Below are 57,671 nucleotides of genomic sequence, written 5' to 3'. Positions count from 1 at the left end.
CCGGCTTTTGCCGCGAGGCCGGCGTCGATCCGGAGCGTCAGCCCATTCCGGTCCGGCCGGCGGTCCATTATCACATGGGCGGCGTGGCGACCGATCTTGATGGCCGCAGCACCGTCGAGAGGCTTTGGGTCGTCGGCGAGGCGGCCGCCACCGGCCTCCACGGCGCCAACCGGCTCGCCAGCAATTCGCTGCTCGAAGCGGTTGTGATGGCGATGCGGGCGGCGCGGGACATTGGAGGGACGTCCGCTGCGGTGGCGGTTCCTGTCTCCGCCAGAGGGCTGCCGGTTTCGGCCAATCTTTCCGCGGTCCGCCCGGTCGTTTCCCGTCACCTCGGGCTGCTGCGCAACGGCGGCGCCATGCTTGACGCGATCACGACCCTGCTGCCGCTTGTCGAGCCGAACGGCGCATCGGCCGATCCCGCCCTCGTCGGGCTTGCCATCGCCGTTTTCGCCTTGCTCCGGCAGGAGTCGCGCGGCGCCCATGCGCGCACCGATTTTCCGGCGAAGCTCGGCCTTGCGGAGCGGCGCAAGATGACCCTCGACGCCATTCTGGAAGCTGCACGCACCATGGCATCCCAATACCCCGCCCCGCGTCTGCTTGCCAAAACTGCCTAAGGAGTGCTCGTGATGACCCTCGCTTCCCTTCCGCGGCTGGTGATCGAGCCGGCGGTGCGTACAGCCTTGTCGGAAGACCTCGGCCTTGCCGGCGACATCACCTCGGCCGCCGTCATCACGGCCGATCATCGGTCGCGGTTTGTCATGGCTGCCCGCAATCCAGGCGTGATCGCCGGTCTCGATGCCGCCGAGCTCGCCTTTCTGCTTGTCGATCCGGCGATTTCGGTCACTCGCCACATCGAGGACGGTACGCCGGTCAAGGCCGGTGACGTCATAGCGACGATCGAAGGCCCGTCGCGCGCGCTTTTGACCGGCGAGCGCACGGCGCTGAACTTTCTCGGGCATCTCTCCGGTGTTGCGACGGTCACAAATGACATCGTGAAAACGGTTGCCGGCACGAGAGCCTCCGTCGTCTGCACCCGCAAGACGACGCCGGGCCTTCGCGCGCTCGAAAAATATGCCGTCCGGGCCGGCGGCGGCATGAACCACCGCTTCGCCCTCCACGATGCGGTGCTGATCAAGGACAACCACGTCGCGATCGCAGGCTCCGTCGGCGAAGCTATTCGCCGGGCAAAAACGGGCGTCGGCCATATGGTCAAGATCGAGGTGGAAGTCGACACGCTGGATCAGTTGCGCGAGGCGATGGAGATCGGCGCCGATGCGGTGTTGCTCGACAATATGACGCCGGATGAGTTGAAGGAAGCGGTGGCCTTTGTCGATGGCCGGGCCATCACCGAGGCTTCGGGCGGCATCACGCCAGCCACCGCGGCTGGGGTCGCCGCTTCCGGCGTCGATCTTTTGTCCGTCGGATGGATCACCCACAGCGCGCCGACGCTCGATATCGGGCTTGATTTCGAGTGACAAAAAAAGAGGGCCAGCGGAAAACCGCGGCCCTTGAAGTGTGAAGGTCAATAAACCTCCAGAGGGGAACAGCCGATGCAGCGGCACTGGGAGGAAAACCGCCATGTGCATCAGCTGTGTGCAGAATGCCCGTTTTTTGACCAGAGGCAAACCAGTTATTGTGCAATGCAGCTATGCGCATGCTGCACCGCATCCAAATGACGCGCATCGACAGGAATGCAGGTGCAATCGCCACCGGCGGTGCACATCAATCGGCCGGCAGCAGGTAGCGGAGGATATGAATGTCTTCCTGGCTCATCGTGACTTCGAGCACCTGATTGATCAGATCGGGATCCGTCTGAAGCTCCTTCAGGGCCTCGTCAAACAGCTCCAACTGCATCGCCAGGTCCATCGTCGAGGGCCCGTTCAGACACACGAGCCCGGCATGGATCGCAACATCCGCATACTGGCCCTTCGACCCGGGGTCGGATTCCGGTCCGCGAAAATCCACCGAGTTCCTGGTGACGAAGGTCCAGTCGCCGTCAAGGATGAGCGGCTTGAGCTCCCAGTCCTTCCAACCGCTTTTGCCAAGCCATACGATATGGGTCGATAAAACATAGCCGGCGGCTTGCGCCAACTGGACAAGCCGCGGGCTCAGGCATTCGTCTATGAGCAACTTCATGCCGGCTGCCTGCGCCTCGCAACCCGGCGATCTCTGATGATCCTGGCGCCGGCGGGCAGTTCCCGCTGCGGCCTGGGCCGGCCGCGAAGCGGATTGGCTTCGGCATAGACCTTGGCAAGGCCAATGCGCCTTTCATCAAGCGCCGGAAACGCCTCCAACAACTCCTCGACGGAATGACCGGCGGCAATGGATGCGGCAATATCGTATACCGGAATTCTCGTCCCGCTGATAACCGGTGTGCCGCCCAGGATATCCGGTGAGGACGTAACCATGTCCCGAGCGGCCTCGAGCTCCGCAAGGCCATCGACCGTCTTCCTGAAGAACGGCGCCAGGTCGATCGTCAGAAAATCGTGGTGCAGCGTCCAGTCTTTGGCAATCAGCGACTCGAGCGCCAGCGTCTTCCATGCGCTGAGCCGGGGTTCGGCCCACCTGATCGCACTGATGCGCTCCTCCGATGTGAGGCGTGTGGCACTCTCATAATAGAAGGAAATCAGCGAACATGCGGTCACCCAGACCCGGCGGCCGTTTTCGGCTGACGAAAACGCCGCGGGCAGAATTCCCTCGTCGATCACTCTGTTGACGTCGCGCGGCGTGACACGCGCGACGACAGCCGCTTCTGCGGTCTTCAACATCTCGCTGGAGATCATGACACGCTCCTAATTCTTCCGATGGATCGGAATATATATTGTACGCGTGGACATTTCAACAGGCGCCCCCAATTGGCGGGGACTGAAATTCTCTTAAGGCGCCTGCAGGGAAAGCGAGACGCCGCATGTCGCTTGTCCGTCCGAACACACGGGAGCTCAAGCGACCTTGCGTTCGCCGGCACGATCGAGATCGTCAGCGAGCGCCGCCTCGACTTCCGCGAGTTGCCGGCGTTTCTCGGCCAGCTCGTCAGCAAAGGCGAAGGAACCGCCCTGCCGCGACTGGTAGGAGGCGAGCCGACGGCGGGCATCCTCCAGCCGCTGACGAAACCGCTCCCGCTGGTCCTCGAAGCCGTCGACTGCGTGCTCGAGTCGTGAGATGGCCCCAAGCGAAGTGACGGTGACGGCGAGATCGATCTCGTGATCGGCGCCGGTTCGCTGCAGCATCGTCTGATAGCGGTAGCCATCCTTCCCGAAACGCTTGCCGCCGTAGGCGAGATCGAACCCGCCGATCGCGGCAATGACGACCTCACCCTCGTGCTGCAGTTGGACGAGGGTGAGGATTTCCTTCATCAGCGCCGTGCCCGCTGGTTTGCGTTCGGAAAAGAGTTCTCCCGTAACCGTCATGCCAAACGCCTCGCCCCCAGTTGGCACGAGACGTCCGATGTCCTGGCCGATCTCGCCGATGCGCCGGGTCGCGTACTCGATGTCATGCTCGGCATCGCGGATCTGCCTGCGGATGGCGAACTGATCGTCCTCATGGGCGGCGCGCAGCCGTTCGAGCCGGGCGATATCGGCTTCGAGCCCAGCCTTCTGCATCAGCCGCTGATCGCCCGACGCAATCGCTTTCGCCATCGCGAACTGGTTCGCCTGCCCCTCGCCGAGGTCCTCGAGCCGGCGGATCGAGGTGTCGCCGGAAAGGGCGGCGGCGATGAAGCGGGCCTTGCGCTCGTTGTTTTGCCACATGGTGGCGTCGAGCGAGCCTTCGGTAGCGTAGGCGAAGATGTCGACCTCGTCGTTCTGGTTGCCCTGTCGGACGATGCGGCCTTCGCGCTGCTCGATCTGCGAGGGGAGCCAGGGCACATCGAGGTGATGCAGCGCCTTCAGCCTCAGCTGAGCGTTGACGCCGGTGCCCATCGTGTCGGAAGAGCCGATCAGGAAGCGGATTTTTCCCGCACGAACGTCGCCGAACAGCCGCTGCTTGGCCTCGGCCTTGCGATAATCCTGCATGAATGCGATTTCGGAGGCCGGCACGCCCATACGGATCAGTTCGTCGCGGACCCAGCGATAGGCCGAGAAGCCCCTCGTCTTCTCGACGCTGATCGTGCCGAGGTCGGAAAAGATCATCTGCGCAGCGCCGGGGAGATCGAACACCTTGCCGTCCGGGCGGACATAGGTGTTTTGAGCGGTCTCCTTCCATATCCTCAGCGCGTTGGCGATCAGGCTGTTGAGCTTGTTGTCCGGCTCATTGTCGGTGTCGGCATCGACCAGGCGCAGGTCGATTGCCGCATGCCGTCCATCGGTGATGACCGAAAGCAGGATGTCGTCGCCGGGCTCGGGCGGCCGGTCGCGCTCCTCGATCGCCTTGATACGGGCGTCGAGCACCGTCTGATAGCGCTTGAAGGTCGTCGTCGGCTTGGCGGTGACGATCTGGCGCTTGCCGGTCGAGATGTCAGGCACCTTCACATATCGGCGCAGATCCTCTGGCATCACCACATCGGCGAACGAGCGGAACATGGCGATCAGCTCGGGGACGTTGACGAAGCTCGCGAAGCGCGACACCGGCTTGTACTTGCCGGACGGTTGCAGTTCGAGCTCCGTCGTGGTGTCGCCGAAGGTCGAAGCCCAGGCGTCGAATTCATGCAGCCCACGCTCCATCAGCGCCGCATGGTCCATCAGCCGCTGCACGGTGAACATCTCGCCGAGCGTGTTGGTGATCGGCGTGCCCGACGCCAGCACCAGCGCCCGACCCGGATTCTTTGTCTCGATGAAGCGGGATTTGACATAGAGGTCCCAGGCGCGCTGTGAGCCGTTCGGATCGACGCCCTTGAGCGTCGACATGTTGGTGGCGAAGGAGAGTTTGCGGAACTCCTGCGCCTCGTCGACGATGATCTGGTCGACGCCAATTTCGGCGATGGTCAGGAGATCGTCCTTGCGGGTCGAGAGCGCTTCGAGCCGCTCCTGCAGGCCCTCCTTCAACCGCTCGAGCCGTTTGCGCGAAACCCGGTCTTCGCTCTCCACCTTCGTCAGCAAGGTCTCAAAGAGCTCGAGCTCGTCGTGGATCATCTGTTGCTCGAAGGCCGAGGGAATGCCGATAAACCGGAACGCCGAGTGCGTGATGATGATGGCGTCCCAGGTGGCGGTTGCCGCGCGCGACAGGAATCGCTGGCGCTTGTCCTTGCTGAAGTTGGTTTCGTCGGCGACAAGGATTCGGGCGTTCGGATAGAGCGCGAGGAATTCGCGGGCTGCCTGCGCCAGGCAATGGCCGGGGACGACCAGCATCGCCTTGGCGATCAGACCGAGACGGCGCTGCTCCATGACGCTCGCCGCCATGGTCATCGTCTTGCCGGCGCCGACGGCATGCGCCAGATAGGTCGTGCCGGAAGCAATGATGCGCCAGATGCCGCGTTTCTGGTGCGGGTAGAGCGTGAAGGCCGCGGAGGCGCCCGGCAACTTCAGATGCGCGCCGTCGAATTTTCTGGGCGCGATATTGTTGAAGCGATCGTTATAGACCCGCGCCAGCCGGTCGGTGCGATCGGGATCGGACCAAACCCAGCTCTGGAAGGCGGTCTTGATCTTCGTGAGCTTCTCCTTCGCCGCTTCCGTGTCGACGACATTGAGCACCCGCCGTTCGCTCATCTCCTCTTTGATCGTGTCGAAGATCTGCGGCACGCGGCTGTTCAGCGCATCGGCGAGCAGTTCGCCGGCGTGGCGGCGATCGGTGCCCCATTCCGACGTGCCGGCAGCCATCCATCCCAATGCCCGCGCTTCCACCGTCCAGGAGGCAAGCTCCGGCATGTGGTGAATGCGGATCTCGGCCCCCATTGTCTCGTGCACGAAGGCGACGACGTCGCAAGCCGGGATCCAGGGGCTGCCGAGACGCGCCGTGATCTCCGAGGGGCGAAGGTCGGCCGGCTGCACTTCGGCCAGCGCCCGGACATTGCGCTGGAATTTCGGGTCAAGTGCGGCGGCGGCTTCCGCCACCTTCAGCTTGTCGCGGACATGGCCGGAGAGATAGGCGTCCGCGGTCTGCCATGACCCGTCGGCCGGGTCCTGGAAGATCGCCTCGCCCAGTTCGTCGATGACCGCGCCGACGTCGCGATGGAGGAGCTCGGCGATATGGTCGAGATCGACATGGCCGCGTTCGTTGAGCACGACGGCAAGCGCGTCGGCGGCCGAGGTGATGACAGGCGGCGCGGGCGGTGCGATGACGCGCTCGGAAAAGATCGGGCCAGGCCTGGCCGTGTCGGTCTCGAGGTCGTAATCTTCGATCGAGGCGACCAGCCAGCAATCGGGATCGTCAAGGAAGGGCTGAAGATTGGGGCGGCGATGGGTTTCCCGAACCTCGCCGTCGCCATCGCGACCCAAATCCTCCGCGATCGCAACCTTGGTGTGGTTGATCGGCCCGAAATCGCGCACGAAGCTCGACCAGGCGATGCGCAAGCGCACCTGCGCCTCCTTCCAGGGACGATCGAGTTCCTGGCATTTCAGCACTTCGCGCACGGCGTCGCGGATCGGGATCAACTTGCGGATGATGCGGATGTGCTTCTCGGGGATGCCGTCGGCGCTGCGCCCCTTGCGGATATGAACCGCGACCGGCTCACCGTCGATGACCTGCATCAGTCCGCGGGCGCTGTCGAAGAAGAAACTACCCTCACGCACATGGCGGTCGTTTGGCAGGTCGACGACGCGATCGTTGTCCTCCAGATCGAAATCGACCGGGGCCGGCTCGCCGTCGTAAAGGGCTTCCGGAAGAAGGCGGATCACGGCATCCAGCGCGGCGTCGAGATCGGTGCCCCCGCGGGGCAAGCAGGTGTAGGTCTCGCCGAAAGGTCCGGAGGTGAGGTGATGCAGGCCGAGCACGAAATCTGGATGGCGCGCGAACCAGCGGTTCACACGGATCGCGCCTTCGTCCTCTGTGGCCGCCCGAACCTCCTCGAGGTCGAGCCAGGAGAGATCGCTTGCCGGTTCAGCGACCTTGCGCTTGCGGGCTGTGCCGTCGGCCTTGTCCAGCGTGCCATGGGAGGTGACGAAAGCGGCGAGCGCCCCGGCCTTGAGGAGATCGATCGAGCGGGCGATGAAATAATCGTGCAGCCGCAGTCCAAGCGACCGGTAGGCGCGGTCCGATCGCATCGTGCGATCAGAGAAAGGCGGATTGCCGATGGCAAGGTCGAAACTCGCCGCCAGTTCCGTGCGCGCGAAATCGCCGGTGACGATCCGCGCCCGCGGCTGCAACAGCCGGGCGATGCGCGCGGTGACCGGATCGAGTTCGATTCCGGTGACATGGGACACATCGCGCAATGGCTCCGGCATCAACGCCGGAAACAGCCCCGTGCCAACGCCCGGCTCCAGCACGCGGCCGCCGCGCCAGCCGAGGCGCTGCAGGCCCGACCAGATCGCCCGGACGATAAACTCCGGGGTGAAGTGGGCATATTGGATACAGCGGGAGAGCGAGGCATGATCCGCCTCGGCGACGGCATCCTCCAGTTCGGAGCCGATCTCGTCCCAGCCTTTGCGGAAGTCGACCTCGCCCGGGCGGCGGAAGACGCCGTTGGCAAGGTCGGACGCGCCGAAACCGATGAAGCGGATCAGTTTCGCCTGCTCCTCGCGCGTCGCCGGACGTTCCTCGGCTTCGATGTCGGCGGCAAGCCGGATCGCAGCGATATTGTCGCGCGCTCGTTCTTTCCAGCCGCGGGCGAGGCCACGATCTCGGTCGAGATGGAAGTTGTCGCCACGGCCGACCTCCGGGCTCGGCCGGACACGCGGTCTCGCCGCCGGGACGGCTGGCGCGGGCGTCGTCGGATCGGGATCGTCGTCTTCGGGACCGGTCTCGAAGTTGCCGGCGAAGGCGGTCACGCCGAGACCGGACGAAAGCGAACTGGTGCCGAAAAGGTCGATGGTGAAGGGATCGTCATGCGACATGCGGAAATCTCCTGTGCTTGGATAGCGCGCGCGCCGTCGCTCCCCGCCGGGACGGCGGTGGGCGGGACGGTCGCGCGATGGGTGGGAAGGGCCGCCTTGCGGCCGATGGTCACTGGCGGATCAGGTTGAGCGACATCGACGTGTCGTCCATTGCGATCCTGAGATGCGTGGCATCGGGGGATGCGGCGAAGAGCTTTTCCAGTTCGGCCGCGTCGATGAACTCGACGCCGTCGTCGCCCCCGAAATACCGCCGCTTGTAGTGCCAGCAATCCGGATTGGTGTTCGGATCGCACTCCTCGGCGTAAGTGACGAGCGGCCGCTCGCCCGTGGCGAGCTGGCCGTTTGCCATCACGTAGACGCCCTCGTCGCCGACCAGCCAAAGCCCGGCCATCCCCTGGCGTTCGGGCGAAATGCCCTGGTAGGGCACCCGGAACCCGCCATGGGCGGCGGCATCGAACCGCCCGCGCGCAAGAACGGCGCGGACGTCGGCCAGTGAGAAAGTGAACATGACGCACTCCCTCACGCCGCGATGCTGTCGGGAAGGACACGCAATTGCACCGGCAGCTTGGCCGCGATCTCTGACGCCGTGAGCTGCTCCAAAAGCTTCAGGAATGTGCCTTCCGCACCGCCATAGAGCATCACGGTGCGCTGCCCGCGCATGGGTTCCGGCCATCGTTCGCCGGCATAGCCGCGATAATTGTCATGGGTGCTCGACCAGATGTGCTCGAGGCGCTCTTCGCGCGTCATCGCCCGCACGGGACGGGTTTCGCGCTCGACGATCGCGGCGCGCATGCGTTCAGGCGAGCCCTTGTCGGCGAGGTCGCAGTAGCCGTGGAAATGCCGGATGCGGCCGTCGATCCGGAGCGTGAAGAAAATGCTGGTGATCGAGCCGGTGAGGAACTCGCGCATGGCGAACATCTCGCCGCGCATGAAGAGCGGCGGCAGGATCTCGAACATATAATCGTGTTCGGCCTCGCCGATCTCGAACCATTCGCCGCGGTAAAGCGCGCCGTCGTCGCCCTGCCACCGGTTCGGGCGCTGGGCGTGACGGTCGAACATGCGGAACATCTGCCGACGATCGGCGATGCCCTGATAGATTTTGCGGATGGGAGAGAGGGTCATAAGCGGGCTCCTTTGGCCTTGTCCGGGCCGGAGCGCGGCTCGCCTTCACGGTGTCGCCATCGTCTCTTCAGCCCTTCCGGACCCCTCCTTCGCGGCCGCCTCTCCGTCCGGCCGGGTCAAGGGCCGGCAAGGCCGGGCGAAGCTTCACCCTTGACGCGGCCGGCGGGCATGCGGCAGGCCTTCTCTTGTCTCCCTTCTTCCTCTTTCTTTCCTCACCTTCTCCCTGAGCGCATCGTTCCAGTCATTTGCCGGCGGCTTCAGCCGGAACCAGTCGCACCCTTCCTTCTCGGCAACCTCCCGCAAACGGCCCGCAAAGGCTTCGCCCTGGGCGTTGGCGTCGGTGGCGGCGACGATTTGTGCGCCGGGCCGGGCCGCGAGCGCCCTCACCGCCGCCTCGGTTGCCGGCGACCAGCCGCCGCCGGTGCTGAGATAGAGGCTGCCATCCCGCAAGCCCTCGAGGGCGGCAAGGCTCATGGCGTCGATCGCCGCCTCGGTGACACAGAGCCGCAAGGCGTCTCGCGGTCCGAGCCTGAAAAGCAGCTTCGATCCGCCGGTGGAAAAACCGCGCCAATCGGGACCACGCTCCTCCCAGCCGGTGACTTGGCCCCGGTCATTGAGATGCGCGGCCCACATGCTGCCGCGGGGGCCTTCGCGCAGCAGGTCCTGGCGGATGGCGGCGCGAAGAGCGGCGTCCGGAAGGAAGCGCGCGTCGCGCAGATAGCGCCAGGTTGCAGAGGAGGACCACGGCTTGGCGCGCGCTTGCCAGCGCTCGCCTATATCACGAGCATGCTCGCTCGGCCGCAACGGCCTGTTCCAGACCGGCTCCCGTGGCTCGTAGCCAACGAGACGCGCGACCAGCGTCTTCGCCTCGACGAAGCCGACGCCGTGCAGATGGCCCATCAGCGAGAATACGTCGCCTTTGGCCTCGGAGAGCGGATCGAACCAGCCCTTGCCCTCATGGATCACGATGACGATCCCGGCGCCGCGCCGGTACTTGACCGCCCGTCGCGTGCTCTCCTTGATGTCAATGGCGTAGCCGGCGCCTTCCAGCGCCGCCGCACAGGACACCCGCCCGCGCAGGTCATTCAATTCATTCTGTTCCATTTCTTTCCTTCGCGCGCCGCAGGCGCCCGCCCTTCCTTCAGCTTTCCTTCCCGCACCAGGCGAGCCCATCATCCGGGCGGCCCGCGAAGAGCAAAGGGGGCAAGGGCGCGGCTGGCAACGTGCCAATTTGCACCTTGCGCCAGCCATCCCGTAACGGCCGCGGCGAAGCTTCCCTTGCCGCCTGCCGCTCGCAAGCGGCACCAAAAGGCACAAGGCCGGCTCAATGAGCCGGCCCGAACTGGAAGGGATCGTACTCGGCAACCGTCTCGACTTCGCCGTCTTCGAGTTCGTCGGACGGAAGGACGGAGTATGACTGGTCGCCGGAGCGAAACAGCGTGACGGGGACCATCAGGGTGCGGGCGAGCTGGAAAGCGTGGTTTTGCGCAATGACAAGATCAGACATTGAAGGCTCCATCTTCGGAGCGGGCCGATCCCGCTCGATGGCTCCTTCGAAGGGCCGGGGCCCGGTCGCGATCACCGCGAAGGCGAAGTCGAGCGGCGGCAGCTTGGCTAGCCGACCCCGTCAGCGGGTTGATCGTGGAAGATCCGGAACCGGACCAGGAAGCCATCACAAGAGAGCGGGATTGGACTGCTTTCTGATGGACCCACGCCTTCAGCGGAACGATCCGCCTCGCAAAACCCCGCCCTTCGCCCGCCTCCTCATGAACCTGGATCCAGCTGGCATGTCAGGCGCGATCTCGCTTTGTCCTGCCGTCCCCGAGTTCCTCGTTGGCGATCGCCGCGACCGTCACGAAATCCATCTCCGGTCGCGGGCTGATCCGGGCAACCTCCGCCGCCACTTTCGCCCAGTGGACGAACTCGCCGGCTGCCCCTCGCGCTGGCGCGCGAGCGGCCAAGCGTTGCGCCGCATCTCGCAAGATCGCTTTGACGGAATAGTGGAGGCCGCTCGTTCACCCGCCATTTACGCGTTGCATGCGATCACAGGGATCTGCGCGACAAGTATTGCGTTCGCGCTGACCCGATCTTGCGTGTCACTTTGGTAACCTCCGCGAGGGCTGCAAGCGAAGCTGGGCTCCGACCCGATCTTTCACAGCCGTGGCCGTGTTTGCGGATAGAGCCATGGCGAGACGGATCGACCGTGACGATCGACGCGCGCAACCACGACTTCCGCCGACAACTGGTCATCGATAGCGGCGAGCGCCGCTTCTTCGCGGTCAAGCAGCATTCTGCGCCGATCGACGTTCTGCTCCCAGAGCAAGGCTTCCAGGCACTCAAACACGGCCGCGCGTTCCGCCATGACTTTCGGGTGCATATGCAGCCAGCGCAGGAACGGGATGGCTCCCTCCGTCTTTCGCCACAGGTCGCCGCACTGCTCGATATAGTCATGCGCAACCTCCGGCTCGGCCAAGTTGGAATGGTGCCAGATCGCAAGCGGCATCGGATCCGGGTTTCCACTCAAGATTTCGGCAACATAGCCATTCGCCGCAAAACCGCGACGCAGGCTGGTGGCGGCGGCAACCAGATTGCCTGCCAGGAAATGGAGCAGTCCCATGTCGTAGTGATAAGGCGGGTATTGATCGGCCTCATTTTTGAAGACGCGAGATGCCTTCGCCGTTTTGCCGGCCCGCAGGTATTCCGAGCCGATCAGGAAGCGGATGCCCTGGTTGTCACTGGGGTTCCACGCCAGCATCTTCTCCATCAGAGTCAGCGCCTCTTTGCGCTGTCCGAGATGCAGGCGACAAAGCATGACCCCATGGGCGGCCCGCAGGAACGGCCGGTTCACGAGAAAACTCCGTTCGATCCTACCCGCAAAGCCGGCAGGGAGGGCGTTCTCGCCCAATTGCAGGCCGTGCAGGCAGGCTTCCAACGCAGCCTGCGGCTTTCCCTGTTCGAGAAGAGCGTAGCCGAGATGGGCATGACCATCGATGAAACGGGGATGACGCTCGACGATGCCCCGCAAGGCGGAAAGGTAGCTGGCTTCAGTGAGATTTCCGCTCTCGCGACCATCGAGCGCGGCGTCGAGTTCGTCGACGATCGCGCCATATCCGTCGCCATGGCCGAAGATGCCGTCATCGCCGGCGATCTCGAATGTAACGGGTCCGCCCATTTGCGCGCACCTCTCCTTTGCGACATTTCCAGCGGTTGCGACCGGCGGCGGCAGCGCAGACGAATCGCGAACCAAGATTCGGAGCGACGATAAGCCCGAAGAGGTGCTTTTTCGATCCAGAGTATTCTGCCGCGCAAATAATGGACCCGGTTCCACCTCCTTTTACTTAACCCTGGTGGTCGGAGATTTTCGATCCGCCATCTCTGTCGGTGAAGGCGCGCGAGGCACGCGTCGACGCGATCGATGAGGCGCCTCTTCGGTTGCGGGCATCGGCGGCAGCTAATATGGTTCGCCGGCGGCGCTGAGGCCGCTCAGATCACGGGGGATCTTCATGGCGACCGGTACCGTAAAGTTTTTCAACCAGGACAAGGGCTTTGGCTTCATCACGCCCGACAATGGCGGAGCGGACGTGTTCGTCCATGTTTCGGCCGTAGAGAGTGGAAGTCCGCTTCGTGACGGCCAGAAGGTCAGCTATGACCTTGGCCAGGACCGTAAGACGGGGAAGTCGAAAGCGGAAAACGTCAGATCAGTCTGATCGCATGTCATCTCATTGAATGATTCCTCTGAGCGATCGAAGCGATCGGTAAAAGCTCGGTCGCTCCACCGTCTATCGAGAATGCCGCGGCCAGTCTGACGCTTCTACCCGATCGTGAGCGCGGCCACCTCGCGAGCGCTCCTTCTCCTCGTGGCGCGACGGCTGGCGCCGGATGGCCGCGAATGTTAGATCTATCGGTCCGCTCCTTGATCGAAGAAGGATCGCATCAATGGATGACTGGAAGATCGGGGATATCAGGGTAACCAGGATTCTGGAGATGTGCGATCCTCTGCGGACGCCATCGGAATGGTTCCCCGACTGCAGCGACGAAGCGCTCGAACCGCATCTTCATTGGCTCGCGCCCCGGTCGATATCGCCGGCAACCGGCCGGATTATTCTTCCGATCCAGAGTTTTCTGGTTCGTACCGGACACCACACCATTCTGGTCGACGGTTGCGTCGGCAACGACAAGACGATCGCAGACTTCCCGCATTGGCATCGCCGCAGTGACGGCACCTTCTTGAAGCGGCTGGCAAATGCAGGTGTTGCTCCCGAAGAGATTGACTATGTGTTGTGCACCCATCTTCACGTCGACCACTGCGGCTGGAACACACGATTGGTGGACGGGCGTTGGATACCGACCTTCCCCAACGCCCGCTACATCATGGCGCGGCGCGAGCTCGAGGCCGCACAGGCGGCCTCTGGCGATGCCACACGGACCTATGAGGAGAATGTCCTGCCAATCGTCGAGGCTGGTCGGGCCGTTCTTGTCGATATGGACCATGCGCTCGATGACGAAATCTGGCTGGAGCCGACGCCGGGCCACACGATGGGCCACGTCGTCGCCATCGCACTGCGATCCAGAGGTATAGGAGCGGTGTTTTCCGGCGACCTCATGCATTGGCCGATGCAATGCATATACCCCGACTGGAATTTCCGGTGGGACACCGACCCTGATCAGGCACGCCGGACGCGGTGGGCCTTCCTGGAGGCGTGCTCCGACAATGGCCGCATCGTCATGACGTCGCATTTCCCCTTGCCGTCGGTGGGAACGATCTCGCGACGCCACTCCTCCTTCTGGTTCGATGATTATCAGCCGCCGTAATCGTCGAGGGAGCCCCAATAACGGCCGCCGGCTGCGCGAAACGCGCCAGCAAGGCCGCAGCCGAGGCACTGAGGGCGAAGGCGGTAACACGCACCGGGCAGGCGTGAAGGGCAAGGTTTGGCTCCCTACCCTGCTACGCTCGCCCATCCGGTGCAGGAGAAGCCGCTTGACATCATCGCGGCCAAGAAGAAACAGTTCAAAAAGCCGTCGAGAGCGAAAGCTCCGAGCAAATCGGAACCAGTAGCGAACGACGTCGCCAAACGTCATGGGCGCCGTGCGCAAGTCCATCGAAAATGAACGGGGCTGACAAAATGACAAGACGCAAAGCCCCGATGCCGTTGCTCGATGACTCCGGTGCCGCTCTGCAATCACGGCCGGTGCGAAAACGCGATCCCGCCCAGCCAAGCCTGCCGTTCGATCCGATGCCCGCGCGTATCGAGCCCTGCCTGGCCTTGCTGAAGCCGGCGCCACCAAAGGGACCCGACTGGCTGTTCGAGCTGAAATGGGACGGATACCGCCTGGCCGTCCACATTGAGCCAAAGAGGGTCAGGATCATCACCCGCGGCGGCCACGATTGGACGCACCGCTTTCCCGGAATTGCCGAAGCCGCTAAAACGCTCGGTGTAAGCACCGCCATCCTCGACGGCGAGGCCGTGGTGCTGGACGAGGAGGGCCGCTCCGACTTCGGAGCGCTGCAGCGCTCGCTCAGCGGCCGTGGCGGCAAGAGGTCATCGAGCGAAGCGATCCTCTATGCCTTCGACCTGCTCTATCTCGATGGGCACGATTTCACGGGCACCGAGCTTTCGGTGCGGCGGCATCTCCTCGCGGACCTCATCTCACCGACGAGCGACGGCTCCATTCGCCTGTCGCAGGAGATCGCGGTGGATGGCGAGACCCTGCTCGAACATGCATGCCAGGCGGGGCTCGAGGGCATCATCGCCAAGCATCGCGATCGGCCCTATCGTTCGGGACGCACCGGCGACTGGCTGAAGATCAAATGCATCCAGAGCGAAAGCTTCATGGTCGTCGGCTACGAGCAATCGGCGTCGGCACGCGGCGGCATCGGCAGCCTGCTGCTTGCGGCCCGGAAAGGATATGACTGGGCCTATGTCGGCTCGGTCGGAACCGGCTTCAAGGTGAAAGATGCCGACTATCTGCGCAAGACCCTCGACAAGCTGAAGACGGCCAGGCCGGTCGTGCCGCTGAAGGGCAAGAACCTCGTCTTTGCCCAGCCGACGCTGATTGCCGAAATCGAGTTCCGCGGCTGGACCCATGACGGCAGCCTCCGTCATGCCTCCTACAAGGGTTTGCGGGAGGTCCAGGACAATGCCGCCGTCTTCGACATCGCCGATCGACCTTCTGGACTCTAATCCCGAACCCACTATGCCGCCTTGCAACTCGCAGCGAGATAGCCGCTGAACATCAGCGTCAGCTGCTTTTCGGCCTCGACACTTGCGGCGTGGGGCATAACCCGCATGCAGAAGGCCGGCACGGTGCCAAAGATCACCGCGGTCAAGGTTTGAGCGATCACATACGGATCGTTGAAGCGGCCGTCGCTGGCACCGAATAGCAGCGCCTCGATTGCCTGTTCACTTCGCCGGGTCGCCGCTTCGATCAATGCGCGAGCATCGAGCTCCATGGCAACAAGGTAGAGGGCGGGAGAGATCTCGGATTGCGCCATCCGCGCAGCAAGATAGGCCTTCACCACGCCCGCAGCGATCGTTTCTATGTTGGCGCCTTGGTTGTCGCGACATGCATTCTCGACGGCCTCGGCCAGCGTGGAGAGGTGTTGCTCCAAAACTGCGAAGAGCAGGGCCTGCTTGTTCGGGAAATACTGATAAAGCGTTCCAACGGAAACGCCTGCCCGATGCGCGACGCGCGTGGTGGTCAGGCGGGTTGGCCCATCGCTCAACAAAACCTGAATGGTCGCCTCGAAAATCGCGTCGACGGTGGCGATCGACCGGTCCTGACGCGGTGATTTCCGGGGGGTTAGCGTTGGTGCGAGGCCGTTTCCCATAAGCGAATCCAAAAGCTGAATAATGCTTCATATATATCCTCTGTCCCCGCCGCTCCAGCATATTGCGGTCCCGTCGGGGCATTCAGAGGCAAATTGGAGACGAATATGGGTAAGTTGGACGGAAAGGTCGCTGTCATCACCGGCGGCAGCGCGGGCATGGGATTGGCGACAGCCAAGCTGTTCGCACGGGAAGGCGCTAGTGTCGTCATCACCGGTCGTGATCAGGCAGCGCTCGATACAGCAGTACAAGCCATTGGAGACGGCGCCGACGCCGTCCGCAGCGATGTTTCCAGGATCGCCGACATCGAGACCCTGCGGGCGCATGTCGAGGAGAGGTATGGTCGCGCCGACATCGTCTTCGCGAATGCCGGCGGAGCACAGCCAAATCTGTTCGAATATATGTCGGAAGAAGAATTCGATTTCACGGTCAATACCAATTTCAAGGGCACCTACTTCACCGTGCAGAAGCTCCTGCCGCTGATGACCTCCGGCGGATCGATCATCCTGAACACCTCGACGCTGAGTGCACAGGGGCGACCTTACGTCAGCGTCTACTCGGCGACCAAGGCGGCCATTCGTTCGCTGGCGCGATCGCTCACCGCGGAACTCACCGAGAAGGGGATACGTGTCAACGCCATGGCGCCCGGGCTTATCGACACCGATCTGCAGCGCAAGGCGGGAATGAGTGACGAGAAGATCAAGCAGACAAACGCCCAGGCCCATGCCCAAATTCCAATGCATCGCAGCGGCACTGCCGATGAGATCGCCAAGGCCGTCCTGTTTCTCGCCTCCGGTGACTCGTCCTATGTCACGGGCACCGAATTGTGCGTCGATGGCGGCTGGGCTCAGATATAGAAAGCGGGATGAACCTCTGCAGCCTGTCCGGCCAGGCTGCAGTTTGGCCCGCCATATCTTCCCGGTTCCGGCTCGATAGGCGAAGCACGCTGCAGTTCACGCCGCCACCGTTGCCAACAGATCAACATGCCGGCGGCTAACAGTCCATCTTCCTGAGCGCATCCTTGAGTGAAGTCGCATTGAGAGTGGCAAGCGCCCGGTCCAGGCGCGATCGGATTTCAGCCTCGGCCTTACCTTCAAGTAGGGCAATTTCGGGAATGCTCCGGCCGAGGGACATCCATTGCAGGCATGATCTTTCCAGGGGCGAGAACTTCCACGGCATCATGAACACCCGGCAGATTGTCTGGTCCTCGTCAACGAACCCTGTCTCAGCTCGAGCGGCCAACCAAATTTCAAACTATGTTCTCCTCCAAAAAAAGGGCTGCCGTCGGGACCTGTTCGACGGCAGCCAAGGTGCCCTGGGAGGGTCGGGAAAAGGTTGTAAGATCGAATGAGCTGCTTCATCTTGCATTCGGCTCAATCGCGAATAGCGGCTCCTGTCAGCGGGTCGAACCAGTGCAGCTTTTGCAGGTCGACTGTCAGCGGCAGCCGCTGGTTGGGCGCGGGCGTGGCTACTGGAGGGATGCGCGCCACCAGGCGATTGGTGCCCTTGCGCCTGAACTCCTCCGGTTCCTCGGCGTCGCTGACGGTGACGGGCGGAGAGGCGATGTCGAAGAAGACGAAGGTGTCGGCGCCGAGCGCCTCGGCGACCGGGATCGGCTCGTTGAACAGCGCCTCTGCCTCCGAGCACACCAGAAACATTTCCGGGCGAATCCCGGCGATGACCTGGCGCCCGGCATAGGCGGAGAGCGCAGCGCTCGCGGGAACCGGGAAAGTGATGCCGGTCCCCGCGATCGTCGCGCGCAGGCTTGCCCCATCCGCCTGAAGCTCGGCCCGCACGAAATTCATCGCCGGCGACCCGATGAAGCCAGCAACGAAGAGATTCGCCGGCCTGTCGTAGAGCCGCTGCGGCGTGTCGATCTGCTGCAAGTTGCTCTCCCCGTCATTGCCGACGGGCTTCAGCACCGCGACGCGGTCGCCCATCGTCATCGCCTCGACCTGGTCGTGCGTGACGTAGAGCGTGGTAACGCCGAGGCGCTGGTTCAGGAGCTTGAGTTCCGCGCGCATCTGGACGCGCAGCTTGGCATCGAGATTGGAAAGCGGCTCGTCCATCAGGAACGCCATCGGATGACGGACGATGGCGCGGCCCATCGCGACGCGCTGGCGCTGGCCACCGGACAGGGCGCCCGGCTTGCGGTGCAGATATTTCGTCAGATCGAGCATCTCGGCTGCATCGCGCACGAGCTTCTCGATCTTGTCCTTCGGCATTTTACGCTGCTGCAGGCCGAAGGCCATGTTTTCATAGACCGTCATGTGTGGATAGAGCGCATAGTTCTGGAACACCATCGCGATGTCGCGGTCCTGCGGCTCGGTGTTGGTGACATCCTGATCGTCCATGAGCAGCCGGCCGCTGTTGAGCAGCTCAAGCCCGGCTGCCATCCTCAGAAGGGTGGACTTGCCGCAGCCCGACGGTCCGACCAGCACGACGAACTCGCCGTCGGCGACCGTGAAGCTCACATTGGCGACGGCGACGGTGCCGTCCGGATAGGTTTTTCCAATCCCGTCAAACGTCATGGACGCCATATAGTTCTACTCCCAGCATCAAGTGGCGAGGCAACTCATCCACGTAGGATGAATGCCTCGCAAGGTTGTTCACGCCATCAGCCGATGGTCACAGGCTTGCCACTGGCGACGGACTCCTCGATCGCCGCCAGAACCTTGGTGTTGGCAAGCCCGTCATTGGCGTCGGCCAGCAAGGGAACGTCGCGCACCACGCTGTCGACGAAGCGGGCGATGGACTCCTGGACGAAGCCGCCGATGCGGGTCGCACCCGTCGGCGTCATGCCGATGTAATCGTTGAAACGCATGCCGCCATCGACGATGCGGCGAAGACCGCCGCTATGGGTGGGATCGGCCTGGATCTGGCCCTTTTCGCCGACGAACTCGATCTTGAAATCGACGAGCGACGGGTTGTCGCGCGACAGGATCCAGCTGTTTTCCATGGTCACGACGGTGCCCTTGGAAAACTCCAGGATCGAGGCGTGGAAGTCCTTGGTATCGACACCGCCGGCCGACAAAGTTCCGGACCGGGCAACGGCGTAAACGCGAGTGACCTCGTCGGCGAGGATAAAGCGCAGGACGTCGACGAGATGACTGCCGAGGAACCAGAGTGCCGAGGATTTCGCGGCCCAGCTCAGCATCTCGAACGGAACGAAGGTCGTGTTCGAGAGCCGCGCCGTGCCGTGCTTGGCAAGGCCGATCTGGCCGTCCTGGATCATGTCGCGGACCTGAGCCAGGATCGGGTTCACCCGGTTGTGGAAGTCGATCATCAGCTTGCCCTTCGACTTGGCGGCAGCCTCAGCGATCTCCTCGGCTTCCTTGACGGTCGTCGCCAGCGGCTTTTCGCTCAAGACATGCTTGTCGGCCTTGAGCGCGGCAAGAATGATCGGCGTATGGGTAAAGTCGGGCGTCGCGACGGACACGGCATCGATCCGGTCGCTGGCGATCAGCTTATGATAATCGGTGAAGGCTTCCGCCGCGCCGAAGCTGTCCTTCATCTTCAGCGCCCTGCCCTCGTCGAGGTCGCAGACGCCGACCAGTTCGGTCTCCGGCAGGACGTTGAAGGTGTGGGCGTGGTTGTTGCCCCAAAGGCCGGCGCCGATGACACCGATGCGAAGTTTGCTCATTTCAAATGACTCCATTCAAACAGAAGAAAGATCAGCCCTTCACCGAGCCGAAGGTGAGGCCTCGGACGACGTAGCGGTCGAAAACCAGGAAGATGATCATCGGCGGGATCATCGCGAGCACGGCGGCTGCGGCGATGTAGTTCCATGTGACGCCGCTGGTCGCGAAATATCCGAGCGTTCCGATCGGAAGGGTGGCGGTCGAGCGCGAACTCAGCACCAGTGGAAAGGCCGCGTTGTTCCAGGCAAACACGAAGGCGAACATCGAGGTGACGATGATGCCGGGGCGAACGATCGGCAGCGTGATGCGCCACATGATCGTATACCAGCGGGCGCCGTCGACACGGGCAGCCTCTTCGAGTTCCGCCGGAACCTCGTCGATGAAGCTCTTCATCAGCCAGACGGAGAACGGAATGGTCAGCGTCTGGAGCACCAGCACCATCGACAAGTAAGAACCTTGCAGGCCGACCCGGGTGATCAGCACGAAATACGGGATCAGGAAGGCGATCGGCGGCGCCATCAACAGGCCGAGATACCAGAGCATGATGTTCTTCTTGCCGCGCATCTTGAAGCGCGAGAGCGCATAGGCCGCAGGAACCGAGAACGGCAGATTGAGGAGCACCGCGCCGATCGCGACGATCAGCGAGTTCACCAGTTGTGGCGCATTGGTGCCGGGATCGACGAGGATATGCCGGAAGGCATCGAAGGTCGGCTCGAATGTGAGCTGCGGCGGCATGGCAAAAGCCGTTTCTGCCGGACGGATCGCGAGCGCCAGAAACCACAGGATCGGACCGATGAAGATTGCCAGGAACAAGAGACCGGCAGCATAGGTGAGCGCGGTATAGAAGGTCTTGGCTCTGGCCATATCACCACTCCTCATTGCGGAAGGCGAAGAACACGTAGAGGGCGACGATGATGTTGACGATCAGCACCGTGATCCACGTCTGGGCGCTGACGAGCCCGACATTGAAGTTGACGAGGCCCTGCTCATAGAGCGAATAGCCAAGCGTGCGCGTCGACGTCCCCGGCCCGCCGCGGGTCAGCACCAGCACGGTGTCGAAGGTGTTGAAGATCTGCATGAAGCGCAGCATGACGATGATGGTCGCCGTGCGCCGGATGAGCGGCAGCTTGATGCGCATGAGGATCGTCCAGGCCGATGCGCGATCGAGCCGCGCGGCCTCGATGATCTCATCGGGGACAGAAAGCAGGCTTGCATAAAGAACGATGGCGAAGAAGGGTGTCCACTGCCAGATATCGACGAAGAGGATGGCGGCGAGCGCGGTCGTCGGTGATCCGAGAATCCCCTCGGCTGGAACCGGCAGCCAGAGCGACTGCAGCACCCAGGTCAACAGACCGCCGCCGGGATCATAGAGATAACGGAACAGGAAGCCGACGACGATCGGCGCGATGGTGGTCGGCAGGATCAGCAGCGCCCGCACGACGTTCATGCCGGGCAGCGCCTTGAGCAGCACCAGCGCGATCGTCAGGCCGAGGCCAAACTCGATCGCGGTACCCAGAACCGAAAGGATCAGCGTGTTGGTGAGTGCCGCGCGAAAATCAAACGCGTTGAGCGCCTGGACGTAGTTGTCGAGGCCGACGAAGGCCATCGGCTCCGGCCCGACCTGCAGGTTCCAGAAATAGAAACTCGATCTGAGGGCAAAGAGCAGCGGATAGGCGATCAGGGCAAGCAGCATGATCACGGAGGGAGCAATCAACAGGTAAGGCAGGTTGCGGCGGACGAAGCCCCTTCGGACAGGCGCGAGCGCCCGTTGCGAGCGAATGGTGGTAGCGTGCATGGTCGAAGTCCAGTTCTTCTTCACTCGTTTTGCCGGCGCGAGCGTTGCCGCGCCGGCCCGAGGAGAATTCTATTACGCCTTGCCGAGCGTGCCGATCAGGGCCTTGGCGCCGTCGAGCGTGTCGGCGAAGCTTTCCTTCTGGTACGGGATCATCAGATTGCCCTTGAGGATGCTTTCGAACAGGCTGTTGGTGCGCTCGAGCGCCGTCTTCGGATCTTCGCTGCCGGTCAGAAGCTGGTTGAGCGTCAGGCCAAGCACGCTTTCGACCGCGGTGTAACCGGGAACCGGCGGACGCGTGATCTTGCCGTTGCCCTGTTTCATCATGTCGTACTGGACATCGAGGTAGGGATAGATCGCCTTGACGTCTGCGTCCTCATAGAGCGACTTGCGGGCAAAATCCGAGAACTGGAAATTGAGGTCCGGCCACTCAGCCATCTTCTTCTGGGTCGCCTTCGATGTTGCCCATTTGATAAAGGCGTAACCGTTATCCTGCCGGTCGGAACTGGACGGAACACCGAGGCTCCAGCCGCCGAGGCTGACTGTCTGGGCCACGCCATCTGCCTTCGGCAGTGCAGCGGTCGCATATTTATCCATGACGTCGGACTTCTTGCCGGTCATGTAGCCGTTATTCTTGACGAGATAGAAATACGGCGTCCACCAGTAGAACATGCCGATATCGCCCTTGGCGAAACGGGTGCCGGCGTCGAACCAGACGTAGTTGATCGCTTCGGGCGGCGACAGCTTGTAGAGCTGCCGGTAGAGCTCGACCGACTTTGCCCAGGCCGGACCGGTGAGCTGCGGCGAGAAATCCCAGGGCGCGCCGGGGAAGGATTTGAACCAGTTCGCGCCGTGGCTTGCCGACAGCTGGGTGAACATATGGGTGATCGGAGACGGCTGCGATCCGCAGATGACCGTCGGGAACAGCGGCTTGCCGCCGAACGACTTTCCTTCGAGCGACTTCAGCGTTTCGACGTACTTCGTCCAGGTCCAGTCTTCAGAGGCCTTGGTCGGAGGCGCGGCGATGCCAAAACTGTCGAAGATGTCCTTGCGGTACATCACCCCTTGCGCATAGGCCGCGACCGGCAGCGTGGCGATCTGGCCGCGCCACATGTTCGACGAATAGAGGACCTCGGGGATGAAATCGGCAAGGTCGATATCGCTATCCTTGGCGATATAGTCGTTGAGCGAAATGATCCAGCCGTTGTCGAGGTATTGGCCGAGCCACATCTGGTCGACGGCGATGACGTCTGCATCCGACGTCTTGGCGACGAAGGCCGAAACCAGGCGGGTTTGCAGCGCGTCATAGGAAAGGCTTTCGAGCTCGACCTTGATTCCGGTTTCCTTTTCGAACTCCGGGATCATCGCTTTCATCGAGAAGAAGAACGGATCTTCGACCGACAGAACGCGTACGGTCTTGGCGTCTTCAGCGCCTGCGCGCCGTGGGGCGACAAGCGCACCGGCGCTTGATGCCAGGAGAGCCGCGACAGATGCCGACTTCAGCATGTTCCGGCGCGACATATTTCCAATATCGAATGTCATGAGTTCCTCCTCAATTGCCCGTAAATCCAACCTCACTCGATATCGGAAAGCCAGTCTGGCGCCGCGCTCGATTAGATTGTTATCCTCCATCTGCCTCGTTTTGGCAGTATGTTTGTACTTCGCACAAACTTATGATACTGTCAAGAAGTCGTCACAAGGATTCTGACGAGCGTGACCTGACCAGCCATCCATTGGGTCCACGGGTAAGCAAACAAGCGCCATCTGGTCGAGCAAGCGCTCACAGGTTAGAAAGACGAGCCGGCAAATCGGAGAGAAAAGTTGAAGTTCGAGAAACAGCCATCCTACTCACTGGGGCAGCGCAGTCCTTCCAACAAGGAAATTCTGCCTGGCGAGGGTGGCGTCAACGTGACACTTGTCTCCCAGTCGACCCTCGGCGAGATCAATCGTGGGCGCGTTCTGCAGGCCTTGTACGACAATGGTCCGAAGAGCCGCGCCGAACTTGCCCGGTTGGCAGGCGTCAACCGCACCACGATTACGGGCATCGTCCAGCCGATGATCGAAGAGGGACTGCTCGTTGAAGGCGACGCGGTACCCTCCGACTTCAAAGGCGGAAAGCCGGCGCGTCCGATCTATTTCAATCCGGAAGCCCCGATGCTCGGCGCCGTGCTTCTCCTGCCCGGCAGGATCCAGACATGCCTGGTGACGCTGAGCGGAGAAATCAGCGCACTCTCCAAGGCTGACTTCGATCCGCATGGCGAACAAGATGTGTTTCTGCAGATCTTGAAGGACACCTTGTCCGCAACGCTGTCCCAAGCTCATCGGGCGCCGTTCGGGATCGGCATCGCATCGGCAGGAATGATCGACAGCGACAACGGGGTTATCCTTGCCGTCAATCTCGCGCCCGTGCTGGCGGGCCTTCCGTTGGTCGATATCCTGCAGGAGCATTTCGCGTTGCCTGTCGTCATCGATCATCATCCGCGCGCGCTCCTTGTGGGGGATCGATGGTTTGGGCCGGGACGAGGCCAGCAGACGTTCGCGGCGATCTATACCGGTGAGGTTCTGGGCGGCGCCTTCTATATCGACGGGCGCGTCTATCGGGGGCTTGCCGGTTCCGGAGGTGAACTCGGCCACACCGTGGTGCAGATCGATGGCGAACTTTGCAACTGCGGCAAGCACGGATGTTGGGAAACTGTCGCCGCCCTGCCCTGGCTGCGGCGAGAAGCGGGTCGACTGGGCCTGGCAAACCCCGAGAGTGTCACCTGTGCTCGCCTCGTTAAAGAGGTCGCCGAAGGATCGGAGGCGGCTGATGACCTGCTCGATCACTATGCGCGCAACGTCGCCTTTGGGATCCTCAACCTGCAACAGACCCTTTCGCTTAATTCCTATGTCCTGCATGGAGACATCGCCGGCGGCGGCGGTGTCGCGGCTGAGCGCGTCAGGAGCCATGTCGAGCGGCTGGTGAGGAAACGGCCGAACCAGGAGATTTCCATCACGGTGAATGGCATCGGCGAAGGTCACACCGCTCTGCGCGGCGCCGCTGGCCTGGTTTTGTCCAGCCACCTCAAACTGGTGATTTAGGCAGAAGCGACGATTGTAAGGGCCGCCCGGCCAACCCCATGCTAAACAATGAGCCCGCATTCGGTGGCTCATCGATCATATAAGGTGTGTTAATCCTGGCCGGCGAGCCGCTTCTCGTAAAAAGATCACGGCATATCCGTGCAACATCCCTTCCCCGCGGCGAATATAGAGGGCATAGCGCTGGTTTCCCGCTAAACAACGCTAAGGGAGATGCAATGCTCGATCTCGGCCAGGCAGAATTCCTTGACCGGAATCCGACCTAAACGCCCACTCTATGTCGTTAGAGAGTCCCTCAAGGGGCTTCTGTTATGAGGAGGTGACGGACCGGCTCACGATCGACGAATTCGGCCTTTGCGTGCCGCAACACGTGCCGCTGCCCTGCAAACGGAACCATGATCAATGCTCGTCGAAGGAAACCCAACGAAACTGGCGGTGTTCGTGATTGATGATCACGGTCGCTGGGGGTGCTACGAAACCGACGAAGACCGGCAGCAAGCTGATTGAATCTCGATCAGCTTCGTAGATTGCTCGCAAATTTCGGCAGAGTAAAACCGGTAGCACGTAAGATCGGTCTCTTCCTTGACTTCGCGGAGCGCCGTCTGCCATGCCTTTTCGGGCAAACACACAGATGATGCTAGCGTTTGTTGCGCATAAGTTTCTGACGGCAACTCTGCAAATCTCGCTCGATATGCGCGTGCGAATTCACCAAGGTTAATATAGCCCCAGGCGTAAGCAACCTGGGACACCGTCACTTGCCCTGAACCTGCCTGCAAATCGCGTCGAACGCCCTGCAGACGCTGTTCCCTCAAATAGCTGCTGGGAGTGTATCCTCGGAACTGTTTGAACGCATTCGTCAGCGTTCGAACGCTTGTTTGAACTGCCTGCGCAACGTCAGTCATTGTAGGGAGTTGGCGAGCATAATCCATCATGAATTGTTCAGCGATCTTAACGTGGCGTGGTGCCAGGTTATTGGAGGGCGATTCCAGGTCCAACCCTGCACGGGCTGCCCATTCATTGAGAAGGTGTATGCATATTGTCTGTTCGAGGTGCCGGCCCACCCGGTCGTTTGACAACCGATCCGGCGCATCCGCGATGCAGCACATCGCATATTGCAAAAGAGCCAACCAGCTTGATTGTTCACCGCCCACGCTCGTTTTGTATTGCCACAAGGCGTCGCCTGGCACGAAGCCGAACCAGTCGCGGCAGGTCTGTTCCAGCACTGCGTGAGGTATAGTCAGATTTAATTGCAGGTGATCAGGGTCGAAATCGACGTAGTAATCCGTTCGACTACAATCGACGATGAATGACTGGCCGGGTCGCGTTTCGACGGAACTTGACGCGTTTATTCTGTGTCGCGCATTCCCACCAATCGTGGTGAGAACAACTGCATTACCACTCTCCGGCGACCAGTCGCCGATGTTTACCGGGATACCGTATGCAAAGCGCGTGACAATAATCCTGCCGATCTTCGCCGAATGCATTGTTGAAGCGGGCGACGCTCCCTTGCCCACAGCGGACACATGATAGGGCATATAGACAACGCTCGACCAAGCCCGGATTTCATCCCAGTCCTCTGACAGGACTTTATGATGTTGCTTGATCGGCTGTCCCTTCGAATCAAGCAGAAGTGCATTTTCCAACATCGGCTTCCTCCCTGAAGCAAAGTCGTCCGAGGACCGTATTCGGACCGGCTAAAAAAAGATAGCGCGAGGCGCTTTCGTGAGGCGTCGCTCGGCTCGAGCCGGAGAAATCTTATGCCGAATTCAGACATGCGCTTCCGATGGCAGACAGAAATCTTTGACCGGTACTTCTATTAAGAAACGACATCGCGAGGAGGCGATGGGTTCACATCAACAAAATATCGCGGCCACGCGGCACGCGTGTGCACGTTTTTCGGGAGGAAGCGGATGGCAGACAATCTTCAATCCAAAGCAGACGCAGTGTTGGCGCGTGCAGTAGCTAGCAAACCAGGTATTCCAGGGGTCGTCGCCGTCGCAACTGACCGAACAGGCAACATTTATGAGGGTGCGGCAGGCTTCCGCAGCCTGAGCGGCGGCAAGGAAATGACGACCGATAGCGTGTTTGCAATCTTTTCCACGACGAAGGCAATAACGGGTACGCTGTGTCTTCAGCTTGTTGAAGACGGTAAGCTGGACCTCGACGCGCCCGCGAAGAATTATGCTCCAGCAATTGGAGAGCTGCTTGTCATCGAGGGCTTCGATTCCGGCGGCACACCCCGCGTGCGACCGCCGAAGCGCGATGTCACTACGCGCATGCTGCTGCTGCACACCGCAGGCTTCGGGTATGATTTCTTCAACGAGACTTACAATCGGCTCGCTGAGGAGCATGGCCAGCCAAGCGTCATAGCCGCGTCCCGGAAGGCGCTCCAAACGCCGCTTCTGTTCGACCCGGGAGAGCGCTGGGAATACGGATCGAATATCGACTGGGCCGGGCAGGTGGTCGAGGGTGTCACCGGCTCGAGGCTTGGCGAGGTCATGAGGAGCCGCATTTTCGATCAGCTCGATATGCAGGACACGGCGTTCACCATGACCTCATCAATGCGTTCGCGCCTCGCGACGATGCATCAAAGAGACAAAGCCGGGAAGCTCGCCGTTCTCGCCGACTTCGTGCTGGAGCAAGATCCGGAGGTCCATATGGGCGGTCACGGACTGTATTCAACGGCTCTTGACTACGCAAAGTTCATCCGCATGTGGCTGAACGACGGCGACGGACCGAATGGCCGGGTCCTCAAGCCAGAAACCGTGGCTTTGGCTGAGAAGAACGGTTTAGGTGAAATGAAGATCAGGAGGCTTCCCGGAGTTATCCCCAAACTGTCCAATGACGCGGAATTCTTTCCTGGAATGCCGAAAAGCTGGGGGCTCACATTCATGATCAATGAAGAGGATGCCCCAACTGGACGGTCGGCAGGATCCTTGGCCTGGGCCGGTCTGGCCAATCTCTATTACTGGATCGACAGGAAGCGCGGGATTGGGGGCTATTGGGCTACGCAAATCCTTCCTTTTGCCGATGCGGCGTCAGTGGGGGGATACCTCGAATTCGAAACGGCGATATACAACCACCGGAAAGGCTGACGCGATTGAGCATCTGCGCTCGCGGGACGAAATTGTTTCCAACGATCTCCTGTCACCGGTCGGGTGGGAGCATATCGCCTTTTCCGGCGACTTCCTGTGGGATCGTGCCGCGAACGTAACCGGCCGAAAACCGCTCAATCTATCCGCAAAACAGCGGGTGGCATGACAGCGTTCGGGACACTTCTAGCTAAGCGTTGTTCAGCGGGAAACCAACACTATGCCCTCAATATAGCCAGCCAACTCATAAACTCTTTGAGCCCCTGTCTGGATCTTTGTCCTGTCGAGCTTTATCCACTTGAATCCCAGAGCCACGGCCCGCGATTCCAGTTCACCAAGAAGCCTCCTTCCAAGCCCTCGTCGTTGAAAGGCGGGGTCGACCCGCATACGCTTCAGCTCTGCGACATCGTCCTTCACAGGTTTCAACCCACCCATGGCAGCGAGTCGGGGGCTGATACGCGCAACTATGAAGTCTCCGCCTGACACGATGTACACATCTCCGACATTGCGTAAATCATCCTCCCACATCCCTTCCGGACCACGCACACCGACGGCCTCAGATGTGCTTCTTGCAGATGCCATACATCATCGGCATCCCCTGACTGGAACCGACGAAAGATCACTTCGTCCTGAAACATCGACTATCACCCTCTCGTGTCCGACGCCTGCGTGGGCGGCATCGCGATAAGGCCGCCTGGGCGAATAGGAGCCGTCGCCCTCCTACGGCATCGTTCATCGACTTCAGATAATAGGCTGCGTTTCCGAAAATCATACCCGGAGGCTCCCGCGCACCGGCATTTTGATTGACACGCCTTTTTGTTTGTGCGACGCACGAACAAACTAATTCGCAACGACGAAATCGGTGTGCGTCGATAGAAGCCGGCCTTCCCTACCTCGAACATGCATTCACAAACCGCGGGGCGCCCATGGCCTTTCTGATCGGAATTGATGGTGGTGGAACAAGTTGCCGCGCGGCGGTCGCAGGTCCGGATGGCCGCATTCTTGGTCGCGCGAAATCCGGCGCCGCCAATATTCTTTCCGATCCTGACACTGCACTCCAGAACATAATTGAGGCGGCTCGTGCCGCGTTTGTCGAAGCGGGTCTCGATCCCGCTGGCATCTGCGAAGCATGCGCGGTGCTCGGGGTGGCCGGGCACAATGTTGGCGACCCGGTCCATCATGTGCAGCGACGGCTACCGTTCGCAAAAGCGCAGATCGAGTCCGACGGGCTTATCGCACTCCAGGGCGCGCTGGGCGACAAGGATGGCGCGGTCGCGATCCTGGGTACGGGCACGATCTACATCGCACGCCAAGGGCAGAGCGTGCGGTATACAGGAGGCTGGGGCTTTACAATCGGAGACCTTGGCAGCGGCGCCCGAATTGGTCACGCGCTCTTGCAGGAAACCCTGCTCGTTCATGACGGCATTCACGCTCCCTCCCCTCTCGCCAGTTCCGTCCTTGCGGAGTTCCACAACGACCCGCGCGAGATCGTGGAATTTGCGCGTCTGGCAAAGCCTGGCGATTTCGGCCGCTATGCGCCGCCGGTGTTTCAACATGCCGAACAGGGCGATGTCATCGCAACGCGTCTGTTAGCGGCCGCCGCGGTCACGATTGATGACGCGCTTGACCGTCTCGTCGCTCAAGGGATGCAGAAGCTCTGTCTCCTTGGTGGCCTGGCACCGCTTTATCGTCCCTGGATCGCCAAGCGGCACCAATCGCGGCTCGCAGAACCCGAAGCCGATGCCCTCACAGGCGCAGTCGCTCTCGCGCTCGCGCGCTACGGCGACGATCGGAGCTCTGCGGCATGAGCGCTAGACACTCGGCTTCGGTTTCCGATGCGGACATACATCTTGAGGGCGCGGGTCCGCTCTATCACAAACTTCGGCGGTCGCTCGAAGAGGCGATCCTGTCGGGCAGGCTTGGCAGCGGAGAGGCATTGTCGCCCGAGCGCGATCTCGCCGACTCCGCGCGGGTCAGCCGGGTGACCGTTCGCAAAGCCATCGACCAACTGGTACGCGATGGCCTCCTCGTGCGCCGCAGGGGCTCCGGGACCTTCGTCTCCCGTTCGCTGGCCCTGCTGGCTCAACCGGCGTCGCCCGCACCGTCGCCGCCGACCGAGGATATGTTCTGGCCGGCTTCGAACCTGCGAACCGAATGGCTGGAGCGTCAGATCACCAGCCCATCATCGGACGAGATGATGGCGCTTGGCCTTTCCGCCGGCGCAAAGGTCGCTCGCCTGGCCCGGCTCCGCATATCCGGGGGTTTGCCGTTTGCGATAGAACGCAGCTGCGTTTCAGTTGAGTTCCTGGCGAACCCGCTCAGCGTCTCGACCTCGATTTACGCCGCGCTGCAAGACAGAGATGCGCGGCCCGTGCGCGCGATTCAACGCCTGTTTGCAAGCCCCATTCGTGAGCCGGATGCCTCGGTACTTGGCGTAGCGGATGGAGCCGCCGGTCTCCTGGTCAGGCGCGTGGGCTTTCTCCATTCCGGCCGGCCGGTCGAATTTACCTGCTCGCTCTGTCGGGGCGATACCGACGGCTTCGTCAACGAATTCACGATCCCAGAAACCTGAGCCCATGGTCTCGAGTGGAGCCTTCCAAATGGAGATGACTGTGCAAACAAATATGCGCCGCGAGATAGACGAGATCCCCGAAGCGGCTGCCCGGCTGCTTGAGCGATCGGAGAAAGCCTTTGCTGATGCCGGGGAAGCGTTTCGCACCAGGGATCCGGCCTTCGTCGTCACGATTGCCCGCGGCTCGTCGGATCATGCTGCACTGTTTCTCAAATATGCCATCGAACTGACCGCTGGCGTGCCCGTCGCCTCGCTCGGACCGTCGCTTGCGTCGATCTATGGCGCCAGGCTGAAACTTGGCCGCGGTGCAGCGATCGCAATTTCGCAATCGGGCAAGAGCCCCGACATCGTCGCCATGGCTGAAGCCGCAACCCGCGCCGGCGCCACGTCGATCGCGCTGACGAATACGCTGCCCTCGCCGATCGCCGATGCCTGCAGCCATCCGCTGGATATTCTTGCAGGGACCGAACATGCGGTCGCGGCAACCAAGTCCTATGTAAACTCCATCGTCGCCGGCCTCGCGATCCTCGGCCATTGGACAGGTGATGCGTCGCTGAAGCGCGCCGTGGCGGATCTTCCCAGGCACTTTGCCGACGCCGTGAAACTCGATTGGCAGGACTTCGCCGCCGACGCTGATCAAGCGACATCCCTCTATGTGCTCGGTCGCGGGCCGGCTTTGGCGATCGCCAGTGAAGCGGCATTGAAGTTCAAGGAAACGACCGGCGTCCATGCGGAAGCCTTTTCTGCCGCGGAAGTGCTGCACGGACCAGTGGCGCTTGTCGGCGTGGAATTCCCGGTGCTTGCGCTGGCGTCACGCGACGCCGCCGAGGCATCGACGGTCGTCGTTGCCGATAGCCTGAAAGCCAAGGGAGCTATCGTCCGTGTCACCTCGGGACGAGCAGAGAAGGCCAAGTCCCTACCTTCTATTGAGACTGGCCATCCGATCACCGATGCGCTGGCGCTCATCCTCCCCTTCTATGGATTCGTCGAAGCCTGGTCACGCGCGCGAGGCCTCAATCCCGACGCGCCGACGCATCTCAAGAAAGTGACCGAGACGAAATGAGCGGAAAAAGGAGGATAGTCGGCGCACGGATCTTTGACGGTCTGGAGTGGCATGATCACGCAGCGCTTCTGATCGAAGACGGCCGGGTCCTTTCCATCCTTCCGGATGACGCCCTCATCGACGACGCCGAAACGGTGCACGCCCCTGGCCAATTGCTGGTGCCGGGCTTTATCGATCTGCAGGTCAATGGCGGCGGCGGCGTCCTGTTCAACGAGCAACCGACACTCCAGGGCATTCGCGATATCTGCGCGGCCCATGCGCGGTTCGGCACCACGGCATTGCTGCCGACATTGATTACCGACACATCGAAGGTCACAGCCGCTGCGATTGCCGCCGGGATCGAGGCGAAGGCTGCCCGCGTCCCAGGCTTCCTGGGGCTGCATCTTGAAGGCCCGCACCTCTCGATCGTCCGCAAAGGCGCGCATGATCCATCGCTGATCCGCCCGATGGAGACCCAGGATCTCGACGAATTGCTTAGCTGCGCGGCCGCACTCGGGTGCCTGATGGTCACAGTGGCCCCGGAAAACGTCGCCCCGGAACAGGTGATGGCGCTTGCCGACGCAGGTGTCGTCGTCAGCCTCGGCCACACCGATGCGGATTACAAAACGGCCTGCGCTTACGCGACATCAGGCGCACGCGCCGTCACGCATCTCTTCAACGCCATGAGTGGCCTCGGTCATCGCGAACCCGGCGTGGTCGGCGCGGCGCTGGCGACCGGCACGCTCCACGCGGGCATCATCGCCGATGGCTTTCACGTCGACCCTGCGGCATTGGGCATCGCCATCCGAGGCAAGCAGTGCCCGGGTTGGGTCTTTCTCGTGACGGATGCGATGTCGACGATCGGTACCGACATGACGCGCTTTACCTTGAACGGACGAGAGGTGTTCCGGAACGGCGGCCGCCTGACACTTGCCGACGGCACGCTCGCCGGCGCCGATATCGACATGATTTCCTCCATCCGTTTCGTCTACGAGACACTTGGTCTTCCGCTCGGGGAGGCCATCCGCATGGCCTCCAGCTATCCGGCCGATGTCCTTGGGATTGGCGCTCGCAAAGGGCGGCTCGTGCCGGGGGCCGACGCCGATTTCGTGATCCTGACGCCGGAGCTTCGAGTTCAATCGACCTGGATCGGGGGACAAAGGGCTTTCGAGCAGAACTGACAAGATGAGGTTATATGCGGAGCCGTCGGCAATGCCGACGACGCGCGAACCGGCGCCGTATGACCCCTTGGCAGGCTTTCCTCAATAGTCTCGATCCGTCGGACCCAGGTGACACCGGCACGAGGCGTGTAAATTTCTCATTCTTTAACGATCAGAGGACCGAACTGATGGCTTACGATACCAACCCCTTTGCCCCCTCCGACCAGGAGCGACACGCAATTTGGGAAATGCTCGTGCGAAAGGACGTCGATGGCTTCGTCAACGAGGACTGGTCGATTTTTGCCAACTCGTTCAAGTACGACGGCTTCTGTGGGCTGGATGCCAAAGCCTCACTCGATCCGGCTGATTGGGAAGTTCGGTTTCCGACGGTCGAAACCTATCGAGACGCCTGGCTTTGCGACGCACGTCGCGCTGCGGCGACAGAGTATGGGGAAGATCGGCGGAAGGCGTTGTTTCGCGCCACGAACATGCTCGATATCCGCGTCGAAGGACACACCGCCACGGCGCGAAAAACTTTCGATGACGCGATCGCACTCGCCGACGGCGGATCGCAAAGACTGAACTGGCAATCGGTGTTCTTTTGCACAATGGAAGATCACGCATGGAAGATAACAGGTTTTGTCGGATACTTGCCGTTTCAGCAGACCTTCGGTCGAGAAAGCGGATGAGACTTGATCGAGGACTCGTGCAGTAAGCTCGTGCGCAGGGCGAGCTTCTTGCGCGGAAATCGAACCGCAGGCCCGCTAATCATGCGGCACTGTGACACGCGCACGGTCGTGGATATTCCCTGCACAATTGTCGCTTTTGGAGGCAGTTGCGACTACAAGAGAAGCTTAGGGAATCTCTTCTCACGAAGTTGCTCTATCGCTTTTTCGGACGACTTCCATGGCTCGCCGTTGAGCAATGGTAGGACCTCCTTCCAAATAACTCCGAACGCATGAAGAGCGTCGTCGTCCGTGAACTCTACGCCTGGGGGAAGCAACGGCGCGATGTCCTCCGTCAGACTTTTCGTCAGCTTTTCGAGCATACGTTGCTCCGCGTTCGCCCGCGTGATGACATTGTCCTCGAGCGAAAGGTAGTGCTCGAAAGCAGCGACAAGCCGTCCCGCGTCGAGAGAAAGCTCGCGCCAGCCTTCATGTAAATCAAAAAGATCGCGGTTCTTTCTCCGCTGCAGGAGAGCCCTGAGTTTTGTGCCGAACAGCTCTTCCTTGTCATAGGATACGATATCGGCGGTACCGACGAACCATCCATTCTCTACCTTAAACGGGTACGCGTGAGTCCCGAACAGCGATTTGTGCTCGCGTGTGTTTATCTCTACCTTTAGCTTCAGCGACGATTCAGGCTCCGCCTCCGGTGCGAAGCGGAAGATGAGGTGCGTAGAATGACCCGCCTGCTCTCTTTTGAACTTCCCCAGCCATGACAGAGCGTCGCGGATTGCATCGATTGTGGGTCCGATCGGTTCGGCAGTGATCTGAACCAAGTCGATATCTTCTGAATAGCGCAAGGGCTGTTTGAAAAGCAGTTTGTTGATTGCTGTGCCACCTCGGAAGGCGATCTTGCCCTGGAGCTTCGGCGCCGAAAAGAGGTCACAGAGAGCGCGAGAAATAACGAGATCTTGTTCGATCTGGCGAGAGTCCGGCCACGGCGCCTGCGCAGCCCAGGCTGTTAGATGCGAGTTCGGGATCAAAAGTCGATCTCCACGGTTTCATTGATGTCGAGACGCCACCGATCATCTCTTGTTTCAGAGATGGAAAGGCCCTCGATCAGAGGCCTCACTGATGGGTCGAGTGGCGTATACTTGTCGGTTTGCTGGGCAAATGGCTGTAATGCGTCAGCCTGCTTTTTGTGGTTCGACAAATCGAGCAAGTAGCCGAGACGTCTAACTGAGGTATTTTCGAAGTGCTGCGCGATCGACGCCAACTTTTTTGGATTCGCTCGGTCGCCGATGTCCTTCGCAATTTGAGCCACGCCGTTGATACCGGTGGCGCGCTTAAAGTAGCGGATGCAGTCAAGGAGCGTTAGTTCCACGCCTGCGGCTTGAGCGTAGCCGGCATCCGTCTTCAGGGACGTCAGCCATTCCCCGTGGTTGGTTGCGCTAAAGATGCCGGGCGCCAAGTAGATGAACTGGATGCGGTGGCGTCCGATCACGATTGAACGGAACTGCTGCGGGACGACAACTTGAAACACCATCGCGGCCTGGTGCGAAGAGCCATGCATCGCGGCCGCGCGCAAGAGGGATATCCGGTAGTCTAGGCCCAGATATTTCATCAACGGATCGATCCAGCGCGCCGGATCCGGAGCTCCGGCAATCCTGTCTTCAGGCCGTAGGATAATGTAAAATCCGTGCCTTGGATTGGCTACCCTCTTTTTGGAGATTTGCCGCGTCAATGCAGCCGTGAACGCCTCGGGTTTCAGCGAGAGCTTAGCCAATGCCTCTTCGCGGGTAAATGTGGAGTACCCGCTGATGAGCTTTTCTTCGATGAAATCGTCCACAGATGCCATCCGTCGATCATACGCAAAAACAAACAAAAAAATAGGGGTTTTGCATATGATTGACGACGGAAGCTAACGGCCAGTCCAAGCTTGGCCGGCCGCGTCATCGCGGAAAGGTTTACCCTTTCCGCTTTCAAACAAATCAGGGACTTCTACCGGATGTAGGCTCGCTTGGACGCTGGAAGGTCCGAGCCCTTGCAGCTTTGCAAGGGTCTCTGGTCTACGGCTTCTCTCGTTCAACCAGCGGCGACGCCAAGCGTCGGCAATTGCGACGGCAGGTTCACACTGAACGTCCTGATTGGATAGTCCCAAAAGCGCCTCTCGTGCCCCGGCACCAAGTTCACACGCGTAAAACAAACGTGGTGTTGCATGGTGAAGAATCGTGTCGCTATCGAGACCAAGGGCATCGAGACCTTCCCTCATTTGTCGGAGCCTCGGACTGGTGCCTTCGCCGAACCGATTGTTGATTCGACGCGAAAAGTGCCGGGACTGAGCCATGGATCGAAGCGCGTTTGCGGTATCAGCCCCGAGATGCAGTGTGCCATATCCGCCAGTCAGACTGCTGCCGATCGGTTTCCAGATGACGTCAGTCTTTAGCAGTGGGCTGTTTTTCGCTTGGAGCGAAAGCCTGTTGTATTGACTCGAGCCGATTCCATAGAGACTTGTTGTCGTTAAAATACGAAGATCCGCCGGCTTCGAAATCGGGCGCCCGGCCATTTGTGAAGCTATCACGCTGACCTGATTGCTGTATCGACGCTCGTAGGCGCTTCGCACTTCCTCAGAGGCGAGAAGCAAGGCCACGAGCTTACCGCCAAGCAGTTCATTGTAGGGAGCGACCGCTCCGCAAACGCTGACATCAGCGATTCTGCTCGACAGGCCAGCCTTCCTGCATTCGGTCAAAACGATATCGATTGCGCGCTGACCGCTGCGGCCCGCGAGCAATTGTTCCAACGCCAGCGCAGGCTCTTCATCTAGGCGGGCCGCCCGGAACATCTGTCGAGCAAATAGCAACTGCGCAAGAACCTCGGCGCGCTTGCGGACGAACAGAAGGTCCTCGGACAGTGCCGACCAGTCTGCGTTAACGGCATTGCTCTTGACCGCGCCTCGCAGCGGCGAAACAGGCTCTCCATGATCCTGGCGGGCGTCAAAATGAGCACGCAATTCCATTTCCCTGGCATAGGCGGCTCCGGCAGCCTTCTGCTCCAAACGCAAGACGGTTGCCTCACTCGGCTCGGCGATGTCATCCGCCTGGACAAGATCGTCCCACCGGATGGCGGCGATCGATTGTTCAAGCTGTGATTGTAGTGACTGCGCGAGCCCTTTAGGGTCGAATGACCCGCTCTCCAACCGAAGCCTGGTTTCTTCTCGGAGCCATCCGATCCATCGGTCGCGGACATTTACACGCATTACGGGGCTCGCGAGCATGGCAATGCCGATGATGGGGTAGTTTACGCGGGCTGCATTGCGGATCAGGATCAGCAATTGGCGACCAGGTATCGGCCTGTATTCGTGCGCCCATGTGTGCCGAAAATATCGCCAGATATCGATCAGTTTTATGCCGGTGTGACGGCAGCAATTGCCGGCCTCGCAAATCTCGATCACTGGATCAATCAAGCTTGCGAGCATCGCCTGTCGTCTGTCGCCGTCTACTTCATTTATCGACGACAGCGCTTTCGACAACGCAGCGCCATCGTCAATCAGGTCCAAAATTGAACTTTTCTGGCCATTTGCCCGAACGAATCGCTTTTCCATTCTGCGAACAAATGAGACAACGGACGACTCCTTGAGCTGTCGCTGGCGTGCCGTTTGAAGCGCGGTCCGCACTCGCGCTTTAACATCGTCAACGGTTTGACTCCCCGCTCGGGTGATTCCGGGTGGTTCGAACAATATGTTCCCGTCATTGACGGAGACGCGCCAACCCTGCTCAACGAGATCGGCAACGAGCAGACAGATTGCCCTGAGCTTGAGGCTCTCCCCGTCGTCGATATACTGCCTGGCAAGATCGCGAAGCGCGTCGGCAAAGCTCGGTGGCGCACCACCTCCGGCCTTTAGCAGGGACTGGAGTTGCGCCTTTTCACCCGGCGCCAGAAAAGGAGAGAACGAACGTGCTGAACCGGGCCGCCGTGGTCCTTGAGATAGTCCATTATTCGTCTTGTTCGTCATCTTGCAGGTCGAGCCATGATATCAGCCATCCGATTGAACCGGCCATGCCAGTCGGCACCACCCTGTCAGCAAGTCACCATATTGATCCCTGCTTCGCGCGCTAGTAGAACCCGCCTGGTTGGCGAGCATATCGACAAGTTTGTGTAGGGCATTTGCACACGCGGCCGCACCCGCCGATCCATTGAATAACGGATGGGTCCCGTTTGCTACCATCCTCCCCTCTTTGTCTTCGATGAGAAGAGGAGGAACACCCGACTTGAGCCCAGCTTGACGAGGTTGCTCGACCCGGGCCTCTGGTTGAACGACAGCCCTTGGGGGCTTCGACATCGGCGGCGGTGGAAGTATCGCGGAGCGAACGAGCTTTGCCTGTTTCACCTTGCTGCGAAGCTGCTCAATAGCCTTGTGAATGCCCGCCTGGCGCAAGGCATCCCATATCAGAGCTGAAATAGAAACCTGCTGCTTCGATGTTGTCACACCGAAAAGCTCGTCAAGTGTGGCAGAAAATTCAATCTCAATGCGAATGTAGCGGTCGTTGTTGATGAAAACCGTCCATGGAGCGCGGTTTTGAACGTCGATCAAACGACCGTTGCGACTGAAGATCAGGCCATGATAGTCCTTTAGTATGGGGAAGCGCTGGTTGGCGTTGAGACCGACCGCATCTCGCATCTTATCGAGTGCGCCGAAAGTCGGCGGCAGCCACGAGTAGCGTAGCGTGATCTTCCCTTCTCGACCCGAAACAGGGTTCTTTATTGAGATCGTGACAGGCTCAAGCGGAACCGCTCGGTCGTCGTCAAGCCCGAAATAGTCTGCGGACGGCGTGAGAAAAAGCGGATCAATGGGGCGGACGCGGATACCGTCCACATAAAGGTCCGCAAGTTCCGATATCTTATGGTAGGTCACCCCTAGGTGGCGAAGCAGGTTTGTCCGCATCCCCAGTGCTGTCGTCCATTCTACGCGATCAAGCTTTTCCAGAACAACGATTGTTCCGGACCGCCATCCCTGAAGATAGTTCTTTTGGATGTGCTGGGAGACAAAATCGGGGATTTCCGTTAGCTGGGCGTTAGGCAGGCTGATTTGACCGTCTGCGGCTCTGTAAGAGCCATTTTCAAGATCATCGAGGTCGAGGCGAACCTCAAAAACTGGACCGCCGTCTAACTTTGACAAAATCCTGAAACGGCGTCCGATACTGACTGCAGCGCACGGGAGGCCGTAGCCATATCGTCCCAAACCTTCCCGGTCGTCCTCCCTATGCGTCCCTCCCCACATCATCGCCAGCCGCATCATTGCGGCAGGCATCCCATGTCCGTCGTCTATGACGGCGATCCGATTAGGCTTCTTGGCCGAGCCGTCATCGGCATATCCGAAGACGAGATCAACTCGCTGCGCATAGGCCTGAATCGAATTGTCGATAAGTTCAGCAAAGGCGTGGAGATTGCTGCGATATCCGATATGCCTGATCCCGCGGATGAAGGCCTCGTCGATGGTTAGCCCGTGCCGCGTAATCACATCTTGCGATGAAGCATAGGCCTCCTGCCTTGCGACGATCTCCTCGTTCTTTGCTATCATGTCCATTCCTCCGTGGCCGCTGCTCGTGGTTAGTCGCATCGGGCGGTCGCTAACATGACGTGATAGGATGGCGCTGTCAGCTGATTAATTGGAGGATTGTGCGTTTTTGTTTTTGGGAGAGAGCTTTCTCTTGGGTCAATTATCGCTCAACGGAAAATCACGTGTTGACGATCCATTGTACGAAATCGCGACGCTTGCCGTGCACGTCCATCAACGCAGACTTTAAGACACTCTTCCCGGTGCCAACATTAACGACAATCGTGTCCATCGCCCGCGTCAGCGGGATCATGATCCATCTGGCAGCATGTGCAGCAGCACTTTCTTCCTTGCTCGTCAGCAGATCATCGTTTTTACGATTCGATAGAAGCACTTGGTTGAACTTGTAATCCCAAAGCTGATCGAGGCCAAAATTGATGGACGTCCAGGCTTCCAGCCCTCGACATGAGTCGTATTGAACGAACCGAAGCTCATCGCGATGGCTTGCGAAAAATTCTCTCACATCCCGAGCAGTTCCGTCCCAAACCCTACCACCGGACTTCACATAGTGATCGGCGGCGCTGCACAGACCATCATCGCTTGTTGCGCGCACCATGGATGGTGGCACACAGGCCAGCATGTCTACGGGATGATTGCCAAGCGCCAGTGCCTCCCCCGCCAGATCACGGAGAACCTGAGGCCGGTCGAACAGATCGCCCTCAACGATGATGACGCGTCCGCCAGCGGCATCACTGTTCGGCTCGACATCCCAGTCCAGGATACCGAGGGCCTGTGCGACATCGCTGGCAAAAATCGCAATATTCGATTTCATGCGCATACTTCGCTTCAAGCGGCGAGACTGCACACTTCCCTTGGCTGTTCCGGTGATCCAGTCAGCCACACCATCACGGACGAATTGATCGACGCCATCCGAAACGGTGATCCGCTCCGTGCCGAAAATGCGTCGCAAAATGTCGATCTCGTCTTGCGGCCAATCTTGCCCTTCATCAACAAAGATAAGATCCCAGTCGAAGTCTGCCGGCGATCCGCGTCCGAGTTCAAGAAGATCATCATTGCTGATCGCGCCCGTTTGCAAGAATTCGATGAGATTGGCTTTATGGAGCTCAAAATCTTCAAGGAAGCCATCGTAATCAGAGATCACGCCAAGGGCGAGCATGACCCTGCCAAAAAACCCATGGGCCGTCTCGATCGCAATCCCGCCGTTCTCGACGCTGCGGGGAACACCGAGAAGGGCCATCGTTCTTCGAAGGTCGGCAACGAGCGCTTTGTTGAACGTGAGCAGGAGGGAACGCTCTTGGCGTTGATCATAAGATCGATACGCCATCTGGAGCAAATTAACTGTTTTGCCCACCCCTCCCCGGCCTCTGAGGATGGTCTGCCGTTTGCCGAGATCGTCGAGCCATTCATCGGGCACCGATTTCTTGGCGACGATATCCATCCGCCGCCGATCGAGCGGCGTCGGCTCGATGGCCTCGAAGAGACCGAACTTGCCCGCCAGAACCCCTTCGAACGCCTCATCCGGTCCAAAGGAAAGCGTCACCCGATTGCCGTTACGATGTGGCCGGGAGATCTGTCCGAGGACGTTCAGGTATCGCTCAAAGCTCGCATCATTTGCGATACAATTATGCGGCCGCTCCGGCAGATCAACTTCACGAAGGCCAGTAAAAAGAATCAAATCCTGCACATGGATGCGATCAAGTCCGTGCCGCGCCAGGTACTTCTTGAACTCAAACATCTGGATCCGGTTCTTTTCTGTGACGCATTCCCACTTTGCCGTACCGTTGCGCATGTAGCGCACTGATGCGACCTTGTCGTCGAAGTGCACCCCACCGGCATCATGAGATTTGACTTCGATGAGAAGTGCGAAGTTCTTGACCCAAGCCTGTCGTGGAAGAAATGGCTCCCCTTCTCGGGGATAAAATTTGAACTCGACTGCAAATTCGCGTGGCTCGCCCAGAAGCCCGACTACCACGAGATCCAGGTCCTCGACAGCTTGGCCATACATCTTGAAGCCGACGAAGATCTTTACTCTGTCGCGCCTGCTCTGAGCCAAGTCAGGCCAGACGTTTAAGAGCAAACGTCTGATATGAAGGGCAGCCTCATACTCCTGCCCTTCCTTGACCCCGATAATCTCGATCACGAATTGCCCTCAAGCTCAGCTTTAATTTTACGTGTTGCATCGGCAAGGTTGCCCCTGATGAGCAACTCGTTGAGGACATACACGCGGCTCGCATCAGGATCGCTATGGATGCCCGATATGACGGGGTCCGCCGCGTGCCCGTCGGTCAGCCCCCCTGAAAGGGCGACGATGATCTGAGAGCCATCTTTTGCTTTGGCAGTTATAGGAGCCTGAACCAAGCCGTGTCCGGGAACATCAACCGTTTCGAAAATCCGGACGTCGTAGCCCGGGTTCTGCCGTTTCAGATCGTCACCCAGGACGATCGTTGAGTTCCTGATCCGGGCACCATTAAACGGAAGGATTTGGCCGTGAACGAGGTACTCGAGAAGTTCGCTGCCAACGTGCCTGTCTAGCAGAGAATGTTCGAATTTGTTCTTGAAACTCCGCAGGCAGCGATAACATGACGAGTCACAGTTGTCGGGGCAGCCTTTCATAAGCTTCAGAGCTCTTTCGAAAAGCTCTACGCCTCTCTCGGCGAGTTGGGAAGAAAACCCTGCCCCGCCCGGCAAGGTGTCATAGAGGAAAATCTCAGCTTCAAGTCCACTGCGTCCCCCCGGCGTGAGTGCCGGACGATACTCGGCCATCAACTCCCCAGGTTCGATTTCGAGCATGTTGCATGCAGCCTTTGCAAGAGCTTCGCTTGCAGTCCGTAAAGCGACGTCTGTCTCGAAGCGAGCCGGCCGAAGCTTGAGAGGTGCCACCACCCTCAGCGAGAACAGCGCAATGTCGGTGATGAAGTCGGTTCCAAGAACCAGCCGACGGGTCAGGCCAGCGCCATCACACATGGGCTCTTTCTCGTCCGGGAACGGTTTTCGATGAGGCCCGCCGAGTGCGCCTGTGGCTTCGACATGGCTCTCTATTCTCCCGCAATGCGTACAGTAGTCGTATCCCTCGCGTTTCGGACCCGTATTCGATACCAGAAGATGGCTTCTGTCCGGCATGACACGAACTCGCTCGCTAACAACACGCCAACGCTCGTCATCACCTGGTGTCGACATCGTCAGTTTGGCCCGTGTGGCGTAAGATGTCTCCGGCATGTCGTCCGGGGAGGTGACCTCCTCGGCGTCGACCGGATGCGCAAATCCCGGAGGCCGCAACCAGAAATGCGCCGGCCCAAAGCAATCTTCCAGTCCACAGGCTCTACAATCTCGTTTGTCGCCGCGCTGGAGACCGCTGTTCAATTCGACTGTTTCGGCAAAGCTGCATTCGGAGCATTCCATAAAGAGGCGCCGCTTATTCCAAGCATCGCGTCGGTCTTGGGGCATAGCTGCATAAACGGCGCCAGAGGTATAACACTTACCGGAAATCCAGACCTGTTTGCCGGGCGCGTATTGGGAAAGCGCGACGGGCAAACTTTGTGAAGGGGCAAACTTCATGATCGGCCGATATGACTTCGATCGTTCTTCGTCGAATACGCTGAATGTCGCCACGTCGGTTGGAAAGGCGTAACGCGGCAAAACGCCCTTGTAGAGAAGCCTGTCCAACAATTTGCCGTCTGCAGCCAACTGCGGCGGTGGCGACTCTTCCCCTTCCTCCAGCGGAACTTCTATTATTTCGTCGTCTTGATCCTCCTCGCTCTCGTCCGCCGAAACCTCGACGGTTCTGCTCGCGGAGAGGGCGTTGTCGATTTCTCGAAGGCAATCCTCAGCCATGGCCTCGAGGAGCCCGTCGCGGTCCGGATCAGAAAGCTCGGTCGGCAACCACGAGGCCGCTCGCAACCGCAGCGGCTGAGTGTTCTTGTTCAACCACTCACCGAAATCGTTTCGGTTTAAAGTCCCCGATCCGGATTGAAACGCGTGGACCGAGCCAAGAACCGAAAAAAGATCAGGATTGGCAGTCGGATCGAACGCAGGAATTTTCGCTTGAAGGTAAGACTGGATGATAAACGCTCGGATGTGGCGCTTGACGATCTCTGGATTGTCGAGAGTCAGTTTCGGATCGACTACTGGCCCGGCAATCATAGCTTCGGGGTCGCTGAAATAATGCTCATCGTGACTGTCAGCACTTCCAAACGCTACAACAGTTGCAACGGCGTTGCCACGGCGTCCCGCGCGACCAGCGCGCTGTTGATAGTTCGCGCGACCGGGCGGCATGTTCCTCAACGCAACGCCAGACAGCGCTCCTATATCGATACCGACTTCCATAGTCGTGGTGCTCGAAAGAATGTCGATCGCTGTGACTTTATTGGGACGGTCGATCCACGTCAGTTCGACATCCTGGAATAGAAGCTCGTTTTCCTCGGCTTTTGAGAAGACGTCCTCGCTCTGCGGCGCGTTCAATTGGGCGGTATGCTCGGCCGCGATGAGCGCCATTGGCGGCTCTGACGAGTCTTCAAGGAGCGTTGCTACTGGCGCACGGTAATATCCCTTTCGGGCAACGAAGACCGGATCATTCATCGGATCGAGCTTTTTGATCGATGTTGAGGCACAGTCCAAACACTGCGGAATTCGCGGCACCGGCCGGTGAACGGATCGGCATGCCTCACAACGCACCCAGTCGCCATCCAGTTCTAGCGACAGGTTCCGTCCCAGAAGCCGTTTGAAGCCGTTGTCGTCTTGCGTGAACGACGCGTGAAGCCGCGGCTCCCAGTTCTTTTCGAAGATCTTGTAAGCGGCTTTGTCGCCGATCATCCTCTTCATAGCAGCAAAGGACGATTTCCTGCTTCGAACACTCGTCCCGCCACCTTTGCGATTGTACCAGCCCTGCGGCATCATATTGAGCCAAAAGCCCTCTCGATGCCAGCAGCGCAGCCAAGCGCGCGCCAGGGCAACTTTTTCGCTATCGGTCTCCGCAAATCCCGGAATTTTCGGAAGAGCAACGATGTTTGCCTGCTTATTCGCAGCTTCTCTTAGCGACGCCAGCGCTAGCGCCTCCAGTCCGAGATGCTTATCCCTGACCGTCTTGATTATGTCGTCGAGCAAGGCCGTCGGCGGTGTCTCGTAGACGAAATCGCTGCGAAGTCGAACGAGCCGCATCTCGTTCTCCAGTGCACCGTCGGCGACCGCATCGTCAACCAGGTTCTCAGCAAAGAATTCCCCATTTCGCATTTCTGGCCGCAGCCGGACGCCGAGCGCGCGGGAGGCAAGGGTAACTGCCAGATAAAGATCTTCCAGATTGAGATTGCCGGATAGCATTGGCGATTGATTGAGCCGGCCGTATCCCCAGACGATCAGCGAACGAAGAGCGTCTCGGACGGAGTACATTTGGAGGTTCGGCGCGAGTCTCGCGGCCACCTGACGGGAATCGGAGAAGACTAGAACTTTTCGGCCGCGCAGAGGCGCGAACCCTGACGCTGCTTGGATACTGGGTGGCTGAACTTGAATTTGCCGAGAGACCAAGGCTTGGAAGGGTTGGTCACCCTTCGTCTGGTGGTCCTGGATCGAGGTACGGCCAAAGCTCGCCGTCTCGCCGCAGACGGCGCATGGCGTAAACTGGCCGCGCGCCTCCAGCCGTATATCGCTTTGTCCTTCATCATCTATGGCCGGCGTTGTTCGATCCTTTCGAATATAGACGTTCCTCATCCTTGAGCCGGGAAGATCCGGATCCAGTTGACCCGTCAGAAGGTCGTAATTTGCTATTTCAGCAACACCGGTCTGTCGAGGCTCTTCCAGGAGAAGATCTAGGTCCAGGAGTTGGCCCACCTCTCCGGCGTGCATTTTCATGCGCCGACCAGGCTCCGACCAAAGTGTGTTTGGTTGATCCACGTCATTGGTATGGGCGCGAGCATGGGCCGCCCCGCAATTGCGGCAGGTAAAGAACTGCAAAACGCGGGCACCGCAGTTGCACTGTTCGCGTGGCTGCCCGAACATCTTCCCGCAAATGCCTGACTTGTCATCATCGGACACCTCAGTGCATTCGGCGTCCATGCAGACCCATAATCCCGGCAGGCCGCGATAGAAATTGTGAATGCGGCAAGGTAGCAGCCCGGCTTCACCGACGGATTCGCGCGCGACGCTGCCAAGCGCCAACAATGCCGTCAATGCAACGTTGGCATTTGCCTCACCTTCAGGGAAAAGCATCGGCGCAAGCTTTTCCAAAGGTTGCGCCGCTTTCATCGTCGAGTTGATAAGGAGAGCGATCGGCGGGAATGTTTCCAACGCCTGGAACAGATCACGCTCAACTTCGCCGGTTGGCTGAACATGGCGGTAGTCCAGGAATGGGGCGATGGCCTCACGCCGGCCGGCGGGATCTGCGGAGTAGAATTTCGCAAGATCGAGGGATGCCAAGATGGCTTCATCAGCTACGCTCGCCGCTGCCGGGTTCTGCTTAAGCTTCAACTGCCCCGTCACCGTGTGGAAGTTCTCCGCGGAAACTCCCGCAAGTGCAGCTCCAAACTCTCCCGCCTTATCAGCGTCGTTAAAACTCGCGGTCGCGCAGATAACCTGAAAACGCTCAGGAGGAATGTCCAACCGGTCGCGCAGACGCCTGAGTAGCAAGCCGACTTCCGCCCCAGCGGCGCCGCGGTAGAGGTGGGCTTCGTCAAGAACGACGGTGATTTTTTCCTCGGGATTTGCTGCCAGCCACGCTTTCGTGTCGTCGAATATTGACCGCTCGATCGGTCGCATCAGCATATATTCAAGCATCGAGTAGTTCGTGACGAGGAGATCTGGGCATGCAGCCTGAACCTCATGTCGCGTGATCAATTCCGAATCGTCGGCCAACGTGATCGCGCGAAGGAATTCGTCCGTCTTCTTGTCGAACCAGCGGGCGTTCTTTGCGCCAAACCAGGCTGCCAAATCAGGCTTTGCAGGCCATTTCCCTTTCTTCCTGAGTTGCGCCCTGAGGTTCTTCGCGTGATCATGATTTTCCGCACCCGGATCCGCTGCCTGCCTCTCGATCTCGACGAAAAATTCCTCGAAAGATGCAAGCTTCTGTGGATCTTTCTTGCGGTTGCGGACGCCCGCATAAGGCGTTCGACTTGTATAGCGCGCAAAAGTCGCCGGGCGCCCCGCCCAATTGCCGAACAGTTCGGTTAGACGTGGGTCGCCAAAGATTGCCCGCATTCTTCCCAGTTGGTCGTTGACGAGCGCGTTCATAGGATACAAAAGCAACGCGCGCATTGCACGGTGGTTCTTGAAGGCTTCCGGACGCTCTGCCGCTTCCCTTGCAAGCTTCCCGAGGATAGGCATTAGAAAAGACTCTGTTTTGCCAGAGCCCGTTCCGGTCATGATGACCAGGTTTTTGCCGGCGATCAGCGCGTTTTCGATTGCTTCCTTCTGATGGGTATAGGCGGGATTGTGTAGGAGCTTGGGCAAATCGCCCTTGGGCGCGGATAACTCAGAAAAAACCGACAGCGCTGACGGCGGCAATCCCTTTATCTCTTCGAACCGATCCCCGGTCTGGTACCGAGGCGTCGACTCCAAGTAGGGGATCTGATGAGTGACGCCGTTGCGATCCAGAAGTGCCCGGCGCTGGGCGATCAATTGGGCATTACCTATGTGGTATGTGGCCTCGATGTAGTCCTTCAAAGCGCCATGTAGGGATTCGATCGTTTCTTGAATTGTTTTGGACATGATTCACCGATTCAATCCGCTGCGCGGGATAAGAACAAAAAGGTTTCAAGGAATTTCTCAGTTGCCGACAACTCGGCAACAGGAATATCGAAAGATAAGAGACACGATCGCGCCGGAACTTGCTTCCCGGTGAAGATAAGCGCTCTGGTTGCCCAGTCTGGGATCGGGTGGAATAGGTCCAAGCCGGCCATATCCTCCCTTATCTCAACGCGGTATGCGACGGCCCTCCCCTGATGCGACTGCAGTGCCAACATCAATCTCCACGCGATGTCACACCCCCGCCACCGATCCTCGGGTTCGGGGAACTCGAAAAGCTTTACGACATCACCGTTCAAGAGTTCGCCGTAACCCCACCGATCGGCGCCATAAGCCTGGGCTCGACGCATCACGAAGCGGCCGGATTTCCCTTTGGCGGTCTCCCAGCGCGCTCGATAGTTCCTGCTCTCGGATGTGTGATTAAAGACTCGAAGATCTTCCAGATCGCCCCCCCTGCCGGATGCCGCAAGTTTTAGATCGGCTCTATCAATGAGATCTTTGACAGGTACGCTCTTGGGATGGCGAAGCCAGGTCGCACTCGATACTTCCCTCAGGCCCAGCGCGCCTAGCAGCGCGCGCAGGTCTTCACCTTCCTTGGGATAGACCTTTCTGGAGACGCCCCGAACGACAACCCGATCCCTCACGACAGCCGGAAGCGGGGTTTGTTCATCTCGGGTCAGGCCGATGATGTTCGCAGCATCGCCAAAGTGGATTACAAATCCGGGCGGAGCTGCAAAAAGCCACGTCCCTTTGATGTTTTCATCGACAGCGGTGACATCGTTCAGTTCGAGAAGATCCCCGACGGCCACAAGGGCATCGATTGTTACCTCAACCTGCTCCTGGAAAATCTCAGGATTCGAGACCAAACCTCGATGAGCATCCATCGCAGCGCGCAAAAGCGTTTTCGGAGAACAAGGACATGTGGCTCCGGCCAAGCGTCTCAGTGTCGCAGCGAGGTAAGAGTTGCTTATCGTCCCGTCATCGAAAACGCCTAGGAAACGATGCGCTGTTGTGAGAACTTCTAGGGCCGACACAATGGTTGTCATGAGGCCACCTTCACTGAACTCTGGCAATCGGTCGGAACCTGCGCATACGATAAAAGACGCGCTGCCCGCAGCATAGATCGGGCGTGTTTACCAAGCGAACTTAACCTGTCCAGGAGCGCAGGGTCCGTATAGCCCTCAGTAAGACAAATCGTGAGCGCAACTCGGGCGGTCGCTTCATCGCACACGCGGTATCTCTTTGCCATTTCAACAATTCGGTCGATACGCGCCGGAACGCCAAGCGAGTGAAGGTCTTCGAAATCTCTACCGATCAGAACAGCGAAAGCTGGCTTAGCTTCGATGTTCAGCGCCAGTGTTCGCAAATCGGCTGCCGTCTTTGCGGATAGGTCGTAAACCTTTTCCGCTTGGAACCAGACCTCTCCGCAGAGAATCCGGAACAGATGCCGCTCAAGGTTTTTGACAATGAGTTCACGGCGAACCTCTGCCAGGGGGCCCGCAAGCGCTGCCTGCCGCCATCGCGACAAGTGTGCCTGCGTTATTCGCAAGGCCTCCGGGCCGGAGGGAAAGGCATTTTCTGGCGGCTCGGGAGCAAGGTCCGACAAGCTGGCAACCAGAGGCATGCTAACCACTAGCCCTTCGCTTCCTTCGCCATGCTGGAGCCAAAACAACCCACCATTCGCTGGAGGCTCGAAACCTTCTGCAAGTTCCTGCGATTGCAGCAAATATGGTGCGCAGGGTGAGATGAACGGACAGAATTCTAAAGAAACCGGGGCCCTTCCGCCATGATCGTCGATGAGGCGTACCTGAGTAGCACGGCTATTACTGTGCCAGATGAGTCGAATGGGGCGCAAGTCGCGGCGCATTGGTATCCGACACGTCCCCAGTTCCTCGCTTGTGATGACGAGGTTCGCACTCGCTGCAGAAAGATAGGCCCACGGAGAGGAGGACCGCCTGATAAATTGTGTGCTTTGACGCCGCCATACCTCTTCATCGCAAGGTAGACTGGTCTCCATGACGACTTCGGTTGCGAGTTCTACATGACCCGCATCAAACAACTCGAGCGACACCGAGACAGGGTGTGACACGGGACCAAGTATGCTCAGGCTAGTGCGCCCCTCGAAGAACTCGTCGAGGCTTGGGTCTGGAGGTTCGATTGAAGGAAGCATCCCCCTAAAATCAGTTGCCCCCGCCGTCCATGGCACAGGCGGTTCAAGACGAACCTCGATGCTTGCTTTCGAAGATACGATCTCGCCGCTGAAGCTGGTTACTTTCGCGTCTAAATCGACCCGATGGATGCCCTGAGAGAGGCTTGGCAGGGATATAAAGATCGGGGTTGCAGCGGCAAGCTTAGGAAACAGTGCAGGGCTGCCACCGTCGACTGATACAGTGAGACTATGGACGTCGTGATCCGCCTCAATCCCGAATGTCGGCGTTTCTCCGACAAACCAGTCCGCTCGGCTATGTCCATCCCAGCGACGAGGCGGCAGACCAGAGGGCCAGAACGAGATCGATCGTGTGACGTGGATCCCCGCGAGGCGTAGCGTGCGAAATTCCGTATCGGAGATGTTGGCGGGAAGGTCGATGGATGAAACATGGCAGTTCAAGCACCGTAAGCGGATAGATGAGGCGAATGGCAGATTCGCAATAGGATCCCGCGACACTAAAATATAGCGTTTCCTCGCCTGAACCCGGAGAGCGGGAACCTCACGTGCTTTTCCGTCAAGTCCGATCTCAAAAAGCCAACGGGGCCCCTGCGACAATCGTCCGTGGGCCTTCAAAAGTGCATCAATAGTTTCGTGTGGTTTCTCAAATTGGACAAGGGGTTGGCTGGGATCCGGCCACGAGGTTAACACCCGCTGCTGATCGTCAGACATAAGCCAACCCGCCGGCCGAAATCCATCTGCGCCATTTATTCTGCAGCGCGTAACTTTCAAAAAACGTTCACTGTCGACTGAAAGATTGGCAAGCGCACCGTAGGAAGCAAATCGCGCGATCACGATCCATTCGCCGCCTTCCACACGCTGTAGAACGATTGAAGGTGTGAGATCAGGCTTAGCCTCTTTGGCGCCTGGCGCCTCGATGGCGACAGGGTGTTGGCTCCACATTCCATAATGGCCAACGCCTTTGATACGAGCGCGTTCGACAACACGACGTGCATCTCCGAGCCAAGCTCTTGCGCTTTGGCCTTTCTCAAGGTCGCCGACGATGCGGGTGAGTGTCCCTGAAAGTATTGTCTCGTCCGGCTCGATTTTCGAACCGCCAAGCAATGCTATCGCGATACGCCCGACCATTTCCTCTTGTTGCAGGAAATTGCGAAAGCGCGAGCTTCCCACTCCCCGCTTCCCAATAAACCTGCCGATCGCAGCAGGTCCCTCGTCCAAACGGGCCGCGATCCCGAAGCTGAGTTGATAGAGAGTCTGAGCCAATTGTGTTTGTAGATCTTGCGGAAGGATCGCGTGAGTGATGGGCCAGGCAATAATAGAAAATTGGCTAGCCCACGCGCCTTGCGGAACGACACCCCGGTAACGCCTGTCAAACCGTTTGAATGCGTCACGAAGCCAGCGCCGATTGTAACGATGAGACCAAAGAGGCGTCTGTTTCTCAAAACTGGTCCAATAGTCCTGACCATTGAAATTATAGCCCAACTCAGCGCCATAGACGACCCAAAGGAGCCAATCGGGTAGAAAGCTTGCGCCGTTGCGAAGCTGATAATGAAGGTGCTTTGTCAGTGAAGCGAATTCGTTGATGTCCAATCCATGCTCAAGGGCAAAAACTGGCGCGCCAGAACGTGCTCGCGCCGCGCGCAGTTCCTCAAAATGCCTGCTCAGGCGCTCGCCCCAGCTATCCGACAAAATTGTTTCGCCTCTACCCATGCATCCCAGCGTCGTCGCCTCGTCCTGCGTGTGATGGCAAGAAGGGAAGGCCCAGATCCCCGAACGAATCGACTGCACTAAGCAGTTGATCTTCTAATTCGATTGGATGCAACCGAAGGATAGTTAGCATCCTTGTTTAAGTCACAGATCCGAGCAGATTAATATTTTGCTTTTGTACTAATTCCTAGAAACTTGCCTGCAAGTCGCCGGAATTCCCGTCCTCGGTCGATGTCCCGTTCGCAAAACTCTGAACCGCTCGAAGCCCCTGACTGCTTTCGGAACTAGAGCCTACTTTCCCGCCACATGAGGTGTGGGCTCGGAGATAGCGTTGTTTACAAAGCATTTGATCATCGGCCGTGGGCTAATTTAGTATCTTGGAGCGACCAACTTCATCAAGACTGCCGGCGGCTGGCCGGGCACCTTGGCCTGAAGTTGAACAGCAAGCAACGATCCCAAGGCCGCCCACACGCGGTCGATTCCAAGATTCCCTCCCACTCGAAAGTTTAGTTCAGATGGCCAAAAGACCAGAGGCGGAGCTCAAGCTCGAAATGATCAATGTTGGTCACGGCGATGCTCTCGTCCTCCATTGGCTGCCGAAAGCAGGCAAACCATCAACCATTCTTGTCGACGGCGGACCTGTCGGGGGTGCAGGCCCCCTCAAAACGACCCTCGGTAGACTGGGCGCTACGCAAATCGATCTGGCCGTTCTCAGCCACTGTGATGCCGACCATATCGATGGACTGTTGGCCTATGTCAAACAGAAGGACGTTCTCCCAATCCGCCGTTATTGGGGACCTTGCGTTCCAGCCTTTCGGCGGCACGACTGGCTTTTCGGCCCCCGTATCGCACGCGGTCTCGATCAGACCGAGGCCTTGGAAAAGGCTCTACCGCCCTTGTGTGACATTTCCTGGCCGGTCGAGGGCGCGAGTTGGACAAGTCCTGACGGCGGCCTTTCGATCAAAGTTATCTCCCCAGCCGGCCGTCTCATCGAACGGCTTCTTGTCGGCAGTGACTCATTGAGCCTTTTCCTCGAGCAGCCGATGCCGGTCGGTTGGCTGTTGCGGGATACCGAAGAGGAAGCCGACATCGAGGATTTGTTTTCCGATCTCCGCTTCGCGATTTCGACCGGTGAGATTGCACCCGACCGTGTGCCGTCGCTGCCTCCGACAGCACGCCCAGCGCCACCGGCAGATTTCAGAGAAGAGGCTGCAACGAAGGGTGTCGAGCCTGAATTCTTCGGGAATTCGGTCTTGAACGACACCTCCATCGTGCTCCTGGTGCAGGCACGGCTAGGAGTCCAGACGCGCCGCTTCCTGCTGACGGGCGACCTAGAAAACTTCACCTATCTTATGGCTCGGTATCCGATGGGGCTTGCGTGCGATATCGTGAAGGTGCCGCACCACGGCTCCTACAGTTACATCGATCGTGACCTAGCCTACGATGCCGTGTGGCAATGGATGCGGCCGCGGGCCGCCCTCGTCAGTGCGAATGGAAAGCATAAACTTCCCCGCAGCGACTTTCGCGACGCGGCGCTGCGCTATGGTGCAACTCTGTTTTGCACGTCACGACGCAGCCGTGAGATCGTCAGTGGAACAGCGACGGAGCCTTGCTGTCAGGTCCAATATGCCTGCAACAGCCAGGCACCCGTTTCACTGTCTGTGTCGGAAAAGGGCATTGAGGCTGAGGGTATCGCCTGCGCGCGCGGCAACCTGTCGGGCGTGATGCCCGTCATAGAGGTGCGCCAGCATGTCGTGGAGCCAAGCCCGATTCTGTCGACCATGGCGGAAACCGAGATCCGTAAACATATGGACTGGGCCGTGGGTTGGCTACGCGCCACGCTCAAGGAGCGTCAGGCACGACCCGCCGACGGGGACCTGATGCCCATTTCGCTGAAAGTCATGTCTCAGGCAGCGGTTGCAGCACGTCGCGTTGCTGCAGCAACAGAGATGGAGTCGGTTCTGGAGCGCGCGGCGCGCTCGGGTAAGGTCTGGCTGTCTCCACGCCGTTATCGTGGAGACGAGCGATCGGTTTGGATCATGCCGCACAACGATGAGATCGTTGAATTCAAGTCCTGGATAGATCGCTTCGCTGTCATTCAACTGGCGATAAAGACGCGACATTCCGCAACAGCTCCGGAAGAACTCCTCTATGCTGTAGAGATTGATTGGATTGCGCGGCGTTTTTCTGAGCAGTTCGCATTCCCACGAGACATGTTCGAGAGCTCACTCTGGCCGATACTGGTCGGCCATCTCCTGAAAACCAGATCCATTTGCGCGAGGCCGCTACCCGATGGGACGTATCGGTCATCTGAGGCTTCGACTCTGCTCGTTCTCTTCAGAGAAATCGATATTGAGGCGGCATTCATTGCGCTTGTTGGGCGCCTGACATCCCTTTCGGATACTGAAGAGCTCCGACAGTACATTTCGGCAGTTGCCGGAATGCGCCAGTATGGTGGTCCTCCCCCCTATTGGCCCCCGGCACTTGCTAACATCGTTACACCGTTGTGGCTCGAAAAGGCTCTTCCTCCAAGCGGATTAATCGGAAACAGCTATGAGGTGCCGTTTTCGTTCCTCGGTCAATTCGATGGTGCCGATAAGGTCCAAGAATGGATCCGACTCCTCTTACAGAACTTTTCGACGCCCCTTCCCGACACATTATTACGGCCCGCGATGGCAAGCCTCATCCTCTCCGGATTCGAGATCATCAAGAAGCCGCGATCAAGCAAATGAAATTTCGTCTGTCTCGGTTCGGTTGGGTTGCTCGCGCAAAATGGCAAGCGCCGGCACCTCGCGTGTCGTAGAAATCGGGTAAATGGGAAGACTGGCGCTCTCCAGTTGGCATTAAAAAGATAAGCGACAACAAAAAGGAGCGATCGCGGATTTCGCCGCGCTGATGGAAAAAGATGAAATCTGGTCAGCCACCCTCCGGGGCACTGCCGACAGCTTCGGGGAGGCGAAACAAGCCTAGTGTAGTTTGTCGTGCAATTTTGCTGAGTTCATCAAGCACGGCTTCCGTCGTGTGACGTACGGCGATCAATCCGCACACCCCCGCAGCGACAGCCTCTCGCCCGATCTCAGAACTGTCCACCAATGCGAGTGCGCTGAAGCCATTCGCCACGGCCGCCCTTAGAAAGGAAATCTCCGTCTTCGCCCCATAGCCTAAGTCGTCGAGGCTCAAACGCATTTCCCCATCAACCATGCTGACGCTCGGAAAGTTAACGACGCCGGTGAAGCCGGCACATTCCAACGCCCTTAGAATCTCTGCATGACGACGGAACGGATCGAGGGCAAATACCCCCGCATAGAGATGCTCCGGATATTTTCTTCGGGGTCCAAGTTCAGACAGCAGACGCCCGTTGGCGTCATGTATTGGGAGCAGGACAACGCTGTCATAGCTGGCGCCCAACCCTTTGCAGGAAGGGCAATAGAGCGAGACGCGCTGCGCCTGCGCGCCGGCTACCTCCAGGTCTGTCACGATCTGGATTGAAGGAAGGATTGGGAGAGCGCGCATTTTGATCCTTGCGGAAAGCTACCCAATTTTACCCAAAGCACCGACAGAGCACAATTGAAATGCTGACCGCATGGGTTCTATTTCTCTTTCATCGAGAGGCGAGCCGATCGAGGGGAAGTTGGGAGGAGACCAATGAAAACAGTCTATGTGGTGGGGACTTGCGATACCAAGGGCAGCGAACTGCGATATCTCCGCGACCTGATCCGGGATGCGGGTTGCGACGTCGTTCTGGTCGATGTGTCGGTGTCGGTGCTTCACAACGAAGCGTCAGATGTCGACGTTCAGTCGTCGGAGGTGGCGCGTTTCGACCCCAATCCGCCTAGAGCCGAGGAGCTCAAGGACCGCGGCAAGGCGGTCGCCGCTATGTCACGGGCCTTGGTCGAGTTCATTCACTCCCGCGCGGACGTTGACGGCATCATTGGTGCGGGCGGAACGGGTGGTACGGCGCTCATCGCCCCTGCACTGCGGGCGCTCCCGATCGGCACGCCGAAGGTTCTCGTCTCGACGGTGGCTTCGGGCAATGTCGCGCCCTATGTCGGGCCGACCGATATCAGCATGATGTATTCGGTTACCGACGTGTCTGGGCTCAACCGCATCTCCCGGGTGGTCCTCGCCAACGCTGCCAATTCCATCGCCGGAATGGTGTTCAACAAGCCTGTTGTCGCTGCGGCCGACGAGAGGCCTGCAATCGGCCTAACGATGTTTGGCGTCACGACGCCATGCGTCCAGGCAGTGACCCGGACGTTGGAAGCGGATTTTGACTGCCTGGTATTCCATGCCACCGGCACCGGCGGGCAATCCTTCGAGAAGCTCGCCGATTCGGGTCTGCTGGTCGGCGGGATCGACGTCTCCACCACCGAGGTCTGCGACTTTCTCGTCGGCGGCGTCTTTCCCTGCACGGCCGATCGGTTCGGCGCCTTCGCCCGGACCAAATTGCCCTATGTCGGCTCGTGCGGCGCGCTCGACATGGTCAATTTCGGAGCAATGGAGACGGTCCCGACTGAGTTTCGCTCGCGCCGTCTGCATGTCCATAATCCTCAGGTCACGTTGATGCGCACGACCCCTGAGGAATGCAACAAAATTGGCGAATGGATCGGCGAGCGGCTCAATCTTTGCGAGGGTCCTGTCCGTTTCCTGATTCCGGAGCTCGGCGTCTCGGCGATCGATGCGCCCGGTCAACCCTTCCACGATCCGGAAGCCGATGCTGCCCTGTTCGCAGTGCTCGAACGCACGCTCCGTCGCACCGCCAAGCGGCAAGTGACCCGCGTTCCCCTGCACATCAATGATCCGCAGTTTGCGGATCTCCTTGTCACAAACTTTAGAGAGGCCTTTCGTGAGCACTGACACCTATAACCGCCGTCCCACCCGCGCAGAACTTCTTGACCGTTTCAAGCAAAAAATCCGAGGCGGTGAGCCGATCATCGGTGGCGGCGCCGGCACCGGCCTTTCCGCGAAAAGTGAGGAAGCCGGCGACATCGACCTCATCGTCATATACAATTCCGGCCGCTACCGCATGGCCGGCCGCGGTTCGCTTGCGGGCCTTCTCGCTTATGGCAACGCGAACCAGATCGTCGTCGACATGGCGAGCGAGGTTCTCCCTGTCGTGAAGCGTACCCCGGTTCTTGCCGGCGTCAATGGTACGGATCCATTCGTCGTCATGCCGAACTTCCTGCGCGAGTTGAAGGAAATCGGCTTCGCTGGTGTGCAGAACTTCCCGACCGTTGGTCTGATCGACGGGCTGTTCCGCCAAAACCTGGAAGAGACTGGCATGAGCTATGCTCAGGAAGTCGAGATGATCGCCGAGGCGCACAAGCTCGATCTGTTGACGACACCCTACGTGTTCAATCCTGAGGACGCGGTGGCTATGGCCAAGGCTGGTGCCGACATTCTCGTCTGCCACATGGGCTTGACGACGGGTGGTGCAATTGGCGCACGTTCTGGCAAATCGATGGACGACTGCGTCGCTCTAATCAACGATTGCATAGAAGCGGCGCGAGCGGTTCGCGACGACATCATCATCCTCTGCCACGGCGGTCCGATCGCCAATCCGGAGGATGCACGGTTCATCCTGAGTTCGTGCCCGGGATGCCACGGCTTCTACGGCGCAAGCAGCATGGAGAGGTTGCCAACCGAAGAAGCGATCAAGTCCCAGACGCTCGCCTTCAAGGCGATCCGCCGCAACAAAGCCTAGCTGCATTTAGGAGATAGTAGATGTCGGTGTTCAAAAGTGGAGAACAGTCGCCGGGCTGGTGCGAAGTTACCGGGTTTGAATTCGTTGAGCTCTCCGGGCTACCCCTTCCGCTGCCAGTCGAAGCCGAAAAGAAGCGTCTGCTGGTCACGCGCGGATCATGCCGGCTGACGAGCGGAAAGAGGGCGCAGGTGCTTTACGAAGGTCAGTTCTCGGATCTGGATGAGGCAAACGGTCCTTTCATCGCAGATGCTGGCGATGAGACGGCACAGATCATTCTATTCAGCGGTAAGTGGGGTAGTGAACTCGGCGGATGCGGCGTTTTCCGGGTTTCTCCTAGCAATACCGTTGATACGCAAGGCGATCCCGTCAGCTACCCAAAGGCGACCAATTTCGATTCACATTACCACGACTGTGACGAGTACTGGGTGATCATCGAGGGAGCGGGAACCGTCGTCGTCGGATCGCGCAGCTTCGAGGTTGAAGCCGGTGATTGCATAGCGATTGGCATGGGCCACCATCACGACCTTCCGCAAGTTAGGGACCACGTGAAGGGTGCCTATTTCGAAACAACGCTCGAGGGCAAGAAGCGCTTTGGGCACCTTTGGGAGCACAAGCATGGTCCGGCCGATGTTCGCCCTGAACGGGTCTGATTGGCGTCCGAGCTTGTTAGGGAGAGATAATCATGGCCTATAAGGTCCTTCATGTCGGAGCGGGTGGTTTTGGGGAATATTGGTGCAGAGAATATCTGCCGCCGAACATCGCCGATGGAACAATCGAAGTTGTGGGGCTTGTGGATATCAACCCCAAAGCCCTTGAGATCGGTCGGAAGCACCTCAATCTTGAGAGTGCGCAGTGTTTTACGTCGGCGGCACAAGCTTTCGGAGCGGTGGACGCCGATTTGTGCACCATCGTGGTTCCGCCCGCCCATCACGAGTCGATCGTCGATCTGGCGCTTGGACGCGGCATGCACATCCTGTCCGAAAAGCCCATCGCCGATACCATGGAGGCGTCCGTCCGCATCGCCGACAAGGTGAAGGCCGCGGGCCGCAAGATGGGCGTGACGATGAGCCACCGCTTCGACCAGGACAAGTCGACGCTGAGGGCGATTGTCAGCAACGACGCCCTCGGTCCGATCAATACCGTCTCAGGTCGTTTCGCGGGCGACTACCGGTCGTACGATTCCTGGGGTCGATTCCGGCACGAGATGGTCCATCCGATGTTGATCGAGGGCGCGGTGCATCATCTCGACATCATTGCCGATCTCGCGGGTGCGCCGTGCACGTCGATCTATGCCCGCACCTGGAAGCCGCAATGGGCAGAATACAAGGGCGACACAGACGTCATCGTTGTTATGGATTTCGCAAATGGGTCCCACGGGGTATATGAGGGGTCATCAACGCAAGCAACAGGACTCAATAGCTGGTGTAGTGAGTATTTTCGTGTGGAAGCAGCATTCGGAACGGCAATTCTCGACCATCGGGAAATCGAAGTGTTTCACAGAGATCCCAACAGGATCAAACAACTCAGCCGACATGGCAAAGGACAGAAAGTACAACTCCTTCCCGGGGTGAAGTGGGAAAATGCTTTATTGATCGAGCAATTCTGCCATTGGCTCGACGGCGGACCACCAATGCCCACCAATGTTGAGGATAACCTGCAATCCGTAGCGCTTGTGTTCGCAGCCATCGAGAGTGCGCGTCTCGGCCAACCCGTAAAAGTTCAGGAATTCCTGCAGTCGTTTCGAAATAGCGCTTCGATCACACCTAGGTAAGTTGTAGGTTGGCCTCACAATGGCTGATCCGATCGCACATCCTGCCGACCCTCGATCTCTCGTCTCTGCTCCCGCGCATGCGAGGGTGGAGATTGTTGCGACGCTC

General features: G+C 59.4%; 44 protein-coding genes (1 of these 44 running past the window's edge). 18 read left to right on the top strand and 26 right to left on the bottom strand.

The window, feature by feature from the left end; genetic code table 11:
• Both A3AY_RS0110210 and nadC read left to right on the top strand, forming a co-directional pair.
• Positions 1 to 614, top strand: the final stretch of a protein-coding gene (locus A3AY_RS0110210) for an L-aspartate oxidase (RefSeq protein ID WP_018325583.1). It extends 943 nt beyond the left edge of the window; only the last 614 of its 1,557 coding nucleotides appear in the window; the start codon falls outside the window, past its left edge; it ends in the stop codon at positions 612 to 614.
• Positions 615 to 626: 12 nt separating this feature from the next.
• Positions 627 to 1,475 (top strand): carboxylating nicotinate-nucleotide diphosphorylase, encoded by an 849-nt coding sequence (gene nadC / locus A3AY_RS0110205; protein ID WP_018325582.1) that lies wholly within the window; start codon positions 627 to 629, stop codon positions 1,473 to 1,475.
• 247 nt (positions 1,476 to 1,722) lie between these two features.
• Here nadC and A3AY_RS0110195 read toward each other — a convergent pair whose 3' ends face one another.
• The 9 genes from A3AY_RS0110195 to A3AY_RS0110155 form a co-directional block, all read right to left on the bottom strand.
• Positions 1,723 to 2,136, bottom strand: a complete 414-nt coding sequence (locus A3AY_RS0110195; protein ID WP_018325580.1) for a DUF5615 family PIN-like protein — start codon at positions 2,134 to 2,136, stop codon at positions 1,723 to 1,725.
• Positions 2,133 to 2,783: a DUF433 domain-containing protein gene (locus A3AY_RS0110190; protein ID WP_018325579.1), complete on the bottom strand. Its 651-nt coding sequence runs from the start codon at positions 2,781 to 2,783 to the stop codon at positions 2,133 to 2,135. Before A3AY_RS0110190 ends, A3AY_RS0110195 begins: the two co-directional genes overlap by 4 nt.
• 156 nt (positions 2,784 to 2,939) lie before the next feature.
• A complete protein-coding gene (locus A3AY_RS0110185; RefSeq protein ID WP_018325578.1) occupies positions 2,940 to 7,922 on the bottom strand; it encodes a DEAD/DEAH box helicase family protein in 4,983 nt (1,660 codons plus the stop codon).
• 109 nt (positions 7,923 to 8,031) lie between these two features.
• A complete protein-coding gene (locus A3AY_RS0110180; protein ID WP_018325577.1) occupies positions 8,032 to 8,430 on the bottom strand; it encodes a DUF3085 domain-containing protein in 399 nt (132 codons plus the stop codon).
• Between the two features lie 11 nt (positions 8,431 to 8,441).
• Entirely contained in the window at positions 8,442 to 9,044 is a 603-nt protein-coding gene (locus A3AY_RS0110175; RefSeq protein WP_018325576.1) for a DUF1419 domain-containing protein, read from the bottom strand.
• Positions 9,045 to 9,188: 144 nt separating this feature from the next.
• Positions 9,189 to 10,148 (bottom strand): DUF3991 and toprim domain-containing protein, encoded by a 960-nt coding sequence (locus tag A3AY_RS0110170; protein ID WP_018325575.1) that lies wholly within the window; start codon positions 10,146 to 10,148, stop codon positions 9,189 to 9,191.
• Between the two features lie 220 nt (positions 10,149 to 10,368).
• Positions 10,369 to 10,551 (bottom strand): hypothetical protein, encoded by a 183-nt coding sequence (locus A3AY_RS0110165; protein ID WP_018325574.1) that lies wholly within the window; start codon positions 10,549 to 10,551, stop codon positions 10,369 to 10,371.
• A 283-nt stretch (positions 10,552 to 10,834) separates the two neighbouring features.
• The gene (locus A3AY_RS39085) at positions 10,835 to 11,005 is read right to left on the bottom strand and encodes a hypothetical protein (RefSeq protein WP_018325573.1); all 171 of its coding nucleotides are present in this window, start codon (positions 11,003 to 11,005) and stop codon (positions 10,835 to 10,837) included.
• A gap of 191 nt (positions 11,006 to 11,196) precedes the next feature.
• Entirely contained in the window at positions 11,197 to 12,216 is a 1,020-nt protein-coding gene (locus tag A3AY_RS0110155) for a tetratricopeptide repeat protein (protein ID WP_018325572.1), read from the bottom strand.
• A gap of 331 nt (positions 12,217 to 12,547) precedes the next feature.
• On the opposite strand from A3AY_RS0110155, the gene A3AY_RS0110150 reads away from it, so the two are divergent.
• The 3 genes from A3AY_RS0110150 to ligD all read left to right on the top strand — a co-directional run bounded on the left by A3AY_RS0110150 (position 12,548) and on the right by ligD (position 15,226).
• The gene (locus tag A3AY_RS0110150) at positions 12,548 to 12,751 is read left to right on the top strand and encodes a cold-shock protein (RefSeq protein ID WP_018325571.1); all 204 of its coding nucleotides are present in this window, start codon (positions 12,548 to 12,550) and stop codon (positions 12,749 to 12,751) included.
• Positions 12,752 to 12,980: 229 nt separating this feature from the next.
• Positions 12,981 to 13,856 carry an MBL fold metallo-hydrolase gene (locus A3AY_RS0110145; protein WP_018325570.1) on the top strand — a complete coding sequence of 292 codons (876 nt, stop codon included), beginning with the start codon at positions 12,981 to 12,983 and terminating at the stop codon, positions 13,854 to 13,856.
• 311 nt (positions 13,857 to 14,167) lie between these two features.
• Positions 14,168 to 15,226, top strand: coding sequence for a non-homologous end-joining DNA ligase (ligD, locus tag A3AY_RS0110140; protein ID WP_026203288.1), 1,059 nt, complete (start codon positions 14,168 to 14,170; stop codon positions 15,224 to 15,226).
• Between the two features lie 11 nt (positions 15,227 to 15,237).
• Here ligD and A3AY_RS0110135 read toward each other — a convergent pair whose 3' ends face one another.
• Entirely contained in the window at positions 15,238 to 15,873 is a 636-nt protein-coding gene (locus A3AY_RS0110135; RefSeq protein ID WP_018325568.1) for a TetR/AcrR family transcriptional regulator, read from the bottom strand.
• 105 nt (positions 15,874 to 15,978) lie between these two features.
• Between A3AY_RS0110135 and A3AY_RS0110130 the strand changes: the two genes are divergently transcribed.
• Entirely contained in the window at positions 15,979 to 16,728 is a 750-nt protein-coding gene (locus A3AY_RS0110130; protein ID WP_018325567.1) for a glucose 1-dehydrogenase, read from the top strand.
• 516 nt (positions 16,729 to 17,244) lie between these two features.
• Here the strand turns inward: A3AY_RS0110130 and A3AY_RS0110120 are convergent.
• The 5 genes from A3AY_RS0110120 to A3AY_RS0110100 form a co-directional block, all read right to left on the bottom strand.
• Positions 17,245 to 18,411, bottom strand: a complete 1,167-nt coding sequence (locus A3AY_RS0110120) for an ABC transporter ATP-binding protein (protein WP_018325565.1) — start codon at positions 18,409 to 18,411, stop codon at positions 17,245 to 17,247.
• A 77-nt stretch (positions 18,412 to 18,488) separates the two neighbouring features.
• Positions 18,489 to 19,514 (bottom strand): Gfo/Idh/MocA family protein, encoded by a 1,026-nt coding sequence (locus A3AY_RS0110115; RefSeq protein WP_018325564.1) that lies wholly within the window; start codon positions 19,512 to 19,514, stop codon positions 18,489 to 18,491.
• Positions 19,515 to 19,545: 31 nt separating this feature from the next.
• A complete protein-coding gene (locus tag A3AY_RS0110110; protein ID WP_018325563.1) occupies positions 19,546 to 20,376 on the bottom strand; it encodes a carbohydrate ABC transporter permease in 831 nt (276 codons plus the stop codon).
• Position 20,377: 1 nt separating this feature from the next.
• Complete coding sequence (locus A3AY_RS0110105) at positions 20,378 to 21,307, bottom strand: carbohydrate ABC transporter permease (protein WP_026203285.1); 930 nt, start codon at positions 21,305 to 21,307, stop codon at positions 20,378 to 20,380.
• 72 nt (positions 21,308 to 21,379) lie between these two features.
• On the bottom strand, positions 21,380 to 22,846 hold the full coding sequence (locus tag A3AY_RS0110100) for an ABC transporter substrate-binding protein (RefSeq protein ID WP_018325561.1): 1,467 nt from the start codon (positions 22,844 to 22,846) through the stop codon (positions 21,380 to 21,382).
• A 279-nt stretch (positions 22,847 to 23,125) separates the two neighbouring features.
• On the opposite strand from A3AY_RS0110100, the gene A3AY_RS0110095 reads away from it, so the two are divergent.
• On the top strand, positions 23,126 to 24,385 hold the full coding sequence (locus tag A3AY_RS0110095; RefSeq protein WP_018325560.1) for an ROK family transcriptional regulator: 1,260 nt from the start codon (positions 23,126 to 23,128) through the stop codon (positions 24,383 to 24,385).
• A 467-nt stretch (positions 24,386 to 24,852) separates the two neighbouring features.
• On the opposite strand, the gene A3AY_RS0110090 is transcribed toward A3AY_RS0110095, so the two are convergent.
• Positions 24,853 to 26,028: an AraC family transcriptional regulator gene (locus A3AY_RS0110090; RefSeq protein WP_018325559.1), complete on the bottom strand. Its 1,176-nt coding sequence runs from the start codon at positions 26,026 to 26,028 to the stop codon at positions 24,853 to 24,855.
• 264 nt (positions 26,029 to 26,292) lie between these two features.
• Here A3AY_RS0110090 and acmB point away from each other — a divergent pair, with 264 nt between their 5' ends.
• Positions 26,293 to 27,477, top strand: a complete 1,185-nt coding sequence (acmB, locus tag A3AY_RS0110085) for a methyl acetate hydrolase AcmB (protein ID WP_018325558.1) — start codon at positions 26,293 to 26,295, stop codon at positions 27,475 to 27,477.
• Between the two features lie 198 nt (positions 27,478 to 27,675).
• Here acmB and A3AY_RS34960 read toward each other — a convergent pair whose 3' ends face one another.
• Complete coding sequence (locus tag A3AY_RS34960; RefSeq protein WP_234913188.1) at positions 27,676 to 28,056, bottom strand: GNAT family N-acetyltransferase; 381 nt, start codon at positions 28,054 to 28,056, stop codon at positions 27,676 to 27,678.
• A gap of 344 nt (positions 28,057 to 28,400) precedes the next feature.
• Between A3AY_RS34960 and A3AY_RS0110075 the strand changes: the two genes are divergently transcribed.
• From A3AY_RS0110075 to A3AY_RS0110055, 5 genes are read left to right on the top strand one after another with little or no spacing between them, the layout of a single operon-like run.
• Positions 28,401 to 29,282: a glucosamine kinase nucleotide-binding domain-containing protein gene (locus A3AY_RS0110075; protein WP_018325556.1), complete on the top strand. Its 882-nt coding sequence runs from the start codon at positions 28,401 to 28,403 to the stop codon at positions 29,280 to 29,282.
• Complete coding sequence (locus A3AY_RS0110070) at positions 29,279 to 30,046, top strand: GntR family transcriptional regulator (RefSeq protein ID WP_018325555.1); 768 nt, start codon at positions 29,279 to 29,281, stop codon at positions 30,044 to 30,046. Before A3AY_RS0110075 ends, A3AY_RS0110070 begins: the two co-directional genes overlap by 4 nt.
• A gap of 34 nt (positions 30,047 to 30,080) precedes the next feature.
• Positions 30,081 to 31,109, top strand: coding sequence for an SIS domain-containing protein (locus A3AY_RS0110065; RefSeq protein ID WP_083925947.1), 1,029 nt, complete (start codon positions 30,081 to 30,083; stop codon positions 31,107 to 31,109).
• Positions 31,106 to 32,269, top strand: a complete 1,164-nt coding sequence (gene nagA / locus A3AY_RS0110060) for an N-acetylglucosamine-6-phosphate deacetylase (protein ID WP_018325553.1) — start codon at positions 31,106 to 31,108, stop codon at positions 32,267 to 32,269. Before A3AY_RS0110065 ends, nagA begins: the two co-directional genes overlap by 4 nt.
• Before the next feature lie 59 nt (positions 32,270 to 32,328).
• Positions 32,329 to 32,937, top strand: coding sequence for a hypothetical protein (locus A3AY_RS0110055; protein ID WP_234913189.1), 609 nt, complete (start codon positions 32,329 to 32,331; stop codon positions 32,935 to 32,937).
• A gap of 152 nt (positions 32,938 to 33,089) precedes the next feature.
• On the opposite strand, the gene A3AY_RS0110050 is transcribed toward A3AY_RS0110055, so the two are convergent.
• From A3AY_RS0110050 to A3AY_RS0110015, 8 genes are all read right to left on the bottom strand, one after another.
• Entirely contained in the window at positions 33,090 to 33,956 is an 867-nt protein-coding gene (locus A3AY_RS0110050; protein ID WP_018325551.1) for a nucleotidyl transferase AbiEii/AbiGii toxin family protein, read from the bottom strand.
• Entirely contained in the window at positions 33,953 to 34,762 is an 810-nt protein-coding gene (locus tag A3AY_RS0110045) for a type IV toxin-antitoxin system AbiEi family antitoxin domain-containing protein (RefSeq protein WP_162709216.1), read from the bottom strand. Before A3AY_RS0110045 ends, A3AY_RS0110050 begins: the two co-directional genes overlap by 4 nt.
• 72 nt (positions 34,763 to 34,834) lie before the next feature.
• Complete coding sequence (locus A3AY_RS0110040) at positions 34,835 to 36,925, bottom strand: Druantia anti-phage system protein DruA (RefSeq protein WP_018325549.1); 2,091 nt, start codon at positions 36,923 to 36,925, stop codon at positions 34,835 to 34,837.
• 21 nt (positions 36,926 to 36,946) lie between these two features.
• The gene (locus A3AY_RS0110035) at positions 36,947 to 38,491 is read right to left on the bottom strand and encodes an ATP-binding protein (RefSeq protein WP_112864704.1); all 1,545 of its coding nucleotides are present in this window, start codon (positions 38,489 to 38,491) and stop codon (positions 36,947 to 36,949) included.
• Positions 38,492 to 38,648: 157 nt separating this feature from the next.
• Entirely contained in the window at positions 38,649 to 40,628 is a 1,980-nt protein-coding gene (locus A3AY_RS0110030) for a DEAD/DEAH box helicase (RefSeq protein WP_018325547.1), read from the bottom strand.
• Positions 40,625 to 46,180, bottom strand: coding sequence for a DEAD/DEAH box helicase (locus A3AY_RS0110025; protein WP_018325546.1), 5,556 nt, complete (start codon positions 46,178 to 46,180; stop codon positions 40,625 to 40,627). The genes A3AY_RS0110030 and A3AY_RS0110025 overlap by 4 nt, the downstream gene beginning before the upstream one ends.
• An 11-nt stretch (positions 46,181 to 46,191) precedes the next feature.
• The gene (locus A3AY_RS0110020; RefSeq protein WP_154663273.1) at positions 46,192 to 47,112 is read right to left on the bottom strand and encodes a hypothetical protein; all 921 of its coding nucleotides are present in this window, start codon (positions 47,110 to 47,112) and stop codon (positions 46,192 to 46,194) included.
• 146 nt (positions 47,113 to 47,258) lie between these two features.
• Positions 47,259 to 49,973 (bottom strand): hypothetical protein, encoded by a 2,715-nt coding sequence (locus tag A3AY_RS0110015; protein ID WP_112864703.1) that lies wholly within the window; start codon positions 49,971 to 49,973, stop codon positions 47,259 to 47,261.
• Positions 49,974 to 50,605: 632 nt separating this feature from the next.
• Between A3AY_RS0110015 and A3AY_RS0110010 the strand changes: the two genes are divergently transcribed.
• A complete protein-coding gene (locus tag A3AY_RS0110010) occupies positions 50,606 to 52,822 on the top strand; it encodes a ComEC/Rec2 family competence protein (protein ID WP_018325543.1) in 2,217 nt (738 codons plus the stop codon).
• Between the two features lie 184 nt (positions 52,823 to 53,006).
• Here the strand turns inward: A3AY_RS0110010 and A3AY_RS0110005 are convergent, their stop codons facing one another.
• Positions 53,007 to 53,603 carry a phosphoenolpyruvate hydrolase family protein gene (locus A3AY_RS0110005; protein WP_018325542.1) on the bottom strand — a complete coding sequence of 199 codons (597 nt, stop codon included), beginning with the start codon at positions 53,601 to 53,603 and terminating at the stop codon, positions 53,007 to 53,009.
• Between the two features lie 132 nt (positions 53,604 to 53,735).
• Here A3AY_RS0110005 and A3AY_RS0110000 point away from each other — a divergent pair, with 132 nt between their 5' ends.
• From A3AY_RS0110000 to A3AY_RS0109985, 4 genes are read left to right on the top strand one after another with little or no spacing between them, the layout of a single operon-like run.
• On the top strand, positions 53,736 to 54,947 hold the full coding sequence (locus A3AY_RS0110000; RefSeq protein WP_018325541.1) for a Tm-1-like ATP-binding domain-containing protein: 1,212 nt from the start codon (positions 53,736 to 53,738) through the stop codon (positions 54,945 to 54,947).
• The gene (locus A3AY_RS0109995; protein ID WP_018325540.1) at positions 54,937 to 55,794 is read left to right on the top strand and encodes a phosphoenolpyruvate hydrolase family protein; all 858 of its coding nucleotides are present in this window, start codon (positions 54,937 to 54,939) and stop codon (positions 55,792 to 55,794) included. The genes A3AY_RS0110000 and A3AY_RS0109995 overlap by 11 nt, the downstream gene beginning before the upstream one ends.
• 20 nt (positions 55,795 to 55,814) lie before the next feature.
• Complete coding sequence (locus A3AY_RS0109990; protein ID WP_018325539.1) at positions 55,815 to 56,444, top strand: cupin domain-containing protein; 630 nt, start codon at positions 55,815 to 55,817, stop codon at positions 56,442 to 56,444.
• 32 nt (positions 56,445 to 56,476) lie between these two features.
• The gene (locus A3AY_RS0109985) at positions 56,477 to 57,565 is read left to right on the top strand and encodes a Gfo/Idh/MocA family protein (RefSeq protein ID WP_018325538.1); all 1,089 of its coding nucleotides are present in this window, start codon (positions 56,477 to 56,479) and stop codon (positions 57,563 to 57,565) included.
• The last annotated feature ends 106 nt before the right edge of the window (positions 57,566 to 57,671 follow it).

The sequence above is a fragment of the Rhizobium giardinii bv. giardinii H152 genome, assembly GCF_000379605.1.
Taxonomy (GTDB): Bacteria; Pseudomonadota; Alphaproteobacteria; order Rhizobiales; family Rhizobiaceae; genus Pararhizobium; species Pararhizobium giardinii.
This window is presented reverse-complemented; position numbering and strand designations above follow the sequence as displayed.

Excerpts from the sequence above, each read along its gene's own strand:
- nadC (WP_018325582.1), top strand. The coding sequence starts at position 627 with ATGACCCTCGCTTCCCTTCCGCGGCTGGTGATCGAGCCGGCGGTGCGT.
- A3AY_RS0110195 (WP_018325580.1), bottom strand. The coding sequence starts at position 2,136 with ATGAAGTTGCTCATAGACGAATGCCTGAGCCCGCGGCTTGTCCAGTTG.
- A3AY_RS0110190 (WP_018325579.1), bottom strand. The coding sequence starts at position 2,783 with ATGATCTCCAGCGAGATGTTGAAGACCGCAGAAGCGGCTGTCGTCGCG.
- A3AY_RS0110185 (WP_018325578.1), bottom strand. The coding sequence starts at position 7,922 with ATGTCGCATGACGATCCCTTCACCATCGACCTTTTCGGCACCAGTTCG.
- A3AY_RS0110180 (WP_018325577.1), bottom strand. The coding sequence starts at position 8,430 with ATGTTCACTTTCTCACTGGCCGACGTCCGCGCCGTTCTTGCGCGCGGG.
- A3AY_RS0110175 (WP_018325576.1), bottom strand. The coding sequence starts at position 9,044 with ATGACCCTCTCTCCCATCCGCAAAATCTATCAGGGCATCGCCGATCGT.
- A3AY_RS0110170 (WP_018325575.1), bottom strand. The coding sequence starts at position 10,148 with ATGGAACAGAATGAATTGAATGACCTGCGCGGGCGGGTGTCCTGTGCG.
- A3AY_RS0110165 (WP_018325574.1), bottom strand. The coding sequence starts at position 10,551 with ATGTCTGATCTTGTCATTGCGCAAAACCACGCTTTCCAGCTCGCCCGC.
- A3AY_RS0110155 (WP_018325572.1), bottom strand. The coding sequence starts at position 12,216 with ATGGGCGGACCCGTTACATTCGAGATCGCCGGCGATGACGGCATCTTC.
- A3AY_RS0110150 (WP_018325571.1), top strand. The coding sequence starts at position 12,548 with ATGGCGACCGGTACCGTAAAGTTTTTCAACCAGGACAAGGGCTTTGGC.
- A3AY_RS0110145 (WP_018325570.1), top strand. The coding sequence starts at position 12,981 with ATGGATGACTGGAAGATCGGGGATATCAGGGTAACCAGGATTCTGGAG.
- ligD (WP_026203288.1), top strand. The coding sequence starts at position 14,168 with ATGACAAGACGCAAAGCCCCGATGCCGTTGCTCGATGACTCCGGTGCC.
- A3AY_RS0110135 (WP_018325568.1), bottom strand. The coding sequence starts at position 15,873 with ATGGGAAACGGCCTCGCACCAACGCTAACCCCCCGGAAATCACCGCGT.
- A3AY_RS0110130 (WP_018325567.1), top strand. The coding sequence starts at position 15,979 with ATGGGTAAGTTGGACGGAAAGGTCGCTGTCATCACCGGCGGCAGCGCG.
- A3AY_RS0110120 (WP_018325565.1), bottom strand. The coding sequence starts at position 18,411 with ATGGCGTCCATGACGTTTGACGGGATTGGAAAAACCTATCCGGACGGC.
- A3AY_RS0110115 (WP_018325564.1), bottom strand. The coding sequence starts at position 19,514 with ATGAGCAAACTTCGCATCGGTGTCATCGGCGCCGGCCTTTGGGGCAAC.
- A3AY_RS0110110 (WP_018325563.1), bottom strand. The coding sequence starts at position 20,376 with ATGGCCAGAGCCAAGACCTTCTATACCGCGCTCACCTATGCTGCCGGT.
- A3AY_RS0110105 (WP_026203285.1), bottom strand. The coding sequence starts at position 21,307 with ATGCACGCTACCACCATTCGCTCGCAACGGGCGCTCGCGCCTGTCCGA.
- A3AY_RS0110100 (WP_018325561.1), bottom strand. The coding sequence starts at position 22,846 with ATGACATTCGATATTGGAAATATGTCGCGCCGGAACATGCTGAAGTCG.
- A3AY_RS0110090 (WP_018325559.1), bottom strand. The coding sequence starts at position 26,028 with ATGTTGGAAAATGCACTTCTGCTTGATTCGAAGGGACAGCCGATCAAG.
- acmB (WP_018325558.1), top strand. The coding sequence starts at position 26,293 with ATGGCAGACAATCTTCAATCCAAAGCAGACGCAGTGTTGGCGCGTGCA.
- A3AY_RS34960 (WP_234913188.1), bottom strand. The coding sequence starts at position 28,056 with ATGGCATCTGCAAGAAGCACATCTGAGGCCGTCGGTGTGCGTGGTCCG.
- A3AY_RS0110075 (WP_018325556.1), top strand. The coding sequence starts at position 28,401 with ATGGCCTTTCTGATCGGAATTGATGGTGGTGGAACAAGTTGCCGCGCG.
- A3AY_RS0110070 (WP_018325555.1), top strand. The coding sequence starts at position 29,279 with ATGAGCGCTAGACACTCGGCTTCGGTTTCCGATGCGGACATACATCTT.
- A3AY_RS0110065 (WP_083925947.1), top strand. The coding sequence starts at position 30,081 with ATGACTGTGCAAACAAATATGCGCCGCGAGATAGACGAGATCCCCGAA.
- nagA (WP_018325553.1), top strand. The coding sequence starts at position 31,106 with ATGAGCGGAAAAAGGAGGATAGTCGGCGCACGGATCTTTGACGGTCTG.
- A3AY_RS0110055 (WP_234913189.1), top strand. The coding sequence starts at position 32,329 with ATGACCCCTTGGCAGGCTTTCCTCAATAGTCTCGATCCGTCGGACCCA.
- A3AY_RS0110040 (WP_018325549.1), bottom strand. The coding sequence starts at position 36,925 with ATGACGAACAAGACGAATAATGGACTATCTCAAGGACCACGGCGGCCC.
- A3AY_RS0110035 (WP_112864704.1), bottom strand. The coding sequence starts at position 38,491 with ATGATAGCAAAGAACGAGGAGATCGTCGCAAGGCAGGAGGCCTATGCT.
- A3AY_RS0110025 (WP_018325546.1), bottom strand. The coding sequence starts at position 46,180 with ATGTCCAAAACAATTCAAGAAACGATCGAATCCCTACATGGCGCTTTG.
- A3AY_RS0110010 (WP_018325543.1), top strand. The coding sequence starts at position 50,606 with ATGGCCAAAAGACCAGAGGCGGAGCTCAAGCTCGAAATGATCAATGTT.
- A3AY_RS0110005 (WP_018325542.1), bottom strand. The coding sequence starts at position 53,603 with ATGCGCGCTCTCCCAATCCTTCCTTCAATCCAGATCGTGACAGACCTG.
- A3AY_RS0110000 (WP_018325541.1), top strand. The coding sequence starts at position 53,736 with ATGAAAACAGTCTATGTGGTGGGGACTTGCGATACCAAGGGCAGCGAA.
- A3AY_RS0109990 (WP_018325539.1), top strand. The coding sequence starts at position 55,815 with ATGTCGGTGTTCAAAAGTGGAGAACAGTCGCCGGGCTGGTGCGAAGTT.
- A3AY_RS0109985 (WP_018325538.1), top strand. The coding sequence starts at position 56,477 with ATGGCCTATAAGGTCCTTCATGTCGGAGCGGGTGGTTTTGGGGAATAT.